Below are 57,671 nucleotides of genomic sequence, written 5' to 3' on the forward strand. Positions count from 1 at the left end.
GGCTCGACCATTCGCATATCTATGGCATGACCGACGCGCTGATCCGGGGCGGCGGCACGCTGGTGGCGATGCACGCCGCCGATCCGGCGCAGGTCGCGCCGTTTCGCCGGCGCTACGGCGACGTAAAGGTTGCGCGCAGCGAGGCGGAGATTCTGGATGACCCCACGATACAATTGGTCGCCAGCGCGTCGATTCCCGATCTGCGCGCGCCGTTGGGCATTCGGGTCATGCGTGCCGGCAAGGATTTCCTGGCCGACAAGCCCGGCATCACCGGCCTGAAACAGCTCGCCGCCGTGCGCGACGCGGTGCGCGAGACGCGGCGCAAGTTCGCGATCCTCTATTCCGAACGCTTCGAAGTGCGCGCAGCGGTCCGCGCGGGGGAGCTGGTCAAGGCGGGCGCGATCGGCCAGGTGCTCCAGACCATCAACCTTGCGCCGCACCGGCTGAACGCACCGAGCCGCCCGGACTGGTTCTGGGACACCGCGCGCTACGGCGGCATCCTGACCGACATCGGCAGCCATCAGGCGGACCAGTTCCTCTTTTACACCGGATCGACGGAGGCCCGCGTCGTGGCGTCGCAGGCGGGCAATATGGCGATGCCCGACCGGCCGCAATTCGAGGATTTCGGCGACATGATGCTGAGCGGAAACGGCGGCACGGGTTATGTGCGGGTCGATTGGCACACGCCCGACGGCCTCCCGACCTGGGGCGACGGGCGGCTGTTCATCATCGGCACCGAGGGATCGATCGAGCTGCGCAAATATATCGACGTGGCGGGGCGGCCGGGCGGCAACCACCTGTTCCTGACCGACCGCAAGGGCGTGCAATATATGGATTGCAGCAAGGTCCCGTTGCCGTTCGGACCGCAGTTCGTCAGCGACGTCGTCGAACGTACCGATGTCGCGCAGGATCAGGCGCAGGCGTTGCTGGCGGCGGAACTGGTGCTGACCGCGCAGAAGAACGCCTTGCGTCCAGGCCGTGTCTGACTGGCATGAGCGGCGCGGGTGCGCCGCTTCTCGCCGTTTCGACCCGATGCCCTCAAGCGGGGTTTTCAGGTGATGCGCCGGCGTGCCGCCGCTCGACATGGGTTGTTTTCATGAATTATGGCGCAACCGGATTGCGAGATATGATTTATCGCATTATACAGTCATGCAAGCGCGATGGTTCAACGATGCGCTACAAGGAAGGGGATGATGATGAGCAAGGCGTCCAAAGCGGTCGTGTCGGTTTCGTTGCTGCCGCTGGTGGCGGGCCTGATGATTTCCGAAGCAGCCGCATCGGAAGGGCAGACGCGTCCGTCCGAAGCGATTTCGGGCGATGCGGTCGCATCGGCGGACCAGGCAAATAGCGATCCGCAGCCCGCCGGTTCGGACGCGGAAATCGTTGTCACCGGAACGATTCGCCGGAGCCTTGAGGCGGCGGCCGAGATCAAGCGCGATTCGGTTCAGGTCGTGGATTCGATCGTTGCCGAGGAAATCGGCAAATTCCCCGACCCGACGACCGCCGCCGCGCTTCAGCGCGTGCCGGGCGTGCAGGTGACCGTGGGCGCCAACAACGAGATCACGGGCGTCGTGATTCGCGGGCTGGGCGATATTCTGACCACCCTCGACGGCCGCGAATTCTTTTCCACCACCGGCAGAACCTTTTCCTTTCAGGACCTTCCCGCCGAAGCCTTGTCGCGGGTCGACGTCATCAAATCCGCGACCGCCGACCTCATCGAGGGCGGGATTGCAGGCAACACCGACCTTCAGTTGAACAAGCCGTTCAAGTTTCGCGACCCGACGATCGTCGTTACCGCGCGCGGAAATTACGCGACCAATGTCGAAAAGCTCAATCCGCAGTTCGGGCTCCTCGCCACCGACCGCTGGGACACCGGCATTGGCGAGATCGGCGCGCTGTTGAACGTCTCGTGGAGCCGTACCGACTATAACCGGCCTTATCTCTATGCCCCCGTCCGCCGTTCTACCGCGACGGCGCCGTTCAACTTGCCGGGCTATGCGTCGCAGAACGTCGCGGGCGGGCTCAATGAATATGGCTATTTCGAACGTCCGCAGGCGAATGCGGCGATCCAGTGGCAGGCGACGCCCGAACTCGAAATCTATTTCGACGGGCTTTACGCGGGCTATCGCGCGAAGCAGCAATCGGCCTTTGTCGAGGCCCAGTTGTTCAGCCCGGGCACGACGATCTCGAACCCTGTTACGAACGACAACTGCTTTCGCGCGCGCGTGAATGCCGCCGGGTTCAACCCGACGACGGCCCAGATCGAAGCGGGAGAGTTCACGCTGCAGGACCTTTGCGAGCTCGACAGCGCGACCTATGGCAACACCACTTCGTTCGTCAGCACCCAGGCGCGCGATCAGAAGACCGACAATTACCTCTTTGGCGGCGGGTTCATTTTCGAACGGGGCCCGGGCCGCGTAAAATTCGACCTCGCATATCAGGAATCGACCTTCATCAATGAAGTGGTGATCGTCGATGTCGGCAAGCGGCTGGATGAGGTCGTGGTCGAAAGCAACGCCGGCATCGGGGCGCAGTATGAATTTACCGGAAACCCGCTGAACGACCCCACGGATTTCAGGCTCCGGAACGGGCTGAACCAGAATTTCAGTCGCGCGGACGGGTCGCTGTTCCAGGTACGCATGGACGCCGAGTTCGAGGTTGGGGGCTTGCTCGACCAGCTTCAGCTGGGCCTTCGCTTCGCCGATCGCGGCGCGACATCTAACCAGGCGCTCGTCAACCGCGCGGCACCCGGCGGCGATTCGAATACGCTGCTCAGTTCACTGGATCTGCCGTCCGACTTCCTCATTGAAGTCCCCGGCATTCCCCGGCTGAACGGTGGTGCGCCCCGTTTGTCGCCCAATCCCGATTATCTGCGATCGGCTGAGGGGCGCGACCGGCTGCGCGAAATTTACGGCGTCGCGCTGGGCGACCCTGTTTATCAGCCGGAGCGGCGCTTCGACGCAAAGGAACGGACCTTCGCCGGCTATATTCAGGCGAAATATGAAGTCGAGCTTGGCGGGCCGCTCGTCCTCGATGGGGTTATCGGCGTCCGGCCGACGCTGACGGACCGGCAGATCGAAGGCGCGGGCGTGGTGAGCGGCGTGGTGACTCCGGTTCGTGCGAAGACGTCCGATATCGATATACTTCCCAATGCCAGCGCGCGTATCCAGTTCGGCGGCGGGCTGCAGGCCAGAGCGACCTATTCGAAAACGATCCGCCGCCCCGATTTCGGTTCGCTCAATCCGGGTTTGAGCTACATTGTGGCGACCAATCCGAACGTCCAGAATTCGGGATCGGCAGGCAATCCGAACCTGCGCCCGCAAAAGTCCGAAAGCTTCGACGCGACGCTCGAATATTATTGGAAGAGCGGCTTCGTCGCCGTGGCGGGCTATTATCGCGACATCACGGATCGCGTCATCAGCGCACCGTCGCTCGAATTCATCGACGGCATCGGATATAATATCACGCGTCCCCGCAACGTCGGCGAAGCGAAGCTCAAGGGAGTCGAAGTCAGCGGTCAGACCTTCTTCGATTTCCTGCCCGGCGCTCTGTCCGGCTTCGGCGTCTCGGGCAACTTCACCTATGCCGATTCCGAAGTCGGCGGCGACGACCGGCTTGCTGGCCTGCCGCTTCAGGGCGTCAGCAAATATAATTTCAACGCCGGACTATTCTACGACAAGTTCGGTTTGTCGGCGCGTCTCGTCTACACCTATCGGTCGAGCTATTATGACGGCGACACGACCGGGCTCAATCTGGTTCGTCCCATCACCGACGCCGAACTGGCGGCCGGTGTCACCCCGACCAACCTGAACTATGTCCGCCCGGGCGGGCGCCTCGATTTCGGGATCGGCTATGAGCTGAACGATAATCTGCGGGTCGATGTCGGCGGTACCAATATCCTAGGCAATAAATATCGCAGCTATTTCAACCCGACTGGGTTCAACCGCGATATCCGCTGGGACGACACGATCTACACCGCCGGGATCCGGGCACGCTTCTAAAAGGCAAATGACCTTGGGCGTCGGTCGATATGACCGGCGGCCAAGGCTGGGCGCCGGCAAGTCGGTGAACATGAATTGCTAAGCCAGAAAGTCTCGAATGCGCTCGATTGCGCGCGCCCACGCAGGCTCCTTTTCGAGCAGGAGGTGATTGTGGCTTTCGAGCGCCACGAATTCGGCCTTCGGGATGCGCGCTGCGAGTTCGCGACCCGCGGCGAATGGTATTACCGCGTCGTCGCGCGCGTGTAGAACGAGCGTCGGCACCGAAACCTGCTCCAGCAGCGCGCGAACGTCGATGCGCGCAAAAGCCTCCTGCAGTCGCACCGCGTTGTCGGGCGAGGTCGACATTCGCTGCAATTCGTTGAACCACCGATGATCGGCGGCGTTCGCGTCGGGAAAGAACAGGCTGGTGAACATCTGCCGGAAGGCGGGATTGTCCTGGCCCCAACCCTGCCGCGTCAACGTCAGCATCGCCTCACGCCGCGCGATCTCCTCGGCCGATCCGCGCAGGCGCCATCCGGCCGCATAGCCACCGAAAAGGATCAATCTGCGAACCCGCTCGGGGTGCCGCACGGCATAGGCAATGGAAACGCTGCACCCTTGTGAAATCCCGAGGAGGTCGAAGCGATCGAGCCCAGCGGCATCGACCACGCTCACAAGATCATCGACAAAGGCGTCGAACGAGATGTCGGCGGTGTTCCAGTCGGAGAGTCCGTTGGCGCGCTCATCATAACGCACGAGCCTGCGTTCGCGAATGATGGCGCGCAGCCAGTGCCGCCACATCGGACTTTCCCAGTCATAGTCGAGATGGTTGAGCCAGTTCGCGGTTTTCACGAGCGCAGGGCCTTCGCCGACTACCGAATAGGCGAGTCCCGTTCCGTCGGAGGCGGTGCAGAAGCGGACATGATGGGGGGGCAGCCGGGCGTCGGAATCATCCGTTTCAGTGATATTGGCTCCTCCAGCTGCGGCCGGGGCGCGCATCGCGGTCGGAACGGCGATCGCGGCTTCGTCGAGCTTGCGGACGCCCAGCGCACGCTGCGCGTCTGCTTCGCTACGCCGGCCGGTGCGATCGAGCAGGTCGATCAACGCAACGCGGGCGAGCGCATCATAAGGATCGATTTCCACCCATAGGCGCGCAACTTCGAGCGCGCGTTCGGGGTCGATCGGACGGCGGATCAGTTCGCGCAGGATCGCCGCCTGCCAGCGCCGGACATCCTCGCGCATCGCCGCCAGCCACGCTTGGTAACCGTCGCATCGCGGCAACTCGAGATCGGCCAGCAGCTCGCCCTGAAGTGCGGCGGCGCGGTTCAGGGCGACCGTGTCGATCTTGCGGATATCGTCGGTGCCGACCGTGGCCAGCCGCCGCCAGTCGATGTCGATGTCCGAGCATTCGAGCCGAACCGTCTCGCGGTCTGCGACGAGCCGCGTCCGTTCGTCGTCCACGACACCGCGCAGTTTGGACAGGCTCCACCGCAGCGCGCCGCGCGGATCGTCGGGAATATCCCACAGCATGCTGCACAGATGGTCGCGCCGCACCGCGCGGTCGGTGATCGCGAGATAGGCGAGCAGGGCGCGCGTCTTGCGCGAGGAGGGGAGCGCCACGGGCAGGCCGTCGCGCTCCAGTTCCATCGCGCGCAGCAGGTTGAGCGATACCGAGGTCATCTTGCCCCCCGAGGTGACCGTGGAAAATAGCAAATCCGCGCGCTCACGGCAATTCACACGCTTTTTACCACGGCGCTTGCCACGACCGGGTCTCAAGAGGGGCCATCGGCGGCCCCGACCGCCTTTGCAAACGAGGAGTATCGACATGAGGAATAACGACTTCCCGATCGCGCCGATGATGGGGGCGCTTCTGGTTGCCGTACTGAGCAGCTTGCTGATCGTCGGCAGCGCCACCGCAGTCGCCTGAGCGCGCGGCAAGGAGATCGACCATGTATCTCGACGCAGCGTTCAAGAGCGCCGTTGCCGCATCGCAGCGGGCGCCGTGGCAGATCGAGGACGTCATCGGAGACGATGACGTCCTCGATTTCTCGCGACCCTTTCTGCCCGAAGCGCTGGCGCGCACGTCGTCGCTCACCGCGCTCGACGCCGATGAGCGGTTGCTGGTCAATCATATCCGTGCGCACGAATATCTGGGCATCTTCGGGCTGGTCGAGGAATTCATCCTGCCGTTCGTCCTCGATCATGCCCGGCCGCAGCTTGGCGACGACGATGACCGGACCCGCGCACTGCTTCAGTTCGCGAGCGAGGAAGCCAAGCATATCCAGCTGTTCAAGCGCTTTCACACCGCCTTTGAGGCTGGGTTCGGCCACGCTTGCCCGCTGATCGGTCCACCGGCGGAAGTCGCGCGCGTGGTGCTGGGTCACGATCCCCTGTCGGTGGCGCTGACGGTGCTGCAGATCGAATGGATGACGCAGGCCCATTATGTCGAAAGCGTCCGCGGCGACCCCGATCTCGATCCGCTGTTCAAGAGTCTTCTTCGCCATCACTGGATCGAGGAGGCGATGCACGCGCGGCTCGATACGCTGATGGTCGAGGCGCTTGCGCGGGGCCGCGATGCCGACGCGATCGAAAGCGCGTTCGCGGGCTATCTCGAAATCGTCGCCTATCTCGACGCGGGGCTCGCCGCCCAGACCGAAATCAACCTCGGCATATTCGAGCGGGCTGCGGGCCGGACACTCGACAGCGCCGGCCATGGCAAATTTCTCGCCGGACAGCGGCAGGCGGCGCGCTGGACCTTCCTCGGTTCGGGCATGTCCCATCCCCGGTTCCGCGCCACCCTCGGCCAGATCGCACCCGCCGCATTGGCCAGGCTGGATGCCGTCGCGCCTGCATATTTCTGATCAACCGAATTTTTAAAGAGCAACAAAAAGGAGTTAAAAAATGGTCGCAACCACCACCTACGCCGACATCAATGGCCTCGATCTGGGCGCGCTCGGCGCGATGGTCGACAGCATCCGCGAGGATGCCGCCCAAGGGATCGTGCGGTTCCGCGTCAAGACGCGCTGGACCGGCCAGACGCGCAGCGAGACGACGATCGAAGGCTATGAGTTTGCCGGCGAACATGTCGGACGCCGCTTCAAGATCGTCGCCGACGAACCGAGCGAGCTCATGGGCCAGAATACGGCGCCCAATCCGCAGGAACTGCTGATGACCGCACTCAATGCCTGCATGATGGTCGGCTATGTGGCCAACGCTGCGCTGCAGGGCATCGAACTCGACGCGGTCGAGATCGAAACCCACGGCCAGCTCGACCTTCGTGGCTTTCTGGGCCTCGACGACAATGTCTCGCCCGGATACCGCGAGCTCGATTATACCGTGCGCATCGGCGGGACGGGCACAGCCGAGCAGTTCGACGCCATCCACCAGGCGGTGATGAAGACGTCGCCCAATTTTTTCAACCTCAACCAGCCGATCCGCATGAACGGCCGGCTGGAAATTCTCTGATCGCTTTTGCCGATCGGCTCGTCACCGGGCGTGCGCTCTGCACGCCCGGCAACCACTGGAAAGTCACGACAATGTTGAACGATCGTTACGGTAACCGCGTCTCCACCAGCTCGACGGCGGCGCTCGCCCATTACGACGAGGCGCTGTTACTCAACCGCCTGTACCGGGGCGATCCGATCGCCGCGCTCGACGCGGCGCTCGCCGAGGATCCCGGCTTTACCATGGCCTGGGCGGCGCGGGCTCAGATCCTCGTCCAGCAGGGCGACCGCGCCTATCTTGAGGAAACCGAGCGTTCGCTCGATGCGGGTGTCGCTAGCGGCGGCACCGACGACGAGCGCGCGCACCTGGCGGCGGCGGCCCACTGGGCGCGCGGACGAATCGAGCGCAGCGTGAGCGGCTTCATGGCGATCGCGCGCGACAATCCGCGCGATATGATGGCGCTGCAGACCGCGCATCTGGGTCATTTCTATCTCGGGCGCGCGTCCGACCTGCGCGACGGCCCACTTCAGGCGTTGCGCGCGTTCGGGCGCGGCGACGACGGTTATCACGCGGTGCTGGGCATGGCGGCCTTCGGGCTCGAGGAATGCGGCGATTATGGCCGGGCCGAAGCGCTGGGAAGCGAGGCGGTCGCGATAGATCCGCGCGATGCCTGGGCGCTGCATGCGGTGGCGCATGTTCACGAGATGCGCGGCGACACCGATAGCGGGATGACGTGGCTCAACGGCAACGACGAGGCGATGGCGGCCGAATGCGGCTTTTCCTATCACAATTGGTGGCATCTCGCGCTGCTTCATCTCGATCGTAACGAGCATGATGCTGCGCTGGCGCTCTATGACAGCCGCATCCGGCCCGACCCGGACGGCGATGCGCTGCTTCAGTGGATCGATGCGTCGGCGCTGCTGTGGCGACTGCACCTCGACGCAGTCGACACCGGCGACCGGTTTGCGCGGCTTGCCGATCGCTGGCAGCGCGCGAGCGACGACCGTTGGTACGCGTTCAACGATTGCCATGCGATCATGGCCTTCATCGGGGCCGGGCGCCTCGACGATGCTCGGACCTGCCTCGCTTCGTTGACGCGGGCCGCGGACCAGGACGACGACAATGCTTTCGTTGCACGATCGATCGGTCTTCCGGTGGCGGCCGCCCTGATCGCCTTTGCAGAAGGGCACTATGGAGAGGCTTCCGAAGCGTTGATCGCGATCCGCGGAATGGCGGCGCGTTTTGGCGGGTCGCATGCACAGCGCGACATTCTGTCGCTTACCGCGCTCCACGCGGCAAAACGCGGCAAAATGACGTCCGCCGCCGCCGCTCTGCTTGCCGAACGGCGATTTCACAAGCCTGCGAGTCCGTGGGTCACTCGCCTTGCCGATGACAAGATGGAGGGCAGATTCCTGACGATATCCTAGGTCGGGGCCACAGCTGCTTTCCGGCCTGCTTTTCCGGAAAGCAGCGCGGCAACCAACGGCCGCTCAATGATGGTGCGACGGCCCATCCGCGGTCACTTCACCTAAGTCCGGGACGATGAAGGACACGGGTGTGCCGGTCAGAACCTTGTTCGGGCGTCCCGCTGAAACCCCGACAGATACGGGCCATTTGTTTCCATCTGGATCGTGAGCATCGACTTTGAGACCGGGCGCTGTTTGATCTTTCCGTGGCGCCCGACCTCCTGAACGGGATCAGTGCGGAACCGCGCCGAGTTCGACTCCCGTCTTGTCGTGCAGTGCGAATTTGTCGACGATGTCGGCGCTGGCGCGATTATAGCCGACGACCTCGACCGAGCGGCCTTCGCGCCGCAGACGTGCGATGATCTTGTCAAGCGCGCCGACCCCCGAAATGTCCCAGAAATGGGCGGCTGACACGTCGATGAGGATGCTCGACGCGGTTTCTTCCATCTGGAAGCTGCGTGTGAAGCGGTCGACCGAGGCGAAGAAAATCTGGCCGGTCACGAAATAGGTCGCGCTGTTTCCGTCGGGACCGGTCTCGCGGCGCACCTCGAACATGCGCTGTACCTTGGCGGCGAAAAAGATGCCCGACAGCAACACGCCGGCGAGGACGCCGAGCGAGAGATCGTGCGTCGCCACGACGACGACCACGGTCGTCACCATGACGATCGATGACGTCGGAGGATGGCGCCGGAGGTTGGCGATCGAGTTCCAGCTGAACGTCCCGATCGACACCATGATCATGACCGCGACGAGCGCGGGCATCGGCATCCGGCCGACATAGGGGCCAAGCAATGCGAGCAGGATCAGCAGCGTCGCACCGGCGGTGAAGGTGGAAAGCCGCGTGCGACCGCCGGACGTCACGTTGATGACCGACTGGCCGATCATCGCGCAACCGCCCATGCCGCCCACGAAGGCAGCGGCGATATTGGCGCTGCCTTGTCCCGCGCACTCGCGGCGCTTGTCGCTGTCACTGTGCGTCATGTCGTCGACGATCTGTGCGGTGAGGAGGGATTCGAGGAGGCCCACCGCGGCCATCGTCAGCGAATAGGGAAGGATGATCCGCAGCGTCTCCAGCGTCAGCGGCACATTGGGCAGAACGATGCTCGGCAACCCCTGGGGCAGCTGGCCCATGTCGCCAACGGTGTTCACTGGCAGGCCAAAGCCGATGCTGATGGCAGACAGGATAAGAATGGCGACCAGGGGCGAAGGCACCGCCTTGGTCAGGCGCGGAAGCAGGTAGATGATCGCGAGCCCGCCGGCGATCATCGCATAGGCTTCCCAGGTCACGTTGGTGAGCTGCGGGAGCTGCGCCATGAAGATGAGGATCGCCAGCGCGTTGACGAACCCGGTGATGACCGAGCGCGACACGAATTGCATGACGAGGTCGAGCCGCAGCAGGCCGGCGATAATCTGGAGGATGCCCATCAGGATCGTCGCGGCGAAAAGATATTCGACGCCATGTTCGCGGACGAGCGGGACGACGAGCACGGCGACCGCGGCGGTCGCGGCCGAGATCATCCCGGGCCGGCCCCCCGTGAAGGAGATGACGATCGCGATCGCGATCGAGGCATAAAGGCCGACACGCGGATCGACGCCGGCGATGATCGAAAAGCCGATCGCTTCGGGGATCAGTGCGAGCGCGACGACGACGCCTGCGAGAATATCGGCGCGCGCGGTTGCCGCGCCGGCGAACCATTGCTGGCGATATGGGGTAAATCCGTTGAACATGAAAAGCTCACATCAAGACACATGGCGCGGGCAAGGCCGCGTTCATATTTGCATGTGCGATGTTGTCCGGCGGATCGGCGGCCGGAATAGCCACCCGGAGTTGCACCGGGTCCTTGCGAATGCAGGCCCTCTATCCCGATGCAGACTTCAATTGCAATCCCCGGCGGACGCTTCGATCATTTGAGTTCGAAGAGTGTCGGTTCATCGGGCGGCGGCGTTTCGATGACGAGCAGGCCGAGGTGCATGGCCTGCGTAATCAGGTGCGCGCGGTTGCGCGCGTTCAGTTTCAGTCGCACATTTTCGATATGCCGTTCGACGGTGCGCGGTGCGATATTGATCTCGAGCGCGATCTGCTTGGCCGAGCAGCCGACGGCCACCAGCTCCAGTATTTGATGTTCACGAAAGGTCAAATGCGGTTCGACGTTCAAAGCATTTTGATGCACGGTGCAATCCCCTGACACCCAAGGCGTGGACTCTTTGCGACCGACGAGCATCTTTTGCGCGGCAAAGCCGCCACCCACCTGCTCTAGCGGGCAGCATATCCCTTTGCGCGCTGTTTAGCAATTAACGTAAGCTAATTAAGTATCTGGCGGCACGGATAATGCCAATATCGCTATGGCACTGAAATCAAATTGTATATTCCTAGAAAATGCTAAGGAATTATACGTAAGTGATTTACCTACGCCATTCCTACACACGAATTCCTAGGTCTTTACCCGGATAGATTCATCACGCGCAAAGGCAGATGAGACTCGCAAACGGGGTCGCCGCAAATACCAATTTGAGATTGGAGACGTGGCGTGCAAGGTCTATCGGCAGAAGTTCAGCGCGGGGGCATTCCGCAGGATACCATCCTGAAATTTCGTAAAGGCGAAATCATCTTTTCGCAGGGCGATCCGGGGGATTGCTGGTTCGAAGTCATCTCCGGCACCGTCCGGACCTGTCATTTCCATGTCGACGGGCACCGCCAGCTTACCGGCTTTTTCTATCAGGGCGATGTTTTCGGCGTCGAATATGGTTCGCGCGATGCTGCGGCCGAGGCGGTGACGAACACGATCCTGGCCCGCCGCCCCGCGATGAACGGCGAGCCGGACGCCCAGGGACAGAATCGCGCCCTCGAACGCGCGCTCGACAGCGCCAACCAATGCATATTCTTGCTCGGCCGCCGCAATGCCGCCGAACGCGTCGCGGCGTTTCTGTTGATCGCGGCGAAGCGTCTGTCGACGCTCGGCAGCGTTCCCCTGCCGATGACGCGCGGCGACATCGCCGACCATCTGGGACTGACGATTCATACGGTGAGCCGGACGATATCGGGTTTTGTCCGCCAGGGCCTGATCGAACTGGACGGTCCGCAATCGTGCCGGCTGCTCGATCTGGACGGACTGCGCGCTATCGCCGGAGATGAGGCGGGGGTGGCGATCGACAGGATGGGCGCGATGCGCATGCGGCGACCCTTCGCCGGACAGGAGTTGGGGGCATGAGCATCGTGTCGGCCCCGCCCGCGCTGCGTCATCTGGGCGTGGCAGCCGTCGGCTTTTCGGCCGTCTTCACGCCCGCGCAGGCGCATGCGCACGAGACGTCGGCACTTGAATGCCTGTGCGAGACGCTGCCGTTCCTCGATACCGCTCCGACCTGGCGCGCCGCCGCTTTGGCGTCCGCGGGGGCCGCCGCCGGCGAGCCGGCGGCGAGCGTCGAGAGCGAGGTCGATGCGCAGCGCCGGATCATGGCCGAACAACGCGCGCTGATCGACCGGCAGAGCGCCATGATCGCCGAGCAGGGACAGCAGATCGCGAAGCTGCAACAACAGATCGTGACGCAGCAGGCGCAGGTCGACCGGCTTTCATCCTTCGCGCTCGCCGAAGCGCCGCTCGACATCTTCCGTGGCACGGGCATGGGGCAGGGCGTCGGACCCGGCCCCGCGCTTCCTGGTCCCGGCAGCGACTCGGTTGCGCTGCCCGATGCGCCGGTCGGCGAGGCGCCGCCGCCGGGCGAGCCGCCCGAACAGCGTGTCGCGGCAGTCCCCGAAGGACAAGGGGTGCTGACGCGCGCGGGCGAGCTCTTCTTCGAACCCTCGTTCGAATATACGCGCTCGTCGACCAACCGCCTCGTGTTCCGCGGCATCGAGCTGATCCCCGGGATCCAGATCGGGCTGATCGAGGCGACCGACGCCGATCGCGACACGCTCGTCGGCACCGCTTCGCTGCGTTACGGGATTACCGACCGGCTCGAGGCCGAAGTGCGGCTGCCCTATCTGTATCGGAACGACCGGATCGAGGTGGTCCAGCAGCGCGACGAAGGCATCGTCCGCCAGATCAAACTGCGCGAAGACGGCATCGGCGATGCCGAATTCTCGCTGCGTTACCAGTTCAACCGGCCGGTCGGACAAAAGCCGATTTTCGTGGGGACGCTGCGTGTCAAATCGGACACGGGCAAGGGCCCGTTCGAGATCGGCTATGATGAATTCGGCGTCGCGACGGGCCTCGCCACCGGGTCGGGATTCTGGGCGGTCCAGCCGGGGCTCAACTTCCTGATGCCGTCGGATCCCGCGGTGATCTATGGCGGCGCGGCGTATCTCTATCACATCCCGCGCGACGTGAACGAATTGGTCGGCGACGTGTTGATCGGGCGCGTCGATCCGGGGGACGCGATATCGGCCAACATCGGCTTCGGCTTCGCGCTCAACCCGCGCTTTTCCTTCTCGCTCGGCTATCGCCACAATTATATCTTCCCGACGAAGACCGAAATCGGCGATACGCGGCAGAAATCCAACTATATTCATGTCGGATCGCTCAATTTCGGCATGTCGTACCGGCTCACGCAGCGCGATGTGCTCAACCTCGGCTTCGAGATCGGCGTGACCGAGGATGCACCCGATGTGTCGATCACGCTGCGCATGCCGTTCGGCGGCAAATAAGCCTACCCTTTCGAGACGCACAGAAAGAAGCCCCGCCAAAATGGCGGGGCCAGGTGAACCGTCCCTGTCGAAACGGGGGCGGGGGGTCGTCAGTTACCGAGCGCGCCGACGGTCTGGGCACCCATCACGGCGCCGATCGCGTCGCTCATCCGCGTCGTCGCGAGCGCGTCGCGGAAGCCTTCATAGCCGCTGATGTCGAGCACCGCGTCGACCTGCTGGTTCAGCGAAACATTGCTGGCGGTGTTGATCAGCACGTTCTGGATCGCATCGGTGCTCTGGATCAACGCTGTCTGGCCGTTGTTCGCGAGAAACACCGTTTCGTCGCCGACGCGCATCGAGATGCCGCCGCTGGTCAAAATGCCGCCCTGGACCTGCGCCGCATCGACAGCGGTCAGTGAGGGTGAGACGAAGCGTTCGATCGTCTGTCCTTCGGGCGTCCAACTGACGATCGTGCGCAGCGCGAGCTCGTCGTTTACAAAACTACGGATGTCGGCGCCGAAGGCAATCACCATGCCCTGAAAGGCGAAGCCGCCGCGCTGCACCGCGAGCACTTCGTCCGGGACGGTCTGCGCGACAGTGAGCGGGTCGGCATCGTCGGGTTCGCTTGCCGCGAGGAGCACGGGCGCGAACGCGAGCAGGAGGATGCGTGGGGACATGGTTTTTCTCATTTCACGGTGCCGACGCGAACATCGAGCAGGATTTGCGGTGTCAGCTGATACTGAGGGGGAAGATGGGTGGTGAGGTCGCCGGCCGAGACGTGAAGCGAGCCGTCCTTTTCGAGCGGCGCTTGCGACCAGGGGCCCCAGTCGCCTGCGAGATTGAATGCGGGGCGTTTCTGGCCGCCCTCGACAATGGCAAGAGCGATGCCGTTCCAGTGCTTCTCGAAATCCTCGAGCGAATATTCGTTGAGGCCGAGCACCGAATCGCCGGTGAGCACCCGGTCGCCGCGAACGCCTTTGATCACGACGAAATGCTTGAATCCCTTGATGTCCATCAGGACGATGGTCGGGCGCTTCACCTGCTTCAATTGCTCGACGGTCAGGCGGAACCCTTCGGCGCGAAAGCCGCGCGAGGCGAGATAGGTCTTCATGTCGAGCATAGAGAAGCCGACCTTGCGGATCGCTTCGCGGTCGCCCTTTTCCCACATCGCGCGGAAAGGCATCGTTTCCGAAGTCGGCGCGCCATAGTGATAGGTGAGGAGGGTTGCGAGTGCGGCCGAGCCGCAACTGAAATCATAGCGCTGGCGGACGACCGATCGAAACGGAATGTCCCACCAGGTCATGACTTGGAGCTGATAATTGCCGCCCGTCTCGGGTCCGGTCAGCCGGACCTCGGCGGCGGCAGGTACCACAGCGAGAGCGCACAATACGCCCGCGATCAAGGCTCGCATGGGCAGCACGGCGATTTAATCGCCGAGGTTGATGGTCAGGTTCATACCGCTTTGGGCGCTGACCTGGGCGCCGGTGTTGATCAGCAGATTGCCGACGCCATTGAAATTGGACAGGGCGAAATCGCTGAGCGCGACCGACCCCGCGGTGTAATCGCCGTTGAGCACATTGCCCGCGACGAGCGATTCCATCGTCTGGTTGGTGATCACGAGCGATTGGCCGCCGCGTTGCGTGTCGAGTTCGTTGTCGTTCAGCATCGGCGATTTGCGTTCGGCGCGCGCCGGGATCGCGGGCGTCGCGACGCCCTCGGCAGCGACGAATTCTGCCACGACGGGCATCGCCACGTCGGGCGGGGGAAGTTGGGCCGATACCGGCACGGACAAGCCTGCCATAATCAGCAAAACCGGGACGATCGGGGGTCTCATGACGCGCTCCTAGAAAGCGATACGGGAAGAAATGGCCGGCCCGCCAGTGGTGCCGGGCCGGCCATCCGGGGGGACTGATCAGTCGCCGCCGCCGCCGCCGCCGGCGGCCGGGGCGCTGTCGCCGAAGCTGACAGTGCCGCTCGCCGCGATGTTGGTCGCGGCCTGGGTGTTGGCGTTGATGCCCGTGTTCCAGGCGGCGTTCAGGATGCCCGCATAAGCCGCAAAGGCATTGCCGCGCACCGAGTTGTTGCCGCTGTTGTAGCCGACAGCCGTTTCGGTGCCGTCTTCACCGTCCAGATCGACGACTTCGTCGAGGTTCTGGTTGGTGTTGTTCGCGCTGAGCGTCTGCGTCGCGACAACGAGGCTGTTGCCGTTGAACGAACCGTTGCCGTCATTGTCCTGGTCGTCGTCCGAGAAGGTATCGGCGGCATTGTCCTGGACGAACAGGTCGATCAGGTCGTTCACAACGACCGTATCGCTGTTGTTACCCGACGCACCGGTCGTGGTGTTGTCGTTGTCCTGGTTCTGTTGCGCCAGCGCGGGCGCTGCGGTTGCTGCAAGGGCCAGCGTCGAGACCGCAAGCATGACTTTCTTGATCATGACTTCTTCCTCTCAAAAATGGGGACGGCTCGCGATGCCGGATGGCATGGCTGATGCGGATCCTCCCCGACTCCGTCCGCATCGGTGCGAACAAGGCGATGATGCTCCGCCGCGGCATTTGCCGCTTTGCGAATTGGCAATGTCGGGGGTGGAGAATTACCCAGATGATAACAGTAGGAGGAATTGCGTGCAGTCGATTCCGCGCCGAATCCGCTGTTTTCAGGCGAGGTCCGCGCGCATTGTTATGCGCCCGGCGACATCGCGCGCCCACAATCGCGCACCGCCGCCTTCGCGAGTCAGGCAGAGGTCAAAGGGCGCACCGTCGATAAGCGGCGCTTCGGCGCGAAAGCGGAAGGCGCGGGGGGCAAAGCCGGCGCGCAGCGCATGATCGATCAGCAGCGTCGCGATCAGCGGGCCGTGGACAACGAGCCCGGCATAGCCCTCGACGCCCTCCGCATAATCGCGGTCGTAATGGATGCGGTGCGCGTTGAAGGTGAGCGCCGAATAGCGGAACAACAGCACCGGATCGGGCAGGACGCTGCGGACCGCGTCGGCGGGTTCCGTCTCGGCCGGGCCCGCGGGCGACGGTGCCGGGACAGGCGAGGCGGGCGCAGATTCGCGAAACACGATATCCTGCTCCTCGCGGATTGCTGCAACCCCGTCGGCGGTAATGTCGTGGCGCAGCGTCACGAAAAGCAGGTCGCCGCTCGTGCCGCGCTTGGGCTTGATCGCGTCGATCGTCGTGACGCGGGTCAGCGCGGCGTCGACGGGGATGGGGGACAGGAATTCGATGCGGCTGCCTGCCCACATGCGGCGGGGGAGCGGCACAGGCGGGAGCAGGCTCGTGCTGTCACGACACGGATGACCATCTTCGCCGATTACCGACTGGCGCGCGGTGGGCAGGAAATAGAGCCAGTGGCCGAGTGGGGGTACCTCGCCGGAAACCCACGGCGAGACGTCGTGATCGAGCAGCGCCGCAAGGCCCGCAACCGGCGCCGCGGTTGCAACATCTTCGCGCGTTTCGCTGCGGCCGACCCAGGCGGAATAATCGTCCATCAGAAACTCTTGGGCAGGCCGAGCGCGTGGGTCGCGACATGGCTCAGGATCAAATTCGTGCTGATCGGCGCGACCTGATAGAGCCGCGTCTCGCGAAACTTGCGCTCGATGTCGTATTCCTCGGCAAATCCGAAGCCGCCGTGCGTCTGGACACACATATCGGCGGCGTACCAGCTCGCTTCGGACGCCAGCATCTTGGCCATATTCGCCTCGGTCCCGCTATCCTCCCCGGCGTCGAACAGCCGCGCGGCCTTGTCGACCATTTCGGCGGCGGCGGCGATCTGGACATAGGCGCGCGCGATCGGGAACTGGACGCCCTGATTCTCGCCGATCGCGCGGCCGAAGACCTCGCGGTCCTTGGCATAGGCGGTTGCGCGGTCGATGAAGAAGCGGCCGTCGCCGATGCATTCGGACGCGATCAGGATGCGCTCGGCGTTCATGCCCGAGAGGATATAGCGAAAGCCCTTGCCCTCCTCGCCGATCAGGTTGGCGGCGGGAACTTCGAGGTCGTCGAAGAACAGCTCGGTCGTCGCATGGTTGAGCATCGTGCGCACGGGGCGGATGGTGAGGCCCTTGCCCACCGCGTCGCGCATGTCGACGAGGAGGACGCTCATTCCGTCGGACGGCTTGGCGCATTCGTCACGCGGCGTGGTGCGGCAGAGGAGGATCATCAGGTCCGAATGTTCGGCGCGGCTGATCCAGATTTTCTGGCCGTTGACGATATATTTGTCGCCGACCCTTTTGGCGAAGGTGCGGATGCGCGTGGTGTCGGTGCCCGCGGTCGGCTCGGTCACGCCAAAGGCCTGGAGGCGGAGTTCGCCGCTGGCTATTGCGGGCAGATAGGCCTGCTTCTGCGCTTCCGACCCGTGCTTGAGCAGCGTGCCCATCGTGTACATTTGCGCATGGCAGGCGCCGCCGTTGCCCCCCGACCGGTGGATTTCCTCGAGCACCGCAGTAGCCGCGCCAAGGCCGAGGCCCGAGCCGCCATAGTCTTCGGGGATCAGGACCGAGAGGAAGCCCGCTTCGGTCAGCCTGCGCACAAACTCGGTCGGATAGATGCGGTCGCGGTCGAGCCTTTGCCAATATCCGCCGGGAAAATCGGCGCAGAGGCGGCGCACCGCCTCACGGATTTCGGGGTAGCTCTGCGGCTGGACTTCGGACATCGGCGTTCGGCTCTCCCCAGAAGGATGGGGAGAGCCTTAGAATACGAAGCTGTTTCGGCGCAACTGAAACAAGCGTCAGATGCTCGGCAAGTCGAGGCCCTTTTCGCGCGCGCAGTCGATCGCGACGTCATAGCCCGCGTCGGCATGGCGCATCACGCCGGTGCCGGGGTCGTTCCACAGCACACGCTCGAGCCGCTTCGCCGCTTCGGGCGTACCGTCGGCGACGATCACCATACCGCTATGCTGCGAATAGCCCATGCCGACGCCGCCGCCATGATGGAGCGATATCCAGGTCGCGCCCGACGCCGTGTTGAGCAGCGCATTGAGCAGCGGCCAGTCGGAGACGGCATCGCTGCCGTCGCGCATCGCCTCGGTCTCGCGGTTGGGGCTGGCCACCGAGCCTGAATCGAGATGGTCGCGGCCGATCACGACGGGAGCTTTCAATTCGCCCGACGCCACCATCTCGTTGAAGGCGAGCCCCAGCCGGTGGCGGTCGCCGAGTCCGACCCAGCAGATGCGTGCGGGCAGCCCCTGGAACCGGATTTTGTCGCGCGCCATGTCGAGCCAGTTGTGCAGATGCGCGTTGTCGGGGAGAAGCTCCTTCACCTTGGCGTCGGTCTTGTAGATATCCTCGGGATCGCCCGAGAGTGCTACCCAACGGAAGGGGCCGATGCCGCGGCAGAAGAGCGGGCGGACATAGGCGGGAACGAAGCCAGGGAAGTCGAAGGCATTTTCGACACCCTCGTCCTTCGCCATCTGGCGGATATTGTTGCCATAGTCGGTCGTCGGGACCCCCGCGGCCTGAAAGTCGAGCATGGCCCTTACATGCACCGCCATCGACGCCTTCGCGGCCTTTGCGACGGCTGCAGGATCGCTCTCGCGCTTCGTGAACCACTCGTCGAGCGTCCAGCCGGCGGGGAGGTATCCGTTGACCGGATCGTGCGCCGAGGTCTGGTCGGTGAGCAGGTCGGGGCGCATGCCGCGGCGGACCATCTCGGGCAGGATTTCGGCGGCGTTGCCAAGCAGACCGACCGACACGGGCTTGCCCTCGGCGTGGGCTTCCTCGATCATTGCCAACGCTTCGTCGATGCTCGCCGCCTGCTTGTCGAGATAGCCGGTGCGCAGGCGCATCTCGATGCGGCTCGGCTGGCATTCGATCGCGAGGCACGACGCGCCCGCCATCACCGCCGCGAGCGGCTGCGCGCCGCCCATGCCGCCGAGCCCCGCCGTGAGCAACCAGCGGCCAGACAGGTCGCCGCCATAATGCTGGCGTCCCATCTCGACGAAGGTTTCGTAAGTGCCCTGAACGATGCCCTGGCTGCCGATATAGATCCAGCTGCCCGCGGTCATCTGACCGTACATCATCAGGCCCTTTTTATCGAGCTCGTGGAAATGATCCCAGTTCGCCCATTCGGGGACGAGGTTCGAATTGGCGAGCAGCACGCGCGGCGCGTCGCTATGGGTGCGGAACACGCCCACCGGCTTACCCGACTGGATGAGCAAAGTCTCGTCGCCATCGAGCCGCTTCAGCGTCTCGACGATCCGGTCATAGCTTTCCCAGTCGCGCGCGGCGCGGCCGATGCCGCCATAGACGACGAGTTCGTGCGGCGCCTCGGCGACGTCGGGATGGAGGTTGTTCATCAGCATCCGCATCGGCGCTTCGGTGAGCCAGCTCTTTGCCGTGATGTCGGGGCCAGTCGCCGGGCGGATCACGCGGCTGTTGTCCAACCTCGGATTAAGGGGGCGGGTCATGTTCGTCCTTTCGCAAAATCGAGGGTCGCGGCGATCACTTGCTCCAGCACGGGCCGGATCGCGGGGTTGGGGTCGAGGGGGGAGGGCCAGTTGGCGTGGGTGATCGGTTCGGGCTCGGCCATGTAACCGCGCTGCGCGAGTTCCATCTGGATCGCGTGGATGCCATCATCGGGGCGGCCGTAGTGGCGCGTCGTCCAGCCGCCCTTGAAGCGGCCGTTGACGACATGGCTGCGACCGCTCGCCGCACAGATGTTGGCGACGATGGTCTCGAGCTCGGGAGCTGAGGTGGCGCCACCGTTGGTGCCGATGTTGAATTGGGGCAGTTCGCCTTCGAACAGGCGCGGGACGTGGCTGCGGATCGAGTGCGCGTCGTAGAGGACGACCTTGCCGTGCGCGGCTTTCAGGCGGTCGAGTTCCGCTGTCAGGACTTCATGATAGGGGCGATGATAGAGGTTGAGCCGCTGGGTGATCGCCGCTTCGTCGGGCTGGTCGAAGCGATAGAGCGGTTTGCCGTCGAAGGTCGTTGTCGGGCACAGCTCGGTCGTCGCCTGCCCGGGGTAGAGCGACGCACCCGAGGGATCGCGGTTCATGTCGATCACGCTGCGCGAAATATCGGTCGCGACCAGTGTCGCGCCCAGATCGGCGGCAAAGGCGTAAAGCTCGGCGATCCACCAGTCGGTGTCGATCTGCGCATGCCAGGGTGACACGAACTCCTCGTCGAGCCCCGCGAGATCGGTTCCGCCATGCGGGAAGGCGATGACAAGCGGCGCGTCGCCGCGATGGACGCGCAGCCAGTCCATCAGCCGAGGCCCGGCAGGCTGGCGGGCACCGCGGCGACGAGGCTGCCCGATCGGACCAGCGCGGTCGCGGCCTCCATGTCGGGGTGGAAATGGCGGTCGTCTTCGAGCGTCGGGACTTCGGCGCGGAGATGCTGGTGCGCGGCTTCGATCGCGTCACTCGATTTGAGCGGGGCGTGGAAGTCGATCCCCTGGCACGCCGCGAGCAGTTCGATGCCGATCACCGCACTGGTGTTGTCGGCCATGTCGAGCAGGCGGCGCGCACCGTGCGCGGCCATCGAAACATGGTCCTCCTGGTTCGCCGAAGTCGGTATCGAGTCGACGCTCGCGGGATAGGCGCGCTGCTTGTTCTCGCTGACGAGCGCCGCGGCGGTGACCTGCGGGATCATGAAGCCCGAATTGAGGCCGGGACGCGGGGTGAGGAAGGCGGGCAGGCCCGACAGCGCGGGGTCGACGAGCATCGCGATGCGGCGTTCGGCGATCGAGCCGATCTCGCACAGCGCCATCGCGATCATGTCGGCGGCGAAGGCGACGGGCTCGGCGTGGAAATTGCCGCCCGACAGCGCTTCGTCCCCAAACGGACCAGCGCCGGCGAAGATCAGCGGGTTGTCGGAGACGCCGTTCGCCTCGATGCGCAGCGTCGTTGCCGCTTGACGTAACAGGTCGAGCACGGCGCCCATCACCTGCGGCTGGCAGCGGAGGCAATAGGGGTCTTGCACGCGCGGATCGTCGATGGCGTGCGAGGCGCGGATCGCCGATCCCGCCATCAGGGTGCGCAGTGCATCGCCGACCTCGCGCTGGCCGGCATGGCCGCGCAATGCGTGGATGCGCGCGTCGAACGGCGAGTCGGAGCCCTTGGCGGCCTCGGTCGACAGCGCGCCGGTGATCAGCGCCGAGTGGAAGATGGTTTCGGCGCGGAACAGCCCCGCGAGCGCGTTGGCGGTCGAAAATTGCGTGCCGTTGAGGAGCGCGAGGCCTTCCTTTGGGCCAAGGTCGAGCGGCGCGAGGCCGGCCTTCGCCAGCGCGTCGGCCGCAGCGACGCGTTCGCCCGCGACCTCGATCTCGCCGACGCCGATCATCGCCGTGGCCATGTGCGACAGCGGCGCAAGATCGCCGCTCGCACCGACCGAGCCCTGCGACGGCACAACGGGGGTCAGCCCCTTCGCCAGCATCGCCTCAAGCATCGCCACCGTTTCGCGCCGCACCCCCGATGCGCCGACGCCAAAGCTCGCGAGCTTCAATGCCATCATCAGCCGAACGACAGGGGTAGGGGAGGAAGCACCGGTGCCCGCAGCATGGCTGAGCACGATGTTGCGCTGGAGCGTCGCCAGATCGTCGCTCGCGATGCGCACGCTCGCCAGCTTTCCAAAGCCGGTGTTGATGCCATAGACCGGATCGCCCTTGGCAACGATGCGTGCCACCGCGGCGGCGCTCGCATCGATCGCATCCCACGCCTCGGCATTGAGCGCCGCGCTCGCGCCTTCATAGATGGCACGCCAGTCGGCGAGCGTCATCGCGCCGGGGGTGATGATCATTGTCCGTCCTTGATACGTTGGTGCAGTGGGTTGAAGCCGATACGGTAAACCAGCTCGGCGGGGTCAGTGACGTCCCAGATCGCCAGGTCGCAGGCCTTTCCCGCTTCGAGCGTTCCGATTTCAGCAGCGAGTCCGAGCGCGGCGGCGGCGTTGACCGTCACCCCGCGCAACGCCTCGACCACCGTCAGCCCGAACAAGGTCGCGCCCATGTTGAGCATCAGCAGCAGCGAGGTCGTCGGCGAGGTGCCGGGATTGTTGTCGGTCGCCAGCGCGATCCGCACGCCGTGGCGGCGCATCGCTGCGATCGGCGGCAATTGGGTCTCGCGCATGAAATAATAGGCACCGGGCAGCAGCACCGCGACCGTACCGGCTACCGCCATGGCGCCAATATCGTCGTCGGTGGCATGTTCGAGATGATCGGCCGACAGCGCGCCGAACTTTGCGGCGAGCGCGCTGCCGTGGAGCGCCGACAATTGTTCGGCGTGGAGCTTGACCGCAAGGCCGTGCGCCTTTGCCGCTTCGATCACGCGCTCGCATTGCGCCGGCGAAAAGCCGATGCCTTCGCAGAACGCATCGACCGCGGTGGCGAGCGATGCGGCGGCCGGCATCATCTCGCCCACCACGAGGTCGATATAGGCGTCGCTGTCGCCTTTATATTCTGGGGGCAGCGCGTGCGCGCCGAGGAAGGTCGGCTCGATGCGGATCGCCCGGCGCCGGCCCAAGGCGCGCGCCGCGCGCAGCATCTGCAATTCATCGGCGGTCGAAAGGCCATAACCCGACTTGATTTCGATTGTCGTGACGCCCTCGGCGATCAGCGCATCTAGGCGGGGCAGGGCGCTTTCGACGAGGTCGTCTTCGCTCGCCTCACGCGTCGCGCGCATCGTCGAGACGATGCCGCCGCCGGCGCGGGCAATCTCCTCATAAGTCGCACCCTCGAGCCGCATCGCCCATTCGTTCGCGCGGTTGCCGCCGTGGACCAGGTGCGTGTGGCAGTCGATCAGGCCGGGTGTGATCAGCCGACCCTGGCAGTCATGGATATGGGCTTCGCTCGTCGGCGCGCCGCCCGCCGGCCCCGCATAGACGATCCGGCCGTCCTTCGCGGCGATCACGCCGTCGTCAATCAAGCCGAGCTCGTCATCGGCCATCGTCGCGATTCGGGCGTTCGTCCAGCGTTGCTCCATCTGGACAGTCTCGCGCCGATGCGCCATTATGTCTAGACATAATATGAGGACAGATGATGGCTTCGCTCTGGTTCGAACGCGCGTGGATCGGCAATCGCTGGGAAAGGGGCGTGCGGCTGCGCATCGCCGACGGCCGGATCGCCGCGGTAGAAATCGGCGTTGCGCAAGAAGCCGGGGATGAGCGCCACCGCGCCGGCCTGCCGGGCCTCTGCAATGTCCACAGCCACGGCTTCCAGCGCGGCATGGCGGGGCTGTCCGAGCGCCGCAGCCGGCCCGACGATAATTTCTGGAGCTGGCGCGAGATCATGTACCGCTTCCTCGACCGGCTGACGCCCGACGATGTAGCGGCGATTACCGCGCAGGCCTATGCCGAGATGCTCGAGACGGGTTTTACGCGTGTCGGCGAATTTCATTACCTGCACCGTGATCCGGTGGGCGCTGCTTATGCCGATCCCGCCGAAATGGCTGGCGCCGTGGCGCGGGCGAGCGCGACAACCGGAATCGGGCTGACGCTGCTGCCCGTCTTTTATGCGCACGGCAATTTCGGCGCGGCCTCGCCGAGCCCTGGGCAGCGTCGCTTTCTCAGCAATATCGACAGCTTCGCCGCGTTGCTCGACGCCTCCCGGTCCAAGCTGGCGGGCGACGCCAATATGGGCATTGCGCCGCACTCGCTGCGCGCGGTAACGCCTGAGGAGCTTGCGGCGCTCATCAAAATGTCGCCGGCGGGCCCGGTGCATATCCACGCCGCCGAACAGGTGAAGGAGGTCGCGGACTGCGTCGACTGGAGCGGCGCGCGGCCGGTCGAATGGCTGCTCGATAACGCCGGGGTCGACGAGCGCTGGTGCCTGATCCATTCGACGCACCTTGAGGAGAGCGAAGTCCAGCGCCTCGCCGCGAGCGGCGCGGTCGCCGGACTGTGTCCGATCACGGAAGGCAATCTGGGCGATGGTATCTTCCCGGCGGTCGATTATCTCGCCGCGGGCGGACGCTTTGGGGTTGGGACCGACAGCAATATCCTGGTCGATGCGGCACAGGAACTGCGCGCACTCGAATATTCGCAGCGCCTTGCGCAGCGCGCCCGCGCGTTGCTGGCGAGCGAAGAGGCGCCGTTCGTCGGCGCCAACCTGTTTGCGCGCGCGCTCGACGGTGGCGCGCAGGCGCTTGGTGTTCCGGCCGGGCTGGCTGTCGGTCATGCCGCCGATATCGTCACGCTCGACTTCGATCACCCGTCCTTCGCGGGCGCCGACGATGCGACGCTGCTCGATCGCTGGATTTTTGCGGCGCGCACGGGCGCGATCGACGGCGTTTGGCGCGCGGGCGTGAAGCGGGTGGAGAATGGGCGTCATGTCGATGCCGAGGCGATTGCTGCTGCCTATCGCACCTGCATCGCGCGGCTGCTTGCATGAACCTCGCGCGGCGCATCCGCGACGAGATCGCCGGCGCGATCCGCTCGGGCGAATGGCGTCCCGGCGATCGCGTGCCGACCGAACAGGAACTCGCCGTGCGCTACGCTTGCGCGCGCGCGACGGTGAGCAAGGCGCTCGGCGAGCTCGCCGCGTCGGGCCTTGTCGAGCGGCGGCGCAAGGCGGGCACTTTCGTCGCGCATCCTCCCGTTCATTCGGCGGTGATGGCGGTTCCCGATCTTGCCGAACTGATCGCCGCGCGCGGTGAGGCCTATCGCTGGATATTGTCCTCGAGCGAAGCCGAAGATGCGGGTGAGGCGCCATGCCCGGGCCGGGTGCTGCGGATCGAAGGCGTGCATATGGCAGGCGGCGAGCCGTTCGCGATCGAAGGCCGTTCGATCGCGCTTGATGAGGTCCCCGAGGCGGGCGAAGCCGATTTCACGAAAGAGGCGCCGGGAACGTGGCTGCTGGGCCATATCCCGTGGACGCAGGCACGCCATGTCATCCGCGCGGTGACGCCGACGCGAAAGGAGGCGGGCCTGTTGGGGGTGAATGCCAGCACCGCCTGCCTCGAACTCGATCGCACGACCTGGCGCGCGGGGCGCGTCGTCACCCACGTCCGGCAATTGTTTCGCGGTGATCGCTTCGATCTGGTCGCGGAGTTCGACGCCGGGCCGTGAGACCGGGCCAACGGCCCTTGACGCGCGCGCCGATGGCGTCCAGCCCCGGCCCGACAGCCGCGTGCGCGGCGCGAGGGGAGAAAAGGATGACCCGTTCGACGCTGTTTCCGGTCCTGGGCGCCGCCGCGCTGATCGGACTCGTGTCGGCGTGCGGCGATGGCGACGCGGGCACGGACAAAATGGTCGCCGCGACCCCGCGCAAATGCCCCGCGATCGCCGACACGCCGGTGAAGCTCGCGGGCGGGACTTTCGAAATGGGCGAGGACGATGTCTATGCCGAGGAAGGCCCGGTCCGCGAAACCAGCGTATCGGGTTTCTGGATCGACCCGCACGAGGTCACCAATCGCCAGTTCGCCGAATTCGTGGCAGCTACCGGCTATGTCACCGTCGCCGAAAAGCCTGTCGATCCCAAGCAGTTCCAGGTGCCCGCCGACCAGATTCCGCCCGATATGCTGAAAGCAGGCTCGGCGGTGTTCACGCCGCCCGATTTCCCGTCGAACAATTACGCCGACTGGTGGAAATATGTGCCCGGCGCGAACTGGAAAAAACCTTATGGTCCGACGGGCCCCGACCATGTGCCGAACGAGCCTGTCGTCCATCTCGCTTGGGACGATATGGTCGCCTACGCCAAATGGGCGGGCGGGCGCATTCCGACCGAGGCCGAATGGGAATATGCAGCGAGCGCGGGCAAACGGTCGAGGAATGTCCAGCCCGCCGAAGCAAACAGCTGGCAGGGCGCCTTTCCCAACTACAATGCCGAAAGCGACGGGTTCAAAGGCGTCGCGCCGGTCGGCTGCTATCAACCCAACGCCAACGGGCTTTACGATATGGTCGGCAATGTCTGGGAGGTTACATCCGATTTCTTCCGGCCGGGGCATGATCCCGCCGACACGGACAATCCCAAGGGGCCTGGCGAAAACAACGCCTATGATCCGCTCAACCCCGGTATGCCGTCGCGCACGGTGAAGGGCGGCAGCTATCTGTGTGCTCCCAATTATTGCCAGCGCTATCGTCCCGCCTCGCGACAGGGTCGTGATCCGGGATTGGGGACCAGCAATGTCGGCTTTCGCCTCGCCTATGACAGCGCGCCCGCCGGTTGATCCCGGGCACCGGTGACGCGCGTCATCGCAAGCAGCGCAAGCAGCAATGTCACCGCGGCGAATGCCATCGTGTAAATGGGTTCGCCCGGAAACAGGGCCTGCATGATCGAACCCATCACCGTCGCGACGAGCAATTGGGGCAGCACGACGAACATGTTGAAGAGGCCCATATAGATGCCGAGCTTCGCCTGCGGCAGGCTCGACGCGAGGATCGCATAGGGCATGGCGAGCACCGACGCCCAGAAGATGCCGATGAAGACCTCGCTCGCGATCAGTTGCGCCGGGTCGCGCAGCAGAAAGAAGCTCGCATAGCCGACCGCGCCGCAGGCGAGCCCGATCATATGCGTTCGCGCCTGCCCGAAGCGGCGCGAAAGCCAGGGAAGCAATGTCAGCGCGGCGATGGCGGCGACGCCGTTATAGATGGCGAACAGCTCGCCGACCCAGTTGCTCGCATCCTGATAGGCGGCGCTCGCGGCGTCGGTCGCGCCATAATGATATTGCGCGACGATCGGCGTGGTGTTGATCCACATGATGAACAGCGCCGACCAGCTGAAGAATTGCACGAGCGCGAGCCGTTTCATCAGCGTCGGCATGCCGGCAAAATCGCCGACAATGCTCGATAGCATGTTGCGGTCGTTTCCGCGGCGCGCCAGCATGATCGCCAGCGCGCTCGCGAGGCCATATCCTGCAAGCAGCGCGCCGAGCAGCAACACTTCGCGCAGCAGCGCGAACCGGACCTGGACGAAAGCGACGGCGATCCCCGCAATGACCCAGCCGATGCTGGCGGCATAGCTGCGCGAAGCGAGCGTGGGGAGGACGGGCGCGTTGACGGCGGCCGGTGGTTCGAAGGCCGCCATCTCCTCGGGGCTGTATTCGCCCGTCGAGACGACGGTCCACAGCACCGCGAGGAACAGCGCGAGCCCCCCGAACCAGAAGGCATAGCGCACCGTGTCGGGGATTTGCCCCGGCGGCGCGACATTGGCGACGCCCAACGCTTCCATCAGGCTGGGAAAGAGCGAGCCGACGACCGCGCCGGCACCGATGAAGGCCGTCTGCACGGCGTAACCCACGCTATGCTGGTCCTTGCCCAGCATGTCTCCGACGAAGGCGCGAAAGGGCTCCATCGAGACGTTGAGCGAGGCGTCGAGGATCCACAGCATCATCGCCGCGAACCAGATCGCCGGGCTTTCGGGCATGACGAACAGCGCGATCGCGGCAAGGATCGCGCCGGCGAGAAAATAAGGACGACGGCGCCCGAGCCGACCGAGCCAGGTCCGGTCGCTCATATGGCCGATGACCGGCTGGACCAGCAGCCCGGTCAGCGGCGCGGCGATCCACAGGCCGGGGAGTTTCTCGATATCTTCGCCCAGCGACTGGAAGATGCGGCTCATATTCGCATTCTGCAGCGCGAAGCCGATCTGGATGCCGAAAAAGCCGAAGCTGATATTCCACAGGCCGGCGAAACCCTGCCGCGGCTTGTCCATCGCGTCTCTCCCCATCGGGCCGCTCGGCGGCTCTCGCCTGCAAAGCTGTTGCAGCGTGGGCGGGGGAGGGCAAGCATGTCGAGCATAGGTATACGAATACGTAGAGCGGCTGGTTTGGGCCGGAAGCGGCCATCCTCCTGGTCGGTAGCCGGGGACCGTCCGGCCGCCACCGCCAGCCGTCTTTCCCCTTCAATCCAGCCCCGCCATCCGCATCCGCGTTTCCATCGCCGCGACGAACGATCTCACCGACGGCAAGCCCGCGCGCGATGGCTCGAACAACAGGTGGACCGGCAGCGGCGGCGGCGCTTCGTCCGCCAGCAACGAAATCAGCCGCCCCGCATCCACCGCCTCGGCGAGCTGGTAGGAGAGGAGGTTCGCGATCCCGAGCCCTGCCTCGGCCGCCGCGAGCGTCCCGTCGACACTGTTGACGACGAGCCGCGGCGGCGCGTCGAGCCGCCATCGCCGCGATGCGAACTGCCATTCGGTCGTCCAGCGCGGCCCCATCGTTCCGATCAGCTCATGGCCCGCCAATTGCTCGATTGTCGCCGGCGCCCCGCGGCGCGCCAGATAGGCGGGGCTGGCGACGAGCATCTGGCGCACCCAGCCGATCCGCTTTGCCTTCAGCGTCGAATCGGCGAGCGGCCCGATCCGCACCGCGACGTCGATCCCCTCCTCGACGATCCGCACATTGCGGTCGATCAGCATCATCCGCACCCCAAGATCGCGGTGCTGCGCCATCAGCGCGCCGACCACCGGCAGCACATGCAACCGCCCGAACATCACCGGAGCGGTCAGGTGGAGGTGCCCGCGCGGTTCGGCTTCGGCACCGCGCAACTCGCGCTCGGCGTCCGCCAGCTCGGCGAGAATGCGCCGCGCCTGCTCCAGAAAGGCCGCGCCCGGATCGGTCAGCGCGACCGCGCGGGTCGAGCGGTAGAACAGCCGCGTCCCGAGCCGCGCCTCGAGCGCTGCGATACCGCGCGTTACTGCGGGCGGGGAGCTGCCGAGCTTGCGCGCCGCGGCGGCAAAGCCGCCCTCGCTCGCGACCGCGACAAACATTTCGAGGGTAGTGAGCCGGTCCAAGATTATTCCACTTACCGGAATTAATTTGTTCGATCTTTGCTGATTAAAACCCGTTGCGCAATGCCATAGTTTTCGGCCCGAAAGGAGCGGACGATGGCGCAAAATTACCGGCACACGCTTTTCAACGACGCGGTGAAGGCGCTGCAGGAGCGCCATGGCTCGCGCGCCGCCTATGTGAAGATGGACGCGGGCGCCGACGGCACCCCCGACGCGCTGACCGCCAAGGAGCTGGGTTATATCGCGCTTCGCGACAGCTTCTACATGGCGAGCGTCACCGCCGACGGCTGGCCCTATATGCAGCATCGCGGCGGCCCCGCGGGCTTCCTCCGCCATATCGCGGGCAATCGCATCGGTTTCGCCGATTATCGCGGCAACAAACAATATATCAGCACCGCGAACCTGACGGGCAACGACCGCGTCTCGCTCTTCCTGATGGACTATCCGAACCGCGACCGGCTGAAGCTCGTCGGACATGCGACAATCATCGAACTCGCCGATGACCCGGCCGCGGTCACGGCGTTGATGCCCGAGGGGTATCGCGCGACCCCCGAACGCGCCTTCTTCATCGATGTGATCGGGTGGGAATGGAATTGCTCGCAGCATATCACCCCGCGCTTCACCGAGGCGGAAATTTCCGCCGCGGTCCGTCCGATGGCGGCCGAACTCAACCAGCTGCGCGCCGAGATCGCCGCCCTGCGCGCGGCCGAAAAAGGAGACTGACGATGATCCGCCTTTATGCATCTGAAATGTCGGGCAACGCCCACAAGGTGCGGATGGCGCTCGCCATCCTCGGGCTCGGCTGGGACGAGCGGGCGACCGACGCCGCCGCGCGCAAGACCGACGCCTTCCTTGCGCTCAACCCGATGGCGCAGATCCCCGTTTATGTCGAAGGCGACTTCATATTGCGCGACAGCCAGGCGATCCTTGCCTATCTCGCCGCGCGGCACCGGCCCGGCGACTGGGATGGGCGTACGCCCGAAGAGCGCGGCGCGATCATGATCTGGCTGTCGCATGCGGCAAACGAGATTTTCAATGGCCCCGCGCTGCTCCGCGCCGAACAGCTGTTCGGCTGGTCGGTCGACCGCGAGCGCGCGACAGCGGTCGCCGACCGCATCCTGCCGGTGGTCGAGGCCCATCTGGAAGGCCGCGACTGGCTCGTCGGCGACCGGCTGACCGTCGCCGACCTTGCGGCGAGCCCCTATCTCGCATTAGCGCCCGACGGCGGGATCGACCTTGGACAGTGGCCGGCGATCCGCGACTGGACGCGCCGGATCGCCGCGCTGCCCGATTTTCCCGCCATGCCCGGGTGGCCGGCCGAAGGAGGTGCATGATGCCATACGTCAACATCCGTATCACCCGCGAAGGCGCGACCCCTGAGCAAAAGGCGGAGCTGATCGCCGGCGTCACCGAATTGCTCCGGGGCGTGCTCGGCAAGAACCCTGCGACTACCGTCGTCACCATCGACGAGGTCGATTTCGAAAATTGGGGAATCGGCGGTCTGCCCGTTCTCGACTATCGCGCGACGCAGGCATCTAAGGAGCAAAATCCATGACCGCGAACAACGCCGCCCCCGCCTTCGCCACGATCATGTTCCTGACAGGCGTCGGCATCCCGATCCTCGCCGCGCTGAACGGCGGGCTCGGCGCGCGGCTCGGCAGCCCGATGGCGGCGTCGATGATCCTCTTTGGCCTCGCCTTCCTGATCGCGGCGACGGGCGCCTTGCTGACCGGCTCGGTCGGGCAGATGCGCTTCACGCCCGACATTCCCGCCCATTTCTATTTCGGCGGGCTGTTCGTCGCATTCTATGTGATCGCGGTGACCTTCATCGCGCCCAAATTCGGCGTCGGCAACGCGATCTTCTTCGTGCTCGTCGGCCAGCTGATCAGCGCCGCGACGATCGACCATTTCGGCCTGTTCGGCGCGTTGCGCTCGGCGATCGACCTGAAACGCGTCGCCGGGATCGCGCTGATGATCGCTGGCGTCTGGCTCGCGCGGCGAACGGGCTGAAGCCTGTCTTGGCCCACTTGGGACCTGTCCGTCATCGTCGCCGGGATAACGAAAGGGGATAATAGGTCCTGAACCCTAGACCGCCGTGCTCTGCCGCTTGATCAGTCTCGCGGGCAGCATCGTGCGGTCGGCGCCGGCGCCGTCGATGCGGCGGAGCAGCGCGTCGACGAGCAGTTCGCCGGCACCCTTCATGTCCTGCATCACCGTCGTCAGCGTCGGCGAGGTCAGGCTGGCGGCGGGGATGTCGTCGAAGCCGATGATCGCGACGTCGTGCGGCATGCGCAGCCCGGCTTCGGCGAGCGCGCGCATCGCCCCGATCGCGATCAGGTCGCTGGCGGCGAAGATCGCGTCGAAAGCCCGCCCGCTGGCAAGTAGTGACCGGGCGGCGGCATAGCCCGACGCTTCCGACGATACCGCGTCCCGTTGCAACGCGGTGTCGGGGGCGATCCCGGCGGCGTGCATCGCGCGGCAGAGGCCGGTGTAGCGATCCTGAAATTCGGGGGCATGGTCCGATGCGTCGCCAAGGAAGGCGATGTGCCGCCGCCCGATCTCGACCAGATGCGCGCCTGCCTGTTCGCCCGCGCCGACATTGTCCGACCCGACGGTCAGCCCGATGCTGTCGTCGGAAACCGAGCCCCAGCGTACGAACTTGGTGTCCATCTCGACCAGATGTTCGAGCTTGGTGCGATAGAGCTGATAATCGCCATAGCCCAAAAGGATGATGCCATCCGACCGATGACTGTCCTGATAGGCGACGTGCCAGTCGTTGTGCATTTGCTGGAAACTGATGAGGAGGTCATAGCCCTTGAGCGCGCACTGGCGGGTGATCGACCCGAGCATCGACAGGAAGAAAGGATTGATCATCGATTCGTCAGGGGTCGGATCCTCGAAAAAGAGTAGCGCCAGCGTGTGTGTGCGCTGCGAACGCAGGCTCGAGGCGTTCTTGTCGACGGTGTAATTGAGTTCGCGCGCGATGCGTTCGATATTGGCGCGCGTCGCGGCGCTGACCGACTTGCTGCCGCGCAGCGCGCGCGACACCGTGGGCTGCGAGACGCCCGCCAGATAGGCGATGTCGAAACTGGTCGGCTTGGCCGAGGGCTGGCGCCCCATGTCTCTCTCCCTGACGCCGCGCCCGTGCCGATGGCCGCCTGTCGCCGGAGACTAGCGATTGGTCCGGTCGATGCCAAGAATTTGCAGGATGCCCTGTCCCGCGGTTTTCGGCGCCAAAGGCGTTGCATTTCTGCGACAGTCCGTGCGCCTGCATATTATGCGTATACGTATACCCTATGGCGGCGCGGCGTGATTGGTTTCAATTGCGGGGCTCAAGATGGGAAAGCCCACGTATCGGAGAGGAGCCTGACGGACGCCCCGCGTCCCCCTCCCGGTGCATGGGTCAAAACCGCCCGTCCGTGCCAGGGGAGCCACAAATGACCATGCCGACCAATCTTCGCCGGGGTGCCAGCGCCATCGCGCTTGGCCTCGCCTTGTCCGTTTTCGTGTCCGGCGCCGCGATGGCGCAGGATGCGGACACCGCGCCCATCGATGAAGCGCCGACCGAGGATGCCATTGTCGTCACCGGCATCCGCGGCGCGATCAACAATTCGGTCCAGGCGAAGAAGGCGAACACCTCGATCGTGGAAGTGATTTCGGCCGAGGACATCGGCAAGCTGCCCGACCTGTCGATCGCCGAATCGCTGTCGCGCCTGCCGGGCCTTGCTACGCAGCGCCTCGATGGCCGCGCCAATGTCGTCTCGATCCGCGGCCTTGCCCCTGACTTCACCACGACCTTGCTCAACGGCCGCGAACAGGTTTCGGCGAGCAACAACCGCGGCGTCGAGCTCGACCAATATCCGTCGGAGCTGTTGAACGGCGCGGTCGTCTACAAGACCCCCGACGCGTCGCTGATCGGGCAGGCGCTCGGCGGCACAATCGACATGCGCACGGTGCGCCCGCTCGCCTATGGCCGGCGGGCGATCGCGGCGGGCGCGCGGTTCGAGGTCAACGACCTTGGCAAGCTCAACCCCGATATTTCGAACAAGGGCTATCGCGCCAACATCTCCTATATCGACCAGAATGCCGACGGCACGCTCGGCTGGGCGATCGGCTATGCACGGATGCAGTCGCCGACCGCCGAAGAGCGGTTCAACGCCTGGGGCTATCCCGCAGCCACCAACGGCACGGACACCGCCTTCCTGATCGGCGGGGCCAAACCCTATGTGAAATCAAATGAATTGAAGCGCGACGGCGTGATGGCGGTCGTCGAATGGGAGCCGAGCGACAGGCTCCACATGACGATCGACGGATATTGGTCGAAGTTCAAGGACGAGCAGCGGCTGCGCGGAATCGAATTCCCGCTGGCATGGGGCAATTCGACGCTGCAGCCCGGCTTCACCGTCGAGGACGGGCTGGTGACCGAAGGCGTCTGGACGGGCACCGAGGCGGTGATGCGCAACGACGTCGTCCACCGCGATTCAACGATCATCGCGGGTGGCTGGAATACTCAGTTCAAACCCAATGAGCGGCTGACGCTCGAACTCGACCTTGGCTATTCACGGCTCAAGAAGACCGAAGAGAATCTCGAAATCTACCTCGGCACCGGCCGCGGCGCGGGCGTCGGCGCGCGCGAAACGGCGCTGGGTTTCCAGTTGCGGCCGAACGGCGGGATCATGTTCAACCCGTCGCTCGACTATGCCGATCCCAATCTTTTCGTGATCACCGATCCGCAGGGCTGGAACAGCTGCGGCGGCGCGGTCGCCAACTGCCAGGATGGCTTCGTCAACACGCCGAAGATCAAGGACGAGCTGAAATCGTTGCGGTTGCAGGCAACCCAGGAACTGGACGGCGTGATCAGCAGCCTGCGCGTCGGCGCCAATTATTCGGACCGCGAAAAGAGCCTCGACGATCGCGGCTTCGTGCTGACGAGCGAAAATTATCCGGCCAACACGGCGGTGCCCGCTGACTATCTTTACGACCCGGTGTCGCTCGATTTCATTGGCATCCCCGGCATGGTCGCGTTCGACAGCTGGCGTTTCTATAACGACGGCAATTATACGCTGACGGATGGCGCGGGCTTCGATCCGGCGCGCGTCTTCAACGACTATACGATCCGCGAAAAGGTGTTGACCGGCTTCGTCCAGGCGAATTTCGACGCCGATGCGGGCAGCACACCGATCCGCGGCAATGTCGGCGTCCAGATCGTCCATTCGGACCAGACGGGGGCAAGCTTTTACGCCCAGGTCGTCGGCGGCGTAACCCAGTCGACGCCGATCACCGACGGCGACACCTATACCGACATCCTGCCGAGCATGAACCTGTCGGTCGAATTCGCCGACAACACCTTCCTGCGCTTCGGCGCGGCGCGGATGCTGGCGCGCGCGCGCATGGACCAGCTGAAGCCCGGCGGCGGCGTTAATTTCGACACGTCGAGGCGCAACAACACCGACGTCAATGCGTCGCCCTGGTCGCTCGACCTCGGCAATGCGAAGCTGCGTCCGCTGATGGCCGACACGGTCGATGTCGGGCTCGAAAAATATTTCGGCCAGGGCGGCTATGTCTCGCTCGGCGGCTTCTACAAATATCTCGAAAATTACATCTATCGCCAGGTCAATCCGTTCGACTTCTCGGACTTCGAGGTTCCCGACGGCGGCACGGTGGGCACGCGCGCCGGGCTTAGCCGCCAGTGGCTGAACGGCAATGCGGGCCGCGTCTATGGCGCCGAGGCGTCCTTCTCGCTGCCCTTCGCAAACCTGACACAATCGCTCGACGGCTTCGGGGTGCTCGGCAGCGCCTCCTACACCAAGAGCCGCGTGCGCGAGGGCGGCGATACGACGATTTCGATGCCGGGCCTGTCGAAATGGGTCGTGAACGGAACCGCCTATTTCGAAAAGGCCGGGTTCCAGGTGCGCGCCTCGGGCCGCTATCGCTCGAAGTTCCTCGCAGAGGTTTCGACGATCAGCCTCGCGCGCGACATGTTCATGGCGAAGAGCGAGTTCGTCGTCGACGCGCAGGTCGGCTATACCTTCCAGAGCGGTACGCTCGAAGGGCTGGGCATCCTGCTTCAGGCATCGAACCTGACGAACGAGCCGTTCGTGACCTATTACAACAATGATCCGCGCCAGATCCGCGACTATCAGAATTACGGTCGCAACTTCATGGCCGGTATCACCTACAAGTTCTGACGGGCGCGCGGGCCGTCCGGCAAGGCCGGCCCGCTTCCGGACGCGAGGGAAGGAACAGGGTGGGCGAAAGTCGCATCACGAAGGTGGTGATCGTCGGGGGCGGAACGGCGGGCTGGATGGCCGCTGCGGCGCTGTCGCGCACGATGGACTATCTGTCGATCCGACTGATCGAGAGCGACGCGATCGGCACCGTCGGAGTCGGCGAGGCGACGATCCCCGCCATCCGGCTGTTCAACGCGCTGATCGGCATCGACGAGAATGAATTCATCCGCGAAACGGGCGCGACGTTCAAGCTGGGTATCCAGTTCCACGACTGGGGCCGGATCGGCGACGTCTATATGCACGCCTTCGGGCAGATCGGGCGCAGCCTCGGCATGCTGCCGTTCCAGCAATATTGGCTGCGGGGCCGGCAAGAGGGTGTCGCGGGACGGCTTGGCGATTATTCGCTGAACGAAACCGCGGGGCGCCAGAACCGCTTCGCGCGGCTGCAGCGCATTCCCGACACCAGCCTCGACGGCATCGCCTATGCCTTTCATTTCGATGCCGCGCTTTATGCCGCCTATCTGCGCAAGATGGCGGAACAGGCAGGCGTCGTACGGACCGAGGGGAAGATCGACAGCGTCAAGCGCCACGGTGAAAGCGGTCATGTCGAAGCCGTCGTCCTCGAAAGTGGCGAACAAGTCGCCGGCGAACTTTTTATCGACTGCTCGGGTTTTCGCGCGCTGCTGATCGAGGAGGCGTTCGAAACCGGCTTTGAGGACTGGACGCACTGGCTTCCCTGCGATCGCGCTATCGCGGTGCCGAGCGAAAACGCCGGCCCGCCGCGCCCCTATACACAGGCGATCGCACATCGGGCCGGCTGGCAATGGCGCATTCCGCTCCAGCACCGGACGGGGAACGGTCATGTCTTTTGCAGCGATTTCATCAGTGAGGATGAGGCGGCCACGGTCCTGCTCGCCAACATCGAGGGCCGCCCGCTCGCCGATCCGCGGACGCTGCGTTTCCGGACGGGTATGCGCAAGAAAGCGTGGAACGGCAATGTCGTCGCATTGGGCCTCGCTTCGGGTTTCCTCGAACCGCTCGAATCGACCAGCATCCACCTGATCCAGAACGGCATCGCCAAACTGCTCGCGCACTTCCCCGATCGCGATTTCGATGCCGCCAATATCGAGGCCTATAACCGCCGGGTGCGCTTCGATTACGAACGCGTCCGCGACTTCGTCATCCTCCACTATCACGCCAACCAGCGCACGGACTCGCCCTTCTGGGTTCGTTGCCGCGAGATGGGCATTCCCGATACGCTGGCGGGCAAGATCGAGCTGTTTCGAAGCCAGGGCCAGATCGTTCGCGAAGCCGACGAATTATTCATCGAGATCGGCTGGTTCCAGGTGCTGACGGGCCAGAATATCCTGCCCGGCGGTTATCATCCGATGGCCGATCAGCTCACTCGCGACGAATTGGCTGGCTTTTTCGCCGACATCGAAACGATCGTCGCGCGCACCGCGTCACGTCTGCCCGCCCACGAGGATTTCATCGCGCAGCATTGCGCGGCAGGAGTGATGGCATGAGCCTGATCGCATCGGTAATCGCGCTGAGCCTCGCGGGTACCGCGCCCGCCGCCGCCGTGGAGGATTACCGCCAGCGGCCGGCGACGGACGAGGTCATCTATTTCGTGCTTCCCGACCGTTTCGAGAATGGCGATCCGCAGAACGATCGCGGGGGGCTGGAGGGCGACCGGCTCGCCACGGGCTATGACCCGAGCGCCAAGGGCTTTTTCCACGGCGGCGACCTTGCGGGGCTGACGAAGCGGCTCGACTATATCGAGGGGCTGGGCGCGACGGCGATCTGGTTCGCGCCGATCTTCAAGAACAAGCCGGTGCAGGGGCCCAAGGGCGAGGAGAGCGCGGGCTATCACGGCTATTGGGTGACCGACTTCACGTCTGTAGATCCGCATTTCGGGACCAATGAAGAGTTCAAGGCGTTCGTCGATGCCGCGCATGCGCGGGGGATGAAAGTCTATATGGACATCATCGCCAACCACACTGCCGACGTCATCCGCTACAAGGAGGATGCGGCGCGGGGCTTCCGCTACCGCAGCCTTGCCGATTATCCTTTCTCGCGGCGCGGGGGACCGGAAGGTCCCGCGATCAATCCCGGCTTTGCGGGCGATCATGTCGCGACGGCAGAGAATTGGAAAAAGCTGACCGATCCGGCTTTCGCCTATACGCCCGTCGTGCCGAAGGGCGAGGAGAGGGTGAAGGTCCCGGCGTGGCTCAACGACCCCGTCTATTATCACAATCGCGGCAACAGCGATTGGGTCGGCGAGTCGGCGCTGTACGGGGATTTTTCGGGGCTCGACGACCTCGCAACCGAAGACCCGCGCGTCGTCCAGGGCTTTATCGACATCTATGGCCGCTGGATCGACGATTTCGGTATCGACGGGTTCCGCATCGACACCGCGAAGCATGTGAACCCCGAATTCTGGCAGGCGTTCGTCCCCGCGATGCAGGCGCGGGCAAAGGCGCGCGGCATCCCCAATTTCCACATCTTCGGCGAGGTCTATGTCGATGCGGTCGATCTGGGCGCGCTTGCCTGGTACACGCACGCGGCGGACCTCCCCGCGGTCCTCGATTTCGGTTTCGCGCGTGCGGCGATCGACGCGGTCAGCGGTACGAAAGGCACCGATCAGTTCGCGAAGCTGTTTGACGGCGACCTGCTCTATAAGGGTGGGGCAGGTGCGGCGCTCGAATTGCCCACCTTCCTCGGCAATCACGATATGGGCCGCTTTTCGATGTTCGTGAAGGCGGCGAACCCCGGGGCGAGCGAGGCCGAACTGCTCCAGCGCGTGATGCTCGGCCATGCGATGCTGTTGACGCTGCGCGGGGTGCCGACGATCTATTATGGCGACGAACAGGGGTTCGTCTCGGACGACAAGGACCAACTCGCGCGCGAGGATATGTTCGCGTCGACGGTCGCCGCCTATAACGACAATGACCTGATCGGCAGCAATGCCACGACTGCGGCGGCGAATTTCGACCCCGCGCATCCGCTCTATCGACATATCGCGGCATTATCGCAGTTACGCCGCAAGACCCCGGCATTGTCGCGCGGCACGACCAAGGTGCGTGCCTTCGCCGAAAAGCCCGGCCTGTTGGCGGTATCGCGTTTCGACCCCGAAACCGGGCGCGAGGTGCTGCTGGCGTTCAATACGTCCGCGGCGCCGCTCGCGGCAAACATTGCCATCAATGTGAAAAGCACGGCCTTTACCGCGCTCCACGGCGATTGCCCGGTAACGCCCGCCGCGCCCGGCAGCCTCCACCTTTCCCTCCCCGCCCTCGGTACGATCATCTGCCAGGCCAGCGAATAAGCGAAAAAACGCGTGACGACCAACCAGCCCCTCGTTCAGGATCAAAGCCTTTCCGTCGCCCCCGAGACGCCGTGGTGGAAGGGGGCGGTGATCTATCAGGTCTATCCTCGCAGCTTCGCCGATTCGAACGGCGACGGCGTCGGCGACCTTGCCGGAATCACCGCGCGGCTCGACTATATCGCCAGCCTTGGTGTCGACGCGATCTGGCTGTCGCCGTTCTACCCCTCGCCGATGGACGATTTCGGATACGACATCGCCGATTATTGCGATGTCGATCCGATCTTCGGCTCGCTCGCCGATTTCGATGCGCTCGTCGCGCGCGCGCACGCGCTGGGGCTGAAGGTCACGACCGACCTCGTCTTCGCGCACACCTCCGACCGTCACACCTGGTTCGCCGAGAGCCGCGCGAACAAGGACAATGACAAGGCCGACTGGTATGTCTGGGCCGATGCAAAGGTCGACGGATCGCCGCCGACCAACTGGCAGTCGGTGTTCGGCGGCCCGGCGTGGACGTGGGACGCGCGCCGCGGCCAATATTATATGCACAATTTCCTGGGGTCGCAGCCGCAGCTCAACGTCCATAATCGCGCGGTGCAGGAGGCGCTGCTCGGCGTCGTGCGCTTCTGGCTCGATCGCGGGGTCGACGGCTTTCGCATCGATGCGATCAATTTTTCGATGCACGACCCCGAACTTCGTGACAATCCGCCCGCGCCGCCGTCGAACAAGGCCCGCACCCGGCCGTTCGATTTCCAGCAGAAAATCTATAACCAGTCGCACCCCGACATCCCGCTGTTCCTCGAACGCATCCGCGCGCTGACCGATGAATATCCGGGCCGCTTCACGGTGGCCGAGGTCGGCGGCGACGATGCGGTGCGCGAGATGAAATTGTTCACCGCGGGTGAAGGACGGCTGAGCAGCGCCTATGGCTTCGACTTCCTCTATGCCGACAAGCTGACGCCGCAACTGGTGCGCGAGGCGGCCGAACAATGGCCCGACGCGCCGGGTACAGGCTGGCCAAGCTGGGCGTTCGAGAATCACGACGCACCGCGCGCGGTATCGCGATGGACCCCTGAAGGCGTCGAGCCCGCCGCCTTTGCTCGAATGAAGATGGCGCTGCTCTGCGCGCTGCGCGGCAATATCATCATCTACAATGGCGAGGAGCTGGGGCTCGACCAGGTCGAAATCCCGTTCGAGCTGGTCAAGGATCCCGAGGCACTAAAGAATTGGCCGCTGACCCTTTCGCGCGACGGCGCGCGGACGCCGCTCCCCTGGGCGTCGGGCGAAAGCCATGCGGGATTTTCGAGCGTCGACCCGTGGCTGCCGCTCGGCGCCACGCATGGCGACCTCGCAGTCGATCGGCAGCAGGACGACCCCGCATCCTTGCTCAACCTCACCCGCCGTCTGATTGCCTTGCGCGCGGCGCACCCGGCGCTACGACTGGGCGCCAACGCGCACTGGATTGCCGACGGCGACCTGCTCGGGTTCGATCGCGTCGCGGGCGGCGAGCATGTCCGCTGCCTCTTCAATCTCGGCGGCGGGGCGATCGATATCGCCGGGCGCTGTGCCGGCGCGGAGCCGATTATCCTGTTGAACGGCGCCGACCCGGCGCATTTGCCGCCGTGCGGCGCCCTCTGGCTGAAACTCGAAGGAAAAAATTGATGCGTAGCCTGTTTGTCGCCCTCCCGCTGCTCGCCGCCGCGGCAGTTCCCGCCGCGGCGCAGGATGCGCGGCCGCAGCAGACCGCTACGTCGCCCAACGGCGATATCGTGCTGACCGTGACCACCGACAACGATCAGCGCCCGACCTGGTCGCTGTCGCGCAAGGGCAAGCTGCTGCTCGCGCCCTCGAAACTCGGCTTTCTGCTTACCGACGGCATCGCGCTCCAGCGCGGCTTCGCGATCGAGAGCGCCGAGCGCGCGAGTGGCGATACGCGCTGGGAACAGCCGTGGGGCGAACGCCGTTTCGTGCGCGACCGCCACAACGAGCTGCTCGTCCGCTTCCGCCAGAATGAAAGCTGGGGGGGACATGCGATGAATGTCCGCTTCCGCCTGTTCGACGACGGAGTCGGTTTCCGCTATGAATTGCCCGAGCAGGCGGGGCTGGCGACCGCGAAGATCGCCGACGAGATCACCGAATTCGACATCGCGCCCGAGGGCACGGCCTGGTGGATCGCCGGCGGCGAGTGGAACCGTTACGAGCAGATTTACCAGCACACGCCGATCGACGCGGTCGCGACCGCGCATACGCCGATCACGATGCGCCTCGACGACGGCACGCACCTGTCGTTCCATGAAGCCGCGCTCGTCGATTATGCCGGCATGTGGTTCAGGCGTGTCGAGGGACGGAAATTCCGTGCGACCCTGTCGCCGTCGTCGCAAGGGCCGCGCGTCATCCGCGACCTGCCGTTCGCAACCCCGTGGCGGACGATCCGCATCGCCGACGATGCGGCGGGACTGGTCGAAAACGACTTGGAGCTCAACCTCAACGAGCCGAACAAGCTGGGCGACACGAGCTGGTTCAAGCCGATGAAATATATCGGCATCTGGTGGGGGATGATCCGGGGGCCGTGGAGCTGGGCCGAAGGCCCGCAGCATGGCGCGACCACCGAACGGACCAAGCAATATATCGATTTCGCAGCGAAGCATGGTTTCGGCGGCGTGCTGGTCGAGGGCTGGAACAAGGGCTGGAACGGCAACTGGTTCGGCCATGGCGACGAATATAGTTTTACCGAGGCGACCCCTGACTTCGACCTGAAGGCGGTCACCGATTACGGACGGAAAAAGGGCGTCCAGCTGATCGGACACCACGAAACGGGCGGCAATATCGCGGTATATGAGGCGCAGCTCGACGATGCGATGAAGCTTTACGGCCGGCTCGGCGTGGGGACGGTCAAGACCGGCTATGTCGCCGACGCGGGCGGGATTATCGTGCCGGGCGACACGCCGGGGACGAAGCGTATGGAATGGCACGATGGCCAGCGGCAGGTGCAACACCATCTGAAGGTCGTCGAGACCGCCGCCAAATATCATGTCGCGGTCAATCCGCACGAACCGGTGAAGGACACGGGCCTTCGCCGCACCTATCCCAACTGGGTCGCACGCGAAGGCGCCCGGGGCATGGAATATAATGCCTGGGGTGCCTTCGCCAACGGCCCCGACCATGAACCGACGCTCGTCTACACGCGGATGCTGTCGGGTCCGATGGACTATACCCCCGGCGTGCTCAGCCTGAAGGGCGCGCAGGACGTGCCGCTCGCCTCGACGCTCGCCAAACAGCTTGGCCTCTACCTCGCGCTTTATTCGCCGATCCAGATGGCGGCGGACTTCATCGAAAATCTCGAAGCGCATCCGCGCGAGCTCGAATTCATCAAGGCGGTCCCGGCCGACTGGGCTGAAAGCAAGCTGGTCGCGGGCGAGGTCGGCGACTATGCGATCTTCGCGCGCAAGGACCGCGCCAGCGCCGACTGGTATGTCGGCGGGGTCAATGATGCGACCGAACGCACGCTGACGCTGACATTCGATTTCCTCAACCCGGGCAAGACCTATACCGCGACGATCTGGAAGGACGGCGAGGGCGCCACTTATCTGACCGAAGCGCGGCACCGCATCGCCTACGAAACGATCAGGGTGAAGAAGGGCGATAGCTATAAATTGTGGCTGGCGCCGGGCGGCGGCGCGGCGATGCGCGTCGCACCGGGGAAATAGCCCTAGCGCCGGGGCGGCGAGCGGTAGATGGACTGGTCAAGCTCGCCTTCCCACCGCGCGACGGTGGTGGCCACGACCAGATTGGCGCTGGCGCTCGGAACCGTGCGGGTCATGTCGAGCAACCGGTCGAACGGAAGCACGAAACCAACGATCAGCGCGGTCTGCTCGGCGGGGACGCCGACCGCCGAAAGCACCGCGGCGAGCATGAAGAGCGACGCCGACGGAACCGGCGCGGTGCCGAACGCCGCGAGCGCGCCGGTGAGCAATATGATCGCTAGAGTTCCGGCATCGATCGGCACGCCGAAAGCCTGCAGGCTGAATATGCTGAGCAGGCCGACATACATGGCCGTGCCGTCCTTGCCGATGCTGGCGCCGAGCGGCAGCACGGTCGAATAGACGCTGGACGATATGCCGAGGTTCCTGCCCGCGACGGTCATCGCGACGGGCAAGGTCGCCGAGGAAGAGGCGGTCGAGAAAGCGACGACGAGCGCATCGACGATGCCGCGGAAGAAAGTGAAAACGGGCAGGCGCGCGAGCAGCCGCAGGATCAGGCTGTGGACGATGACGATCTGGATCGCCGACCCCAGGACGACGGCGAGCGCGAGCCAGCCGATGTTGACGAAGACCGCGGCGCCGTTGGCGGCGACGGCATTGGCGATCAGCGCGAACACGCCGATCGGGGTCGCCTCCATCACCAGCCCGACGATCTTCAACAGCACCGCCGACAGCGACTGCAACAGACCGGCGAAGGGTTTTCCGGCCTCGCCCGCGAGCACGGTGCCCACGCCGACGAGGATCGCGACGAAGATCAGCGCCAGCATGTCGCCTTTCGCCAGCGCCTCGACGATGTTGAGCGGGATGATGCCGACGAGCTGGTCATAGAGCGGCACCGGGTCGCCGAGCGCCTTGGGCGCCGCGGTGCCGACGGGGGCGGCGACGCCGGGCTCGACGATCATCGCGACGGCCATGCCGACCGACACCGCGATCGCCGTCGTCAGCGCGAACAGACCGACCGTCCGCCCGCCGAGCGATCCGAGGCGCTTGGGGTCGGCGAGCGAGGTGATCCCTGCGGCGATGGTCACGAGCACGATCGGCGCGACGAGCATCCGGATCGCGCGCACGAACAGATCGCCGAACACCGCGACCTTGGGCGCCGCATCCGGCCAGACCAGCGCGAGCAACAGTCCGAGCACGAGCCCGCCGAGCACGCGTTTCCAGAGCGGAATGGCGAACCAGCCGCGCATCATCGCCCGGCGGGCCGTCGTGTGGGACGGGATGGAAGACAATCCATGGCCCGCGAGCCTAGTCGGAGGTGCGGCCCGGACCGCATAGCGAATGTGCGTCTATCCATAACCCGTCGCTATATCCCGTCGATGACCTCTGCCACGACTTTCAAAAAATCGGTCGTCAGCGCGGTGGGGGGGCGATTGTGATAATACATCGCATAAAGATCGAAGGTCAGCGGCGGCGTCAGCGGACGGATCGCGAGGCCCGGCGCCAGCGCGGCCTGCGCGGTAAAGCTGTCGACGACGGTCAGCCCGACGCCTGCGCGAACGAGCGCGGTCGCGATATAGAAGGTGCGCGCCGACATCGCATGGTCGAACTCGAGCCCGAGCCGGCGCTGTTCCTCGACGAAGATCTCTCCGATCGGGCCGCTCGCCGCGACGCTGATAAAGCGATGTTCGCGCAGGTCCCGAAGCGCGAGACGCGGTGGCGCTTCGGGCAGGTCGGCTTCGCGATAGAGGACGACCAGTTCGCCCTCGCCGAGCCACCGGCTGCCGATCGGGGCGTTCTGCGGCACCTCGACCGCGATCGCGACGTCGGTTTCGCGCTCGTAGAGCTTGCGGACCAGATCGTCATGATGGACCGTCTGCAGGTCGAAATTGACGTGGGGATGGCTGGTGAGGAACCGCGCGACGGCTTCGGGCAGGACGCCGAGCGCCAGCGACGGGAGCGCGGAGATACGCAGCTTCATTCCGGCGCCGCGGCGCAGGTTGCGCGCGCCTTCGCGCAGCGCGTGAACGCGGTCCTGGATTTCGTTGACCTCGGCGAACAGCGCGTGCGCGTCGTCGGTCGCGACGAGGCGCCCGGCCGAGCGTTCGAACAGCGGGAAGCCGAGGATCGATTCGGCGTGGCGCAGCGTCTTCGACACCGACGGCTGCGAAATATTGAGCGCGCGCGCCGCGGCGCTGACCGACCCGTTGGTGTAGACCGCGTGGAATATCTCGATATGGCGCAGGTTCATCCCCGCCATGGCGAGAGTCCGTACTCAATTATGGCGGCGTCCCTGCGGGATTTGATCAAAATGGTCCATTGCTTCGTCGAGAAGTCTCGAAATATCGGCGGCATATGTCTTCGCCTTCTCTCCTCGCACTGAGCCATTTTGCTTGAAACCTCGACGACGCCCTAATTGGGTACGGACCCTAGCCTTGCCCTGCCCCGCGGCAAGATATTTTGCATTGCAGCAAGGCGGGGCGCCGTGCCTCAGCGCGGCCGGAGCAGCACGCGGCCATAACGTTCGGCGACCGGTTTTCCTTTCGCGAGCGCGGCCTTTCCGTTGACGAAGACATAGTCGATGCCGACCGAATAGGCGTGCGGCCGCTCATAGGTCGCAAGGTCGCGTATGTTATCGGGATCGAAGACGATCACGTCGGCAAAAGAGCCTTCGCGCAGCAGGCCGCGGTCGGGAACGCCAAGGATCTTCGCGGGCAGGCCGGTCGCGGCATGGATTGCCTGCGCCATCGGGATCACCGGCTTGTCGAGCACATAGCCTCGCAACTTGCGCGGGAAGGCGCCATAGGCGCGCGGATGTTCGGACGTCTTGCCGAAATGCGGCAGGCCGCCGTCGGTCGAGGTCATCGTCCACGGCTGGCGCATGAAGGCCTCGACATCGGCGTCGCTCATGTTGAACGAGACGGTCGGCGCGCCGCCCGCGATCAGCATGTCGATCGCGGCGTCGAGGGGATCCATGCCCTTGATCCGGCCAATCTCGTCGAGCCTCTTGCCCTCGAGCGACGGGTCGGGTGCGAAGCTGCGGATCATCAGCGCGTGCGGCCCGGCGCGGCGTTCGAGGTTCGGCACCATCTCGGCGCGGATCTTCGCGCGCATCGCGGGATCCCGGAGCCGCTTGGCGAGCGCGGCCGCGCCGCCCTCCTGCGCCCAGCCGGGAACGAGCGAGGCCATCAGGCTCGATCCCGACGCCGAATAGGGATATTGGTCGGCCCAGATCTCAAGCCCATCGGCGCGCGCCTTGTTGATATTGGCGATGACGTCGGCCGACTTGCCCCATACCTGTGGCCCCAGCACCTTGATATGGGTGACGATGCCGGGGATTTTCGCTTCGCGCGCGACGGTGATCACTTCGTCGACCGCGGCAACGACGCCGACGTCGTAATTGCCTTCGTCGCGGATGTGGCTGATGTACAAGGCGCCGGGGAAGCGCGCCGCCGCCTTGGCGAGGCCGACGATTTCGGCGGTGTTCGAATATTTGCCCGGAATATAGAAGGGGCCGTCGGACAGGCCATAGGCGCCCGCCGCCATCGCCGCAGTGACGAGCCCTTCCATTTTCGCCTGCTCATCGGCGGTCGCGAGCCGCGCGACATCGCCCATTACCGCGCGCCGCACCGCATTGTGGCCGATCAGCGGGATGACGTTTACCCCGGGGATGTTGGTGTTGAGGTCGACGATCTGCTGGCCGAGTTCGGCCGGCCCGCCGCCGTCGGGGTTGATCGCCAGCGTGGTGATCCCCTGGTGCAGCATCGGCAGCGCGGCGGCGAGCTCCTTCGTCTGGATGTTCGGCGCGGCGTGCGAATGGGGGTCGATGAAGCCCGGCGCGACGATCCGGCCGGCGGCATCGACCAGCGTCGTCGCCGTCGCGCCGGCCGGGATCGAACCGACCGCCGCGATGCGGTCGCCCGTTATAGCGACGTCGGCGGTGCGCGCGGGACCCCCCGTACCGTCATAGAGCGTACCGCCACGGATCAGCACGTCATAATGCTGGGCGAAGGCGGGCGCGGTGCTGGCGAGCAGCGCCGCGAGCGAGAGCGTAAGGCGTTTCATCGACCGTCCTTTCGTCACAGCTTGAAGCGGATGCCGACGCGATAGGTCCGGCCGAGCAGGTCATAGAGCGACTGGTTGGTCGCGGGCGTCGCATAGGCGCTGCCCGCAGGCCCCGCCGCCACGACCGCCGGATCCTTGTTGAGCAGATTGTTCACCGCGAGATAGAGTTCGAGCTCCTTGCCCGCCATTTCGACGTCGAAGGTCAGCGAGGTATCGAGATAGAAGGCGCCCGCGATATGATTGTCGTTGATCGTCGGGTTGGTGACCGACGTCGCCGGGCAGCCCGACGTGCATTCGACGAAGCTGGTGTCATAGACGCCGCTCGAAATGCCGCGCCCCGTCAGGTTGAGATTGAAGCCGTCGGTCGCCCAATTGGCCTGGATGCGATACAGCCATTTGGGCGTCCCGCCGGGCGCGTTCTGGCCCACCGTGTCGGTCGGGTCGTCGATGCCATTGTCGAAATAATTCTTGATATAGCGCGTCGCCATCGCGCGCAGCGTCAGGTCGCCGCTGCCGACCGGCACCCGGTACGAGCCTTCGAAGTCGATCCCCGTCGCGCGCTGGACCGCGAAGTTGAACGGGGTTTCGAAGACCTGGAGATTGTTGTCGAAATCATTGGGTCCGCGCGCGACCGCGTCGCAGAACGCCTGCACCCCTTGGGCGCAGCGATTGACTATCTTTTGCGCCGGAACAGTGCCGATCGCGTTCTTGATCTTGATATCATAATAGTCGACCGACAGCGCGAAACCGGGGATGAAGCGCGGTTGCAGTACGACACCGACGCCCCACTGGTCGGCCTTTTCGGGGTCGAGCAGCGGGTTGCCGCGCGTCGTTCCGGCGAATTGCACCGACGCATTATCCTGCGTCGGATCGAGCAGCACGTTGATGCGCGTCGATCCCGCGGTGAACAATTCGCCGAGGTTCGGCGCGCGAATGTCGCGCGATCGCGTCGCGCGGAAACGGATGTCGGGAATCGGTTCCCAGGTCAGCCCCGCCTTCCATGTCGTGACATAGCCCGAGGTCGAATAGTCGGTGCCGCGCACCGCGCCGTTGAGGTCGAGCCCCTCGAACACCGGCACCGCGAGTTCCAGATAGGCCTCGCTGACATTGTAGGAACCAAAGCTGGGGAGGAAGTTGCCGACGAACCAGCCGGTCTGGAATTCTTCCGCCACGTCGCCCGACACTTTCTCGCGCCGGTGCTCGCCGCCGATCGCGACCGACACCGGCCCGGCGGGCAGCTCGAAGGCGTCGAACGACAGGTTGGCCGCGAAGACGTCCTGCTGGAACTTCTGGCGGCGGAATGGATTGCCGAGCACATAATCGAGCCCTTCCTGGCTCGCGGTGCCGATGCCGATGCGGTTGAACGGCACGCAGCCATTGTCGGGGCTGGTGAGCGACGAGCGGCAGACGATCGTGCCCGCAGGCACGCCGAGCGCATTGCCGGCGGGCGCGAACACGGCATCCTGCGCGAGCGCGAGGCGCGCATTGTTGCTGATGTCGCGCGCCATTTCGCGCGTGCGGCTGATCCCCTTTTGATAATAGACGTCCCAGCGCGCGCTCGATCCGAAGAGGTCGAATTCGCCGTTGGCGCCGACGACATAGCGCTGCAATTCGCGCCGCGTGTCATTCTTGCGGACCGGCAGATTGGCATTGGTGGTGCCGAGTTTGAACCGGTCGATGCCGCGAAGCGCCAGCTCGTCGCGCACCGATTGCGGCAGGAAGGCGTTGTCCGATTGGATCGTGACGTTGCCCTGGTTGAGCTGGATGCCGAGATTGCCGAGATTCTTCGACTTGGCATAGGACGCCTGGACGAAGAGGTTGAGCCCGTCGGAGACCTCGAAGCTGAGGCGTCCGAACAGGCTCTTGCGGTTTTCGGCGGGGTCGAGCGACTGAAAGCTGTTCACCTGCGTCGATTCCCAGTCGCCGCCGATCATCCACGGGTCGCGGACGGTGCCATAGTCGAACTGGCCGACCGCACCGCCGCGGCCGAAGACGGTGCCGCGCAGCGCGGTATCGGTGATGATGCCGCCCGGCGTCGCGAGGCTGAGCCCCGCGCCCGGCACGACCAGCCGTTCGGGTTCGCCGTTGCCCACGGCATAGGCGGGGTTGGTGATCATGTACCAGCCCTGCTGGTTCCAGTCGCGCGGCACGCTGTGCAGCCCGTCCTTGATCGCGATCTCGCCATTCAGGAGCAGGTGCCCGCGTCCGCCTGCAAAGGCGGTGCCCGCGGTCAGCGTCGCGCGATAATTGGGTGCATCGCCATAGGTGGTGATGCCATATTCGGCCGATCCCTTGATCCCCGTATATTCCTTGTCGAGGATGAAGTTGACGACGCCCGACACGGCGTCGGAGCCATAGGCCGCCGAGGCGCCGCCAGTCACGATCTCGACGCTCTTGATCAGGCCTTGCGGAAAGGTGTTCACGTCGACGAGCCCGGTCATCGTCGATCCGACCGACCGCTGGCCGTCGAGCAGCACGAGCGTGCGCGCGGTGCCGAGCGCGCGCAGGTTGAGCGCGTTGACGCCGGCGGTGCCCGCGCTGATGTTGAGGTTCGAGCTGGCCGGCGTGACGCTGCCGACAAGCGAGGGGATGTCGTTGACATAGTCGGCGATATTCGCGGGCGCCGAGCTTTCGATATCCTCCGAATTGAGCACGGTGAGCGGGGTCGGGGCGCGGAAGCCGTCGCGCTGGATGCGGCTGCCGGTCACGGTGATTTCCGCATCGGCATAGGTTTCGGCGGCGGGCGCGGGCGCTTCCTGCGCGAGAACGGGTGCGCCCCACAGCAGCGCGGTGGCGAGAGCCGCGGTCGATACGATCGGCGTTGATCTGATCATGTGTCTTACCCCTTGTTTTGTTTGTTTATTTTTTGCGTGAAGGACGCCTCCGTGCCACCGGGCGACCGGCGCGTTTCCCTGGATTATTGGCAGCCCGCCACCGGCGTGCGCGGCAGCGGCTTTCCGCCTGCGGCACCGGTCGGCGCGCCGTCTTCGAGCGCGAGCACCCCGTTGACGAGAACGAAGCGCATCCCTGTCGAAAAGAGCGCCGGATCCGCATAGTCGGCGCGCGGGGCGAAGGTCTCGGGATCGAAGGCGATGACGTCGGCGAAGGCGCCGGCCTTGAGTTCGCCGCGGTCCTCCAGCCCGAACAGGCGCGCGGTGGTGGTCGTGCTCTGCGCGATGAAGCGACGGAGGTCGAGGACGCGCTTGTCCTTCACATAGGTCGCATATTTGCGCGCATAGGAGGCGTAGTAGCGCGGGTGGCCGCGCGAGGCGTCCGAACTGGTGACGACCCACGGGCGGGTCATGAAGGCGGCAATGTCGGCCTCGCTTTGGTTGAACGAGGCGACCCCCGCCTCGCGCTGGCGAAGCACCGCGATCGCGGCATCGACCGGATCGACGCCTTGTTCCTTTGCGACATCTTCGAGAGTCTTGCCCTCGACCCCTGCGGGCCCCGAGGTGATGAGTAGCGATGCGGGACCGCCGCGGCGGCGCAGATTCTCAGCGATCTCGGGCCGCATCCGCGCCATCGTGGCGCCGTCGTCGAAACGCTTCAGCATCGCCGCGCGCCCGCCGTCCTGCGCCCAGCGGGGGAGGAGCGCGGCCGAAAGCCCCGTGCCCGACGCCGACCAGGGATATTGGTCGGCATGGACGACCTGGCCGGCCTTTTGCGCCTTCTCGATCTGCGCGATCACCGCGCCGGCCTGGCCATGCACATCGACGCCGAGCGCCTTGATATGCGCGATATGCACCGGAATGCCGGCGTCGCGGCCGATCGCGAGCGCTTCATCGACGGCGGCGGCGAGGCCGATCGTATAGCTCGATTCATCGCGCAAATGGCTGTCGTAGATGCCGCCTTTTGCCGCCGCTGCCTTGGCGAGCGCGACCACCTCGTCGCGCTTGGCGAAGCTTTGCGGCGCATAGAAAAGGCCGGTCGACAGGCCCAGCGCGCCATCGCACATCGCCTTGTCGACAAGGTCGGCCATCTGCGCGAGCTCGGCGGGCGTGGGGGCGCGATCGGCGGCGCCGATCACCTTGGCACGCACCGCGCCGAGGCCCACATAGGCAGCGAAATTGATCCCGAAGTCGCGCATCGACTGGCCGAGGCCCGCTTCGCCATCGCCACTCGCGGCCTTTGCGGTTCCGAATGTGCGAGCGATATCGGGATCGCCGCCACCATCGACGCCGATGAAGGCGGTTGTGACGCCCTGCGTCAGGAAGGGGAGGACGAGCCGCGCGGCGGGATCGGAGGAGGCGAGCGCCTCGTTCACATGGGTGTGGGGATCGATGAAGCCGGGCGCGACGATCAGCCCGGTCGCGTCGATCGTTCGCGTCGCCGTTCCGGGCGCCTTGGGCCCGACATAGGTGATGCGGTCGCCGCGTATCGCGACGTCGCCGCGAAAGGGTGCGGCCTCGCCGCTATAGACCGTGCCGCCGCGCAGGATCACGTCGGCTGCGACCTCCGTCTGGGCGGTTCCTTGCGGCACCGCGATGGCGCCCGCGACGCAAAGCGCGGCGATCGCGGTGGTTGTCCTGAGAGAGCGGATCATGTGCGACACCCCTTTTTTCTTACATAGCTAAGGACTTTATGCCGTTCCCCAAAAGCCTCGTGCGGGCGGCGTCAAGACACCTGTGCCGTGTCCGACGCCGCCCGGCCGATCGTTCGCCAGCCACAAGGGGCCGTCGAGATCGACGAAGGCCGATCGCGCCGCGATTATCAGCGCGGGCGCGATCGACAGGGACGAGGAAATCATGCTGCCGGTCATCACGCCCAGCCCCGCGGCGGCGGCGGCATCGGCGAGCGCGAGCGCGCCGGTCAGCCCGCCGGTCTTGTCGAGCTTGATGTTGATGACCTGGTATTTTTCGGCGAGCGCGCCGACGTCGCCCGCGACATGCGCTGATTCATCCGCGGCGATCGGGACGAGTGGGGCGAAGCCCGCGAGCGCGTCGTCGTCGTCGGCCGGGAGTGGCTGTTCGAGCAGGTCGATGCGCAATTCGGCGAGCAGGGGCTGGAGCCGCTCGACCTCGGCGAAGGTCCAGCTTTCGTTGGGATCGACGATGACGCGCGGGGCGGGCGCTGCATTGCGCACGGTGCGGATCTGCGTTTCGGGGTCGCTGCTGTCGACCTTGATCTTGATCAGCGGGACGCGGGCGAGCGCGCGGGCGGCGGTGCCCATCGCGGCGGGATCGTCGAGGCTGACGGTGATCGCCGTCGGGGTCGCGCCCAGCGGCGGGCGGCCGAGGCGGGCGGTGACGCATTCGCGCGACGATTTCGCCTCGAGATCCCATAGCGCGCAGTCGACCGCGTTACGCGCCGCGCCCGCGGGCATGATGTGCTGAAGTTCGTTGCGCGTCGCGCCGGCCTCGATCGCGCCGCGTGCCTCCTCGATCGCCGCAAGCGCGCTCGCGATCGATTCGCCATAGCGCGGATAGGGCACGCCTTCGCCGCGCCCGGTGACACCGTCGCAGCCGATTTCGACCGTCACCACATCCGCGACGGTCTTGACCCCGCGCGAGATGCGGAACGGCCGGGCTAGAGGGAAAGCGTCGCTTTGCGCGGCGAGGGTTCGAAGCATGTGGCGATCCAGTCGATGATGGGATCTACTCCCATGGAAAAGGGGTCGGTGCAGGGCAGGCCGAGCGCGTCGGCGGTCTCGGCGCACAGCCGTTCTGCCTCGGCAGGCGAAAGCTTGGAGGTATTGAGCGCGACGCCGACGGCGCGGACGCCGGGGTTGGTGAGCCCCGCGGCCTGAAGGTTCGCGTCGAGGGTCTCCCGAAGCCCGGGCATGGGATAGTGCGGCAGCCCGCGCATGTGCGGGCGCACGGGGTCGTGGCAGAGCACCAGCGCGTCGGGCTGCGCGCCGTGCAGGAGGCCCGTCGAAACCCCGGCGAAGGAGGGGTGGAAAAGCGAACCCTGACCCTCGATCAGGTCCCATCCGTCATCGTCGCGCGCGGGCGACAACTGTTCGATGGCGCCCGAGATGAAATCGGCGATCACCGCGTCGAGCGGCACGCCGCTGCCGGCGATCAGAATGCCCGTCTGGCCCGTCGCGCGGAAATCGGCCGCCATGCCCCGCGCGCGCATCGCGCGTTCGAGGCAGAGAGTCGCGTACATCTTGCCGACCGAACAATCGGTGCCGACGGCGAGCAGACGCTTGCCGGCGCGGCGCTTGCCATTGCCGATCGGGATGTCGGGGCGCGGATCGCGGACGTCGTGGAGCGTGCGGCCATGGCGCCTGGCCGCTTCGACCAGCGCCGGCTCGTCGCGCAGCCGGTTGTGGAGGCCGGAGGCGACGTCGAGCCCCGCCTCGATCGCCGCGACGGCATCGCGGACGAGGTCGTCGCCCAGCTTGCCCCCCGCATTGGCGATGCCGAGCACAAGCGTCCGGGCGCCTGCGGCGACCGCTTCGGCAAAGCCCATGCGAGGCAGGCCCAGCGACAGCTCGCAATCGTCATGGCGGAATTCGCCGATACAATCGTCGGGCCGGAAAACCGCAAGGCCGCGCGACGTCTTGATGCCGACTTCGTCGTTCACATGGCCAAGATAAAGAAGATAGGGGCTGGCGATCATGAAATGCCTCTCAGGTGGGGACGCAGGCATCATGATCGAAGCATGGCGTGCGCGCGTCTTCAAAGGCGATACAGGCCCATAACCGGTGGCTATATATTCGACTAACATACTTCTGCGACAAATCTTGTCAGATAAATAGGCCAATTCAATCGGGGTCGTCTGCGAGAGGGTTAAGCATGAAAGTTTCGAAGTCGATAAGGCGTGCCATGCGCGGGGCTGCGGCGACCGCCGCGGCATTTGCGCTGCTCGCGGGGCCGTGCGCGCACGCGGCGACCGGGCAAGCCACGGCACGGTCCGCCGCGCCGGCACCGGCGGAGCAGGCCAAGCGCCCCAATGTGATCGTCATCCTCGTCGACGACATGGGATTTTCGGATATCGGGCCCTATGGCAGCGAGATCGCCACGCCCAACCTCGACGCGCTGGCCAAAAACGGCCTTCGCTTCACCCAATTCTACAATACGGCGCGTTGCAGCCCGTCGCGCGCGTCGCTGCTGACGGGGCTTTATCCGCACGAAGCGGGAATGGGAGGGCTCGACAGCGCCGTGCGCGCCGGGGCGGGCGGTTTGCAGGGCCGTATCGCCGACCGCGCGGTCACGATCGCCGAGGTGCTGAAGCCCGCAGGCTATTTCACGGGAATGGCGGGTAAATGGCATATCGGCGCGCAGAACGGCACGCCGCCGAAAGAAGTGGGGTTCGACCGATCCCTCTTTCACAAGGGCGGGACCTATTTCCCGAACCAGCCGGGCCGCGAGTTCGCCATGATCGACGGTCAGCGCACCCGGCTCGATTCGCCCGAAGTGGGCAAGGGCGAATGGTATGCGTCGGACATGCTGGTCGACTGGACCGTGCGTTTCGTTGATGAAGCGAAAGCGGAAGGAAAGCCCTTCTTCCTCTATCTGCCGTTTACCGCCGTCCATTTCCCGGTGATGGCGCCCGCCGACGAGATCGCGAAGTTCAAGGGCAAATATATGGCGGGCTGGGAAAAGCTGCGCCGCGACCGCTTCGAGCGCCAGAAGGCGATGGGGCTGATAGCCCCCGATGCGGCGCTGCCCGGCGCGCTGCCCGAAGCCTATGACTGGGACAAGATGTCGGCCGCGGACAAGGATCGGTTCGACACGATCATGGCCGTCTATGCCGCCGCGGTTTCGCGGATGGACAAGGCGGTCGGAACGCTGGTCGCCGACCTGAAGGCGCGCGGCGAGTTCGACAACACGTTGATCCTCTTCATGTCGGACAATGGCGGCAACGCCGAAAGCGGCCCCGACGGACGCACCGGCGCGGCGCCGTGGGGCGGGAAGAATTCGAACGTCTTCGTCGGGCTCAACTGGGCGACACTCCAGAACACGCCGTTCCGCTATTTCAAACATTATGCCGAGGAAGGCGGGATCGCGACTCCGCTGATCGCATCGTGGCCCGCCGGGATCGACGCGAAGGCTCGCGGCACGATGGTGCGCGAGCCCGGCCATCTGGTCGACGTGATGCCGACGCTCGTCGAACTCGCGGGCGCCAAATATCCGGCGCGCTTCGACGGGCACGACATCCGCCCGATGTCGGGGCGCAGCTTTGCCGGCGCGTTCGAAGGCGAGGCACTGACGCGCAGCGTGCCGATATTCTGGGAGCATGAGGGCAACAAGGCGGTGCGTGACGGCAAGTGGAAGCTGGTCGCGCAATTCGGCACGCCCTGGCAGCTTTATGACATGAGCAGCGACCGGACCGAGACGCGCGACCTTGCCGCCGCGCACCCCGACATCGCCGCGCGCATGGCGAAGCAGTGGGAGGACTGGGCCGCGAAAAGCTTCGTCGACCCGTGGCCGAGGAAGGTCGACGGCGGCGTGGTGAAGGGCCGGCTGGAAGGCGGCAAGGCGCCGGGACCGGGTAAAGGCAAGCGCGGCAAGGGGAAGCGCAAGCGTGCGCGGGCCGCGGCGGGCGAATGACGCGCACGGCGCCCGGTGCGCCCCAAAAAGAAGCCCGCAATCGCCAGGTGGCGATTGCGGGCCAATGGGACCCAAGGAGGTTGGGATCAGAAGCGGAAGCGGACGCCGACGCGGTAGATCGTCTCGAGGAAACGCGTCTGCCACGGATAGCTGTGGCCCTCGGCGTCATATTGCCGGCGGTTCGTTGCCGCCGCGCCGAGCAGGTTCGTCGCGCTGAACGCGATCGTCACATTCTTCGTCGGATCGAGCGTCGCGTTGAAGTCGAGGCTGCCGCGGCCATCCTCGATGATCGGTGTTGTCGGGCCGAGCACCGCATTCCCGAGCAACGGATCGTTGACCCGGTTATAATCGGCCACGAAGTCCGAACGGTAGTTATACGAAAGCCGGGCCGAGAAGGACTGGTTCTCGTAAAAGACCGACGCGTTCGCGATATGGTTCGACACACCGGCGATCCGCTGCTTGCCCGGCAGGGTCGCGGCCAGCGCATCGGGCAATTCGGTTCCATGGTCGATATAGGTATAGTTCGCGAGGACACCGAAATTCTGCAGCCATTCGGGCAGTTGCGGGAAGCGCAGGAAGGTGCGGAACGCCGCTTCGATGCCGCGCAGGCGGCCTTCGCCGCCGTTGAACGGACGTGTGACGCGCAGCCGGCCGAATTCGGCGTCGTCGATATCGGTCGTGAAATCGGAGATGAAGCCGGTCACGTCGCGCTGGAAGGCGCCGAAGGTCAGCGAGCCGCCGCGCGAGAAATACCATTCGAGCGACGCGTCGTAATTCTGCGACTTGATCGGATCGAGGTCGGCGTTGCCGCCCGAAGCATTGCGGACGCAATCGACATCGTTCGGATCGGTGTTGCAGATCGCCGAAGGCGCGCCGATGGTCAGCGACGGGTTGAGGTCGCCGAAACCGGGACGCGTGCGCGTTTCGGTGAAAGCGAGGCGGAGTTGCAGCTTCGGTGCCAGGCGAATGCGCGCGCTGATGTTGGGCAGGAAGTCGGTGTAGCTATTCGACTGCGACACCGGCGTCACCGTGGTAACGCCGCCCGTTGTTACCCGGTCAAAGCCGTTGATTTCGGTCTCGGTGCGAACGGCGCGCAAGCCGACGAGGCCGTCGACCGTCATGCTGCCGATGTCGAAGGCATAGCGGCCCTGGACATAGCCCGCATATCCCTTTTCGTTGCCGAAATAGACCCGGTCGAGCGGCGGGACTTCGGTGCGGTCGCCCGTGAGGTCGCGCAGGAAGTCCAGATTGTCCATGATGCTGTCGGTGGTCGGGGTCAGGAAAACGCGCGTGACCGGCACCTTGTCGCCGCGAAAGCCCGGTGCGACGGTGCTGTATTCGAGCGGCAGCAGCGAATAGAATTGGCCGGCGGGCGCGTTGCCGCTTTCCGAATAATTGGCGAAATCGAAGTCGCGGCTGTTGAAGCGGACGCCGGCCTGGACGTTGGTAATGCCCGTCGGCCCCATCCGGTAATCGAGGTCGAGCCGCCCCTGCCAGTCGCGGCCGTGGTTGCGCTCGCCATTCTCGCCGAGCCCCACCATGCGATAGCGCGACGGGTCGTTGACGGGGAAATCGTCGACGACGACGGTGCCGCCACCGGCGCCGATATCGGTGTCGAAATCATAGGTGCGCGTCGGTTGCGGGACGACGAGCGAATAGTTGAACTGCGTCGTCCGCCGCGTGAAGGTCGAATCGGTGAAGGCGACGTCGCCCGTGATCTTCAGCCCGTCGCGCTTCCAGATAAAGCCGGTGCCCGCCTGATAGGTGTCGGTCTTTCCCGTCACGACATTCTGGTTGCCGGTCGGGATGCCGCCGGCAGTCGCCGTCATGCTCTTGACCTGGTTGGTGCCGGAGAACAGTTCGATGTCGCTCAGATTGGCCTGCACGCCCGAGTTGATCTGGAGGTTGCTGCCATAGCCGCTGCTCCGATAGCCTTGGAACAGGAAGTCGGCATAAAATTCGAGTTCGTTGCTCGGCCGCCATTGCAGCGCGGTCGCCACCGACGGGCGATAGCGGTCGGCGGTGTTATAGTTGATGTTGACGAACGACGGATAACGGATCGTGCCGAGCCCGGGCACGTTGTTGCGCACGAGGATCGCCTGCGCGACGTTGCGCGAGGAATCGAGGAATTTGAGGTCGGTGTAGGATCCCTCGATCAAGAAGCCGATCTCGCCGATCCCCGTGTCCCACCGTTTGCTGAGGAGGAGGTTTGCGTCGACGCCCAGCTTTTGCGATTGCTTCCAATGCACCCCGCTGATGCCGCCCGCGATGCGGTCGCCTTTGAAGTCGAGCGGTTTGCGGGCACGCACGTCGATCAGGCCCGCGACGCCGGGTTCGAGCAGATTGGCACTGCCCGATTTATAGACGTCGAGGCGCGCGATGCTGCTCGACGGGAAATCCTGGAGCGCGACGGCGCGGCCCTGGCCGGTGAAGAGTTCGCGCCCGTTGTATGTCGTCGCGATATTGGGCAGGCCGCGCACGCGGGTGCCGGCGGCGGTGCCATTAGCATAATCGACCTGGACGCCGGTGATGCGCGCGAGCGATTCGGTCGCGGTGACGTCGGGCAGCTTGCCGATATCCTCGGCCACGATCGAATCGACGATCTGGTCCGAATCCTCCTTGATCGCCTGCGAGGTTTCGAGGCTGCGCTGAATTGCGGTGACGACGATCGCGTCGTCG

Annotated in this window: 44 protein-coding genes and 1 other annotated feature (2 of these 45 cut by a window edge); of the genes, 20 read left to right on the forward strand and 24 right to left on the reverse strand. The window is 65.0% G+C overall.

Going from position 1 to position 57,671, the window contains the following annotated elements; translation table 11 throughout:
* Together HDC29_RS18220 and HDC29_RS18225 are read left to right on the forward strand one after the other, a co-directional pair.
* Positions 1 to 986: the 3' portion of a Gfo/Idh/MocA family protein gene (locus tag HDC29_RS18220; protein ID WP_179499710.1), read on the forward strand. The gene continues 169 nt to the left of window position 1, outside the view; only the last 986 of its 1,155 coding nucleotides appear in the window; its start codon lies off the left edge, out of view; its stop codon occupies positions 984 to 986.
* Positions 987 to 1,190: 204 nt separating this feature from the next.
* Positions 1,191 to 4,001, forward strand: a complete 2,811-nt coding sequence (locus HDC29_RS18225; RefSeq protein WP_257018380.1) for a TonB-dependent receptor — start codon at positions 1,191 to 1,193, stop codon at positions 3,999 to 4,001.
* 78 nt (positions 4,002 to 4,079) lie between these two features.
* Here HDC29_RS18225 and HDC29_RS18230 read toward each other — a convergent pair whose 3' ends face one another.
* Positions 4,080 to 5,660, reverse strand: a complete 1,581-nt coding sequence (locus HDC29_RS18230; RefSeq protein ID WP_218844757.1) for an alpha/beta fold hydrolase — start codon at positions 5,658 to 5,660, stop codon at positions 4,080 to 4,082.
* 269 nt (positions 5,661 to 5,929) lie between these two features.
* On the opposite strand from HDC29_RS18230, the gene HDC29_RS18235 reads away from it, so the two are divergent.
* The 3 genes from HDC29_RS18235 (at position 5,930) to HDC29_RS18245 (ending at position 8,851) form a co-directional block, all read left to right on the forward strand.
* Positions 5,930 to 6,841 carry a diiron oxygenase gene (locus HDC29_RS18235; protein WP_179499711.1) on the forward strand — a complete coding sequence of 304 codons (912 nt, stop codon included), beginning with the start codon at positions 5,930 to 5,932 and terminating at the stop codon, positions 6,839 to 6,841.
* A gap of 40 nt (positions 6,842 to 6,881) precedes the next feature.
* Entirely contained in the window at positions 6,882 to 7,445 is a 564-nt protein-coding gene (locus HDC29_RS18240) for an OsmC family protein (RefSeq protein ID WP_179499712.1), read from the forward strand.
* A 71-nt stretch (positions 7,446 to 7,516) separates the two neighbouring features.
* Complete coding sequence (locus tag HDC29_RS18245) at positions 7,517 to 8,851, forward strand: tetratricopeptide repeat protein (RefSeq protein WP_179499713.1); 1,335 nt, start codon at positions 7,517 to 7,519, stop codon at positions 8,849 to 8,851.
* A 270-nt stretch (positions 8,852 to 9,121) separates the two neighbouring features.
* On the opposite strand, the gene HDC29_RS18250 is transcribed toward HDC29_RS18245, so the two are convergent.
* Positions 9,122 to 10,618 carry a SulP family inorganic anion transporter gene (locus tag HDC29_RS18250; protein WP_179499714.1) on the reverse strand — a complete coding sequence of 499 codons (1,497 nt, stop codon included), beginning with the start codon at positions 10,616 to 10,618 and terminating at the stop codon, positions 9,122 to 9,124.
* A 60-nt stretch (positions 10,619 to 10,678) separates the two neighbouring features.
* Positions 10,679 to 10,734: a sequence feature (sul1 is cis-regulatory element that is thought to sense ions involved in sulfur or methionine metabolism; They are found in Alphaproteobacteria), on the reverse strand.
* Between the two features lie 60 nt (positions 10,735 to 10,794).
* Complete coding sequence (locus tag HDC29_RS18255) at positions 10,795 to 11,139, reverse strand: helix-turn-helix transcriptional regulator (protein WP_326914260.1); 345 nt, start codon at positions 11,137 to 11,139, stop codon at positions 10,795 to 10,797.
* Between the two features lie 279 nt (positions 11,140 to 11,418).
* On the opposite strand from HDC29_RS18255, the gene HDC29_RS18260 reads away from it, so the two are divergent.
* Together HDC29_RS18260 and HDC29_RS18265 are read left to right on the forward strand one after the other, a co-directional pair.
* Positions 11,419 to 12,099, forward strand: a complete 681-nt coding sequence (locus HDC29_RS18260) for a helix-turn-helix domain-containing protein (protein WP_179499715.1) — start codon at positions 11,419 to 11,421, stop codon at positions 12,097 to 12,099.
* On the forward strand, positions 12,096 to 13,532 hold the full coding sequence (locus tag HDC29_RS18265; RefSeq protein ID WP_179499716.1) for a transporter: 1,437 nt from the start codon (positions 12,096 to 12,098) through the stop codon (positions 13,530 to 13,532). Before HDC29_RS18260 ends, HDC29_RS18265 begins: the two co-directional genes overlap by 4 nt.
* Before the next feature lie 89 nt (positions 13,533 to 13,621).
* On the opposite strand, the gene HDC29_RS18270 is transcribed toward HDC29_RS18265, so the two are convergent.
* From HDC29_RS18270 to hutI, 10 genes are all read right to left on the reverse strand, one after another.
* A complete protein-coding gene (locus HDC29_RS18270) occupies positions 13,622 to 14,188 on the reverse strand; it encodes a hypothetical protein (protein WP_179499717.1) in 567 nt (188 codons plus the stop codon).
* Between the two features lie 8 nt (positions 14,189 to 14,196).
* Positions 14,197 to 14,883 carry a C39 family peptidase gene (locus HDC29_RS18275; RefSeq protein ID WP_179499718.1) on the reverse strand — a complete coding sequence of 229 codons (687 nt, stop codon included), beginning with the start codon at positions 14,881 to 14,883 and terminating at the stop codon, positions 14,197 to 14,199.
* Between the two features lie 54 nt (positions 14,884 to 14,937).
* Positions 14,938 to 15,345 (reverse strand): hypothetical protein, encoded by a 408-nt coding sequence (locus tag HDC29_RS18280; protein ID WP_179499719.1) that lies wholly within the window; start codon positions 15,343 to 15,345, stop codon positions 14,938 to 14,940.
* A 78-nt stretch (positions 15,346 to 15,423) separates the two neighbouring features.
* Complete coding sequence (locus tag HDC29_RS18285; RefSeq protein ID WP_179499720.1) at positions 15,424 to 15,945, reverse strand: hypothetical protein; 522 nt, start codon at positions 15,943 to 15,945, stop codon at positions 15,424 to 15,426.
* A gap of 219 nt (positions 15,946 to 16,164) precedes the next feature.
* Entirely contained in the window at positions 16,165 to 17,001 is an 837-nt protein-coding gene (locus HDC29_RS18290) for a MaoC family dehydratase N-terminal domain-containing protein (protein WP_179499721.1), read from the reverse strand.
* Positions 17,001 to 18,164 carry an acyl-CoA dehydrogenase family protein gene (locus tag HDC29_RS18295; RefSeq protein ID WP_179499722.1) on the reverse strand — a complete coding sequence of 388 codons (1,164 nt, stop codon included), beginning with the start codon at positions 18,162 to 18,164 and terminating at the stop codon, positions 17,001 to 17,003. Before HDC29_RS18295 ends, HDC29_RS18290 begins: the two co-directional genes overlap by 1 nt.
* 75 nt (positions 18,165 to 18,239) lie before the next feature.
* Positions 18,240 to 19,916 carry a urocanate hydratase gene (gene hutU, locus HDC29_RS18300; protein WP_179499723.1) on the reverse strand — a complete coding sequence of 559 codons (1,677 nt, stop codon included), beginning with the start codon at positions 19,914 to 19,916 and terminating at the stop codon, positions 18,240 to 18,242.
* On the reverse strand, positions 19,913 to 20,716 hold the full coding sequence (gene hutG, locus HDC29_RS18305; protein WP_179499724.1) for an N-formylglutamate deformylase: 804 nt from the start codon (positions 20,714 to 20,716) through the stop codon (positions 19,913 to 19,915). Before hutG ends, hutU begins: the two co-directional genes overlap by 4 nt.
* Positions 20,716 to 22,248 (reverse strand): histidine ammonia-lyase, encoded by a 1,533-nt coding sequence (gene hutH, locus HDC29_RS18310; RefSeq protein ID WP_179499725.1) that lies wholly within the window; start codon positions 22,246 to 22,248, stop codon positions 20,716 to 20,718. Before hutH ends, hutG begins: the two co-directional genes overlap by 1 nt.
* Positions 22,245 to 23,456, reverse strand: a complete 1,212-nt coding sequence (gene hutI / locus HDC29_RS18315; RefSeq protein WP_179499726.1) for an imidazolonepropionase — start codon at positions 23,454 to 23,456, stop codon at positions 22,245 to 22,247. Before hutI ends, hutH begins: the two co-directional genes overlap by 4 nt.
* Before the next feature lie 29 nt (positions 23,457 to 23,485).
* Between hutI and HDC29_RS18320 the strand changes: the two genes are divergently transcribed.
* The 3 genes from HDC29_RS18320 (at position 23,486) to HDC29_RS18330 (ending at position 26,612) form a co-directional block, all read left to right on the forward strand.
* Positions 23,486 to 24,835 carry a formimidoylglutamate deiminase gene (locus HDC29_RS18320; RefSeq protein WP_179499778.1) on the forward strand — a complete coding sequence of 450 codons (1,350 nt, stop codon included), beginning with the start codon at positions 23,486 to 23,488 and terminating at the stop codon, positions 24,833 to 24,835.
* Positions 24,832 to 25,512 (forward strand): UTRA domain-containing protein, encoded by a 681-nt coding sequence (locus HDC29_RS18325; protein ID WP_179499727.1) that lies wholly within the window; start codon positions 24,832 to 24,834, stop codon positions 25,510 to 25,512. Before HDC29_RS18320 ends, HDC29_RS18325 begins: the two co-directional genes overlap by 4 nt.
* Positions 25,513 to 25,598: 86 nt before the next feature.
* Positions 25,599 to 26,612, forward strand: coding sequence for a formylglycine-generating enzyme family protein (locus HDC29_RS18330; protein WP_218844759.1), 1,014 nt, complete (start codon positions 25,599 to 25,601; stop codon positions 26,610 to 26,612).
* Here the strand turns inward: HDC29_RS18330 and HDC29_RS18335 are convergent.
* Together HDC29_RS18335 and HDC29_RS18340 are read right to left on the reverse strand one after the other, a co-directional pair.
* Complete coding sequence (locus HDC29_RS18335; RefSeq protein WP_179499728.1) at positions 26,588 to 28,096, reverse strand: MFS transporter; 1,509 nt, start codon at positions 28,094 to 28,096, stop codon at positions 26,588 to 26,590. The genes HDC29_RS18330 and HDC29_RS18335 overlap by 25 nt on opposite strands.
* 189 nt (positions 28,097 to 28,285) lie before the next feature.
* Positions 28,286 to 29,176: a LysR family transcriptional regulator gene (locus HDC29_RS18340; protein WP_179499729.1), complete on the reverse strand. Its 891-nt coding sequence runs from the start codon at positions 29,174 to 29,176 to the stop codon at positions 28,286 to 28,288.
* 93 nt (positions 29,177 to 29,269) lie between these two features.
* Between HDC29_RS18340 and HDC29_RS18345 the strand changes: the two genes are divergently transcribed.
* The 4 genes from HDC29_RS18345 to HDC29_RS18360 are packed head-to-tail and all read left to right on the forward strand — an operon-like array spanning position 29,270 to position 31,183.
* On the forward strand, positions 29,270 to 29,896 hold the full coding sequence (locus tag HDC29_RS18345; protein ID WP_179499730.1) for a pyridoxamine 5'-phosphate oxidase family protein: 627 nt from the start codon (positions 29,270 to 29,272) through the stop codon (positions 29,894 to 29,896).
* Positions 29,897 to 29,898: 2 nt separating this feature from the next.
* Positions 29,899 to 30,507: a glutathione S-transferase family protein gene (locus tag HDC29_RS18350; RefSeq protein ID WP_179499731.1), complete on the forward strand. Its 609-nt coding sequence runs from the start codon at positions 29,899 to 29,901 to the stop codon at positions 30,505 to 30,507.
* Positions 30,504 to 30,728, forward strand: a complete 225-nt coding sequence (locus HDC29_RS18355; RefSeq protein WP_373562836.1) for a 4-oxalocrotonate tautomerase family protein — start codon at positions 30,504 to 30,506, stop codon at positions 30,726 to 30,728. The genes HDC29_RS18350 and HDC29_RS18355 overlap by 4 nt, the downstream gene beginning before the upstream one ends.
* Positions 30,725 to 31,183: a DMT family transporter gene (locus HDC29_RS18360; protein WP_179499732.1), complete on the forward strand. Its 459-nt coding sequence runs from the start codon at positions 30,725 to 30,727 to the stop codon at positions 31,181 to 31,183. Before HDC29_RS18355 ends, HDC29_RS18360 begins: the two co-directional genes overlap by 4 nt.
* Positions 31,184 to 31,258: 75 nt before the next feature.
* On the opposite strand, the gene HDC29_RS18365 is transcribed toward HDC29_RS18360, so the two are convergent.
* Positions 31,259 to 32,293, reverse strand: coding sequence for a LacI family DNA-binding transcriptional regulator (locus HDC29_RS18365; RefSeq protein WP_179499733.1), 1,035 nt, complete (start codon positions 32,291 to 32,293; stop codon positions 31,259 to 31,261).
* 317 nt (positions 32,294 to 32,610) lie between these two features.
* On the opposite strand from HDC29_RS18365, the gene HDC29_RS18370 reads away from it, so the two are divergent.
* From HDC29_RS18370 to HDC29_RS18390, 5 genes are read left to right on the forward strand one after another with little or no spacing between them, the layout of a single operon-like run.
* Positions 32,611 to 35,361, forward strand: a complete 2,751-nt coding sequence (locus HDC29_RS18370) for a TonB-dependent receptor (RefSeq protein ID WP_218844761.1) — start codon at positions 32,611 to 32,613, stop codon at positions 35,359 to 35,361.
* Positions 35,362 to 35,420: 59 nt separating this feature from the next.
* Positions 35,421 to 36,929, forward strand: coding sequence for a tryptophan halogenase family protein (locus HDC29_RS18375; RefSeq protein WP_179499734.1), 1,509 nt, complete (start codon positions 35,421 to 35,423; stop codon positions 36,927 to 36,929).
* A complete protein-coding gene (locus HDC29_RS18380; protein WP_179499735.1) occupies positions 36,926 to 38,728 on the forward strand; it encodes an alpha-amylase family glycosyl hydrolase in 1,803 nt (600 codons plus the stop codon). The genes HDC29_RS18375 and HDC29_RS18380 overlap by 4 nt, the downstream gene beginning before the upstream one ends.
* Positions 38,729 to 38,740: 12 nt before the next feature.
* The gene (locus tag HDC29_RS18385; RefSeq protein WP_179499736.1) at positions 38,741 to 40,387 is read left to right on the forward strand and encodes an alpha-amylase family glycosyl hydrolase; all 1,647 of its coding nucleotides are present in this window, start codon (positions 38,741 to 38,743) and stop codon (positions 40,385 to 40,387) included.
* Complete coding sequence (locus HDC29_RS18390) at positions 40,387 to 42,432, forward strand: glycoside hydrolase family 97 protein (RefSeq protein ID WP_179499737.1); 2,046 nt, start codon at positions 40,387 to 40,389, stop codon at positions 42,430 to 42,432. The genes HDC29_RS18385 and HDC29_RS18390 overlap by 1 nt, the downstream gene beginning before the upstream one ends.
* 2 nt (positions 42,433 to 42,434) lie before the next feature.
* On the opposite strand, the gene HDC29_RS18395 is transcribed toward HDC29_RS18390, so the two are convergent.
* The 7 genes from HDC29_RS18395 to dgcN form a co-directional block, all read right to left on the reverse strand.
* Positions 42,435 to 43,679 carry a dicarboxylate/amino acid:cation symporter gene (locus tag HDC29_RS18395; RefSeq protein WP_179499738.1) on the reverse strand — a complete coding sequence of 415 codons (1,245 nt, stop codon included), beginning with the start codon at positions 43,677 to 43,679 and terminating at the stop codon, positions 42,435 to 42,437.
* Positions 43,680 to 43,792: 113 nt separating this feature from the next.
* Complete coding sequence (locus HDC29_RS18400; RefSeq protein ID WP_179499782.1) at positions 43,793 to 44,677, reverse strand: LysR family transcriptional regulator; 885 nt, start codon at positions 44,675 to 44,677, stop codon at positions 43,793 to 43,795.
* Positions 44,678 to 44,916: 239 nt separating this feature from the next.
* Complete coding sequence (locus HDC29_RS18405; RefSeq protein ID WP_179499739.1) at positions 44,917 to 46,491, reverse strand: amidohydrolase family protein; 1,575 nt, start codon at positions 46,489 to 46,491, stop codon at positions 44,917 to 44,919.
* Positions 46,492 to 46,505: 14 nt separating this feature from the next.
* Positions 46,506 to 49,325 carry a TonB-dependent receptor domain-containing protein gene (locus HDC29_RS18410; RefSeq protein WP_179499740.1) on the reverse strand — a complete coding sequence of 940 codons (2,820 nt, stop codon included), beginning with the start codon at positions 49,323 to 49,325 and terminating at the stop codon, positions 46,506 to 46,508.
* Between the two features lie 83 nt (positions 49,326 to 49,408).
* Positions 49,409 to 51,037, reverse strand: a complete 1,629-nt coding sequence (locus HDC29_RS18415) for an amidohydrolase family protein (protein WP_179499741.1) — start codon at positions 51,035 to 51,037, stop codon at positions 49,409 to 49,411.
* Between the two features lie 36 nt (positions 51,038 to 51,073).
* Positions 51,074 to 52,063 carry an N-acetyl-D-Glu racemase DgcA gene (dgcA, locus tag HDC29_RS18420; RefSeq protein WP_179499742.1) on the reverse strand — a complete coding sequence of 330 codons (990 nt, stop codon included), beginning with the start codon at positions 52,061 to 52,063 and terminating at the stop codon, positions 51,074 to 51,076.
* Positions 52,021 to 53,058: an N-acetyltransferase DgcN gene (gene dgcN / locus HDC29_RS18425; RefSeq protein ID WP_179499743.1), complete on the reverse strand. Its 1,038-nt coding sequence runs from the start codon at positions 53,056 to 53,058 to the stop codon at positions 52,021 to 52,023. Before dgcN ends, dgcA begins: the two co-directional genes overlap by 43 nt.
* A 206-nt stretch (positions 53,059 to 53,264) precedes the next feature.
* Here dgcN and HDC29_RS18430 point away from each other — a divergent pair, with 206 nt between their 5' ends.
* On the forward strand, positions 53,265 to 54,992 hold the full coding sequence (locus HDC29_RS18430) for an arylsulfatase (protein ID WP_179499744.1): 1,728 nt from the start codon (positions 53,265 to 53,267) through the stop codon (positions 54,990 to 54,992).
* A gap of 86 nt (positions 54,993 to 55,078) precedes the next feature.
* Here HDC29_RS18430 and HDC29_RS18435 read toward each other — a convergent pair whose 3' ends face one another.
* Positions 55,079 to 57,671, reverse strand: the 3' portion of a protein-coding gene (locus tag HDC29_RS18435; protein WP_179499745.1) for a TonB-dependent receptor. Its footprint extends 128 nt past the window's final position; the window shows 2,593 of its 2,721 coding nt (coding positions 129–2,721); the start codon falls outside the window, past its right edge; the stop codon is at positions 55,079 to 55,081.

This window comes from Sphingopyxis sp. JAI108, assembly GCF_013410105.1.
GTDB classification, from domain to species: Bacteria; Pseudomonadota; Alphaproteobacteria; order Sphingomonadales; family Sphingomonadaceae; genus Sphingopyxis; species Sphingopyxis chilensis.

Bases quoted from the DNA above. Each gene is read 5' to 3' on its own strand.
- HDC29_RS18355 (WP_373562836.1), top strand. From the start codon at position 30,504: ATGATGCCATACGTCAACATCCGTATCACCCGCGAAGGCGCGACCCCT.
- HDC29_RS18360 (WP_179499732.1), top strand. From the start codon at position 30,725: ATGACCGCGAACAACGCCGCCCCCGCCTTCGCCACGATCATGTTCCTG.
- HDC29_RS18400 (WP_179499782.1), bottom strand. From the start codon at position 44,677: ATGAACCTGCGCCATATCGAGATATTCCACGCGGTCTACACCAACGGG.
- HDC29_RS18410 (WP_179499740.1), bottom strand. From the start codon at position 49,325: ATGATCAGATCAACGCCGATCGTATCGACCGCGGCTCTCGCCACCGCG.
- HDC29_RS18335 (WP_179499728.1), bottom strand. From the start codon at position 28,096: ATGGACAAGCCGCGGCAGGGTTTCGCCGGCCTGTGGAATATCAGCTTC.
- HDC29_RS18395 (WP_179499738.1), bottom strand. From the start codon at position 43,679: ATGATGCGCGGCTGGTTCGCCATTCCGCTCTGGAAACGCGTGCTCGGC.
- HDC29_RS18365 (WP_179499733.1), bottom strand. From the start codon at position 32,293: ATGGGGCGCCAGCCCTCGGCCAAGCCGACCAGTTTCGACATCGCCTAT.
- HDC29_RS18265 (WP_179499716.1), top strand. From the start codon at position 12,096: ATGAGCATCGTGTCGGCCCCGCCCGCGCTGCGTCATCTGGGCGTGGCA.
- HDC29_RS18380 (WP_179499735.1), top strand. From the start codon at position 36,926: ATGAGCCTGATCGCATCGGTAATCGCGCTGAGCCTCGCGGGTACCGCG.
- HDC29_RS18370 (WP_218844761.1), top strand. From the start codon at position 32,611: ATGACCATGCCGACCAATCTTCGCCGGGGTGCCAGCGCCATCGCGCTT.
- dgcN (WP_179499743.1), bottom strand. From the start codon at position 53,058: ATGATCGCCAGCCCCTATCTTCTTTATCTTGGCCATGTGAACGACGAA.
- HDC29_RS18325 (WP_179499727.1), top strand. From the start codon at position 24,832: ATGAACCTCGCGCGGCGCATCCGCGACGAGATCGCCGGCGCGATCCGC.
- HDC29_RS18225 (WP_257018380.1), top strand. From the start codon at position 1,191: ATGATGATGAGCAAGGCGTCCAAAGCGGTCGTGTCGGTTTCGTTGCTG.
- hutU (WP_179499723.1), bottom strand. From the start codon at position 19,916: ATGACCCGCCCCCTTAATCCGAGGTTGGACAACAGCCGCGTGATCCGC.
- HDC29_RS18240 (WP_179499712.1), top strand. From the start codon at position 6,882: ATGGTCGCAACCACCACCTACGCCGACATCAATGGCCTCGATCTGGGC.
- HDC29_RS18350 (WP_179499731.1), top strand. From the start codon at position 29,899: ATGATCCGCCTTTATGCATCTGAAATGTCGGGCAACGCCCACAAGGTG.
- HDC29_RS18390 (WP_179499737.1), top strand. From the start codon at position 40,387: ATGCGTAGCCTGTTTGTCGCCCTCCCGCTGCTCGCCGCCGCGGCAGTT.
- HDC29_RS18230 (WP_218844757.1), bottom strand. From the start codon at position 5,660: ATGACCTCGGTATCGCTCAACCTGCTGCGCGCGATGGAACTGGAGCGC.
- HDC29_RS18415 (WP_179499741.1), bottom strand. From the start codon at position 51,037: ATGATCCGCTCTCTCAGGACAACCACCGCGATCGCCGCGCTTTGCGTC.
- HDC29_RS18290 (WP_179499721.1), bottom strand. From the start codon at position 17,001: ATGGACGATTATTCCGCCTGGGTCGGCCGCAGCGAAACGCGCGAAGAT.
- hutG (WP_179499724.1), bottom strand. From the start codon at position 20,716: ATGGACTGGCTGCGCGTCCATCGCGGCGACGCGCCGCTTGTCATCGCC.
- HDC29_RS18430 (WP_179499744.1), top strand. From the start codon at position 53,265: ATGCGCGGGGCTGCGGCGACCGCCGCGGCATTTGCGCTGCTCGCGGGG.
- HDC29_RS18320 (WP_179499778.1), top strand. From the start codon at position 23,486: ATGGCTTCGCTCTGGTTCGAACGCGCGTGGATCGGCAATCGCTGGGAA.
- HDC29_RS18405 (WP_179499739.1), bottom strand. From the start codon at position 46,491: ATGAAACGCCTTACGCTCTCGCTCGCGGCGCTGCTCGCCAGCACCGCG.
- hutI (WP_179499726.1), bottom strand. From the start codon at position 23,456: ATGGCGCATCGGCGCGAGACTGTCCAGATGGAGCAACGCTGGACGAAC.
- HDC29_RS18345 (WP_179499730.1), top strand. From the start codon at position 29,270: ATGGCGCAAAATTACCGGCACACGCTTTTCAACGACGCGGTGAAGGCG.
- HDC29_RS18235 (WP_179499711.1), top strand. From the start codon at position 5,930: ATGTATCTCGACGCAGCGTTCAAGAGCGCCGTTGCCGCATCGCAGCGG.
- hutH (WP_179499725.1), bottom strand. From the start codon at position 22,248: ATGATCATCACCCCCGGCGCGATGACGCTCGCCGACTGGCGTGCCATC.
- HDC29_RS18295 (WP_179499722.1), bottom strand. From the start codon at position 18,164: ATGTCCGAAGTCCAGCCGCAGAGCTACCCCGAAATCCGTGAGGCGGTG.
- HDC29_RS18280 (WP_179499719.1), bottom strand. From the start codon at position 15,345: ATGAGACCCCCGATCGTCCCGGTTTTGCTGATTATGGCAGGCTTGTCC.
- HDC29_RS18245 (WP_179499713.1), top strand. From the start codon at position 7,517: ATGTTGAACGATCGTTACGGTAACCGCGTCTCCACCAGCTCGACGGCG.
- HDC29_RS18250 (WP_179499714.1), bottom strand. From the start codon at position 10,618: ATGTTCAACGGATTTACCCCATATCGCCAGCAATGGTTCGCCGGCGCG.
- HDC29_RS18330 (WP_218844759.1), top strand. From the start codon at position 25,599: ATGACCCGTTCGACGCTGTTTCCGGTCCTGGGCGCCGCCGCGCTGATC.
- HDC29_RS18285 (WP_179499720.1), bottom strand. From the start codon at position 15,945: ATGATCAAGAAAGTCATGCTTGCGGTCTCGACGCTGGCCCTTGCAGCA.
- dgcA (WP_179499742.1), bottom strand. From the start codon at position 52,063: ATGCTTCGAACCCTCGCCGCGCAAAGCGACGCTTTCCCTCTAGCCCGG.
- HDC29_RS18270 (WP_179499717.1), bottom strand. From the start codon at position 14,188: ATGTCCCCACGCATCCTCCTGCTCGCGTTCGCGCCCGTGCTCCTCGCG.